Genomic DNA, 57671 nt, shown 5'->3' on the forward strand with positions numbered 1-57671 from the left:
TCGAGGCCGGGATCAAGCCCGCCGTGACCGCGCACCTGCTGGTCACCGTGACCGAGGAGATCGGCCACGGGGCGTCGCACGGCCTCGACCCCGACGTGGCCGAGATCGTCTCGGTGGACGCGGCGGTGGTCGCCCCCGGTCAGCAGTCCCGGGAGCACTCCGCCACCCTGGCGATGGGCGACGGCGTCGGGCCGTTCGACTACCACCTCACCCGCAACCTGGCGGCGATCGCCCGGGAACACGACGTGGATCTCGTCCGGGACGTCTTCGACTACTACCGTTCGGACGTGGCGGCGGCGGTGGAGGCCGGGGCACACGCCCGGGTGGCGTTGCTCGGCTTCGGCGTCGACGCCACCCACGGTCACGAGCGCACCCACCTGGAAGGGCTGCGCCACCTGGCCCAGTTGATCTGCCTGTACCTCCAGAGCGACCTGGTGTTCCCCGAATGGGACGCCGAGCCGGAGGGCGACCTGGCGGACTTCCCGTCACTGGCGGTGCAGCCGGCCAACGCCGACGGCCCGCGCGAGGGCCCGATCGGCATCGCCCAGACCTCCTGACCGGAGCGGCGACGATGGTGTGATCGAAATCCGTTGCCGGTGGGCCGCCGGCTGGATAGCGTGGCGGTACACGGGAAAGGAGGTGGTCCAGACTTGTATAGCAATCGGACTCGTGAGGTGGCTGTCCGCTAGCCGCTGTCCTCGACAGTGACAGCCCGTCCCCCGGGACGGGCACGGTAAGAGTCGTCGAGACCGTGTGGCAGCGGTGCGGCGAAACCACGACAGCCACCCGACCCCCGGGGTGCCGGCCCAGTCCAGTCGGCCCGCGCGTCAGCGCGGAAGCCCCGGGGGTCGCTTCATTTCACCGGAGGCGGCCGTGTCCATGCGCGAGCTGGTGGTGCTCGGCACGGCGAGCCAGGCGCCCACCCGGACCCGCAACCACAACGGGTACGTGCTGCGGTGGGACGACGAGGTGATCCTCTTCGACCCCGGCGAGGGCAGCCAGCGGCAACTGCTGCACACCGGCGTCACCGCCACCGACCTGACCCGGATCTGCGTCACCCACTTCCACGGCGACCACTGCCTCGGCCTGCCCGGCACCATCCAGCGCCTGTCCCTGGACCGGGTGCCGCACCCGGTGGCGGTGCACTTTCCGGCCGGCGGTGCCGACTACTTCGCCCGGCTGCGACACGCCAGTTCCTTCCACGAGACCGCCGAACTGGCCGTGGCGCCGATCGAGACGGACGGGCAACGGATCGCGCTGCGCTGCGGGACGCTGGAGGCGCGTCGGCTGCGGCACCCCGTCGAGACGTACGGCTATCGACTGGTGGAGCCGGACGGGTGCCGGATGCTGCCGGAGCGGCTGGCCGCGTACGGCATCGCCGGGCCGGCGGTCGGTGAGCTGCTCCGCACCGGTCACCTCGACCTCGACGGGCGTCGCGTCACCCGGGACGAGGTGAGCACGCCACGGCCGGGGCAACGGTTCGCCTTCGTGATGGACACCGGCCTCTGCGACGGGGTGTACGCGCTGGCCGAACACGCCGACCTGCTGGTCATCGAGTCGACGTTCCTGGAGTCGGAGGCCGCGCTCGCCGTCGAGGTCGGGCACCTCACCGCCGGCCAGGCGGCGCGGGTGGCGGCCGAGTCGGGGGTACGCCGACTCGTGCTCACCCACTTCTCCCAGCGGTACGCCGATCCGGCCCGCTTCGCCGACGAGGCCCGCCGGCACTTCGACGGGGACCTGGTGATCGCCGAGGATCTGGTCACGGTTCAGGTGCCACCCCGGCGGGTACTCTCGGCTGGGTGAGCGTCACGCTGCGTCCGGCGGAGTCGGCCGATCTCCTGCCGGTGGGCGCCCTGCACCAACGTTCCCGGGTCGCCGCCTACTCCTCGTTCCTGCCGGCGGAGGCGCTTGCCGACCCGACACCGGAGGCGATGGGTGAGTACTGGGTGCAGCGATGGACCTGGGAGCGGGTCGACCACCTGATGACGGTGGCCGAACGGAACGGCACCCTGGCCGGCTTCAGCTACTTCGGTCCCGACGACGCGGGCGACCCGGCGACCGGCCTGCTCAACGCCATCCACCTGGAGCCGAGCGAGCGGGGCCGCGGTGTCGGCCGGGCGTTGATGGTCGACGCCCTGACCAACATGCGGGCGCGAGGCTGGCGCCACGCGGTCCTCTGGGTGCTACGCGACAACACCCCCGCCCGCCACTTCTACGAGCGTGGCGGCTGGCGCCCCACCGGCCAACAGCGCGACGAGATGATCGGCCAAGCCCTCACCCCCCAACTCCGCTACACCCGCCCCCTCCAACCCCCCACCCCACCCCGTTGATCATGAGGTTGGCGGCATCGTGGAGATCGACAACTGCCGCTAACCTCATGATCGACACTGGGTGGGTGGGTGGGTTGGGGGTGGGAGGTTCAGCGGGCGCCTAGGTGGGCCAGGAGGTCCTGGCGGGTGAGGACGCCCTTGGGTTTGCCGTCGATCAGGACCAGCGCGGCGTCGGACTTCTCCAGCAGGTTGACCGCCTCGCTGACCGGCTGGCCCCCGCCGATCATCGGCAGCGGCGGGCCCATGTGCCGCTCGATGGTGTCGTGCAGGTGCGCCTGACCGGTGAAGAGCGCGTCGAGCAGGTCCTTCTCGGCGATCGAGCCGGCCACCTCGCCGGTCACCACCGGCGGCTCGGCCTTGAGCACCGGCAGTTGCGAGACGCCGTACTCGCGCATGTAGTCGATGGCGTCGCGAACCGTCTCGGTCGGGTGCACGTGGACCAGTTCGGGCAGGCCACCCGGCTTGCCGGCGAGTGCCTGCGAGACGGTGGGCTCCGAACCGGAGGCGTCGAGGAAGCCGTAACGCGCCATCCAGGCGTCGTTGAAGATCTTGGAGAGATAGCCCCGGCCGCCGTCCGGCAGCAGCACCACGACCACGTCGTCCGGGCCGGCGGTGCGCGCCACCTCCAACGCCGCGACCGCCGCCATGCCGCAGGAGCCACCGACGAGCAGGCCCTCCTCGCGGGCCAGCCGCCGGGTCATCTCGAAGGACTGCTTGTCCGAGACCTCGATGATCTGGTCGGCCACGCTCCGGTCGTACGTCTCCGGCCAGAAGTCCTCGCCGACCCCCTCGACCAGGTACGGCCGACCGGTGCCGCCGGAGTAGACCGAGCCCTCCGGGTCGGCACCGATGATCTTGACGGCGCCGTTGGAGGCCTCCTTCAGGTAGCGCCCGATGCCGGAGATGGTGCCGCCGGTGCCCACCCCGGCCACGAAGTGGGTGATCCGTCCCTCGGTCTGCTTCCACAGTTCCGGGCCGGTCGTCTCGTAGTGCGAGCGCGGGTTCGCCGGGTTGGCGTACTGGTTGGGCTTCCACGCGCCGGGGATCTCCCGGGCCAGCCGGTCGGAGACGTTGTAGTACGAGCGGGGGTCCTCCGGCGCGACGGCGGTCGGGCAGACCACCACCTCGGCGCCGTACGCCCGCAGCACGTCCTGCTTGTCCTGGCTGACCTTGTCCGGGCAGACGAACACGCAGCGATAGCCCCTGAGCTGGGCCACCAGGGCCAGCCCGACGCCGGTGTTGCCGCTGGTCGGCTCGACGATGGTGCCGCCCGGGCGGAGAATCCCCGCCGCCTCGGCGTCCTCCACCATGCGCAGCGCGATCCGGTCCTTCACCGACCCACCGGGGTTGAGGTACTCCACCTTCGCCAGCACCGTCGCCCGGATGCCCTCGGCGACGTTGCGTAGCCGTACCAGCGGCGTGTTGCCGATCATTTCGACGACGTTGTCGTAGTACTGCACCTCGTTGTGCCCTTTCGCTCCGGCACCGGCACGCCAGGCCGGGCGAGTGAACCAGGTGGAATTCCCGCCCAGGGTACGTCGGTCAGCGCACCACGTGGCCCGGGACCACGTTGCTGCGACGTGCCTCCCACTCCAGGAAGCGCTCGGTCTCGGCGAGCACCGCACCGGCCAGCCAGGTGACCATCACCGCGTCGTCGATCAGCCCGAACACGGTGAGGAACATTTCCGGTACCGCGTCGATCGGCGAGACGATGTACGCCGTGGCGGCGGTCATCATGGCCAGCCGCAGCCCGCCGTCGTACTGGCCCCGGGCGGTGGCCGCGATCATCCTGGGCAGCGCCCCGATCCGGGCGCCGAGCGACGGCCCACCCCGGGCGCCGGCCGTCATCGCCCGCGCCAGCGCCGCGAACGCGGCACCTCGCTTCAACGTCTTAGCCATCGTCGTGCTCCTCTCCACGTGCAGCGTGACGCCCCGCCGCAACACCGTCCCTCCAAGTACCCAGGACGGTCGATTTCCAGGCACCGTAGCGCCGCAACGATGACAGCAGGGCGTCAGACGGGCGCGCTAATGTCACGGTATGGGGGTCGCTGGTTCCGTCGTACCGGATCGTCCGCGCTGGCGGCGCACCCTGCGGGTGGCCCGGCTCGCGGCCATCGGCACGGGCGCCACGGTGGCCGCCGCGGCGGCGACCACAGGTGTGCTCCTCGGTCAGGCCCGGCAGGCCCGACGCACCATCCCGATGGCCGAGGCGCCGCCACCACGCTGCGACGGCATCTACGGCCCGAAATTTCCCGGCTCCCCGATCACCATGGTCGTGCTCGGTGACTCGTCGGCCGCCGGTTACGGGGTGCACCGACGCCGTGAGACGCCGGGCGCGTTGTTGGCCACCGGCCTGTCCCGGCGACTCCGGCGGCCCGTCCGGTTGCACCGGTTCGCGGTGGTGGGCGCCATCTCGGCCGGCTTGAAATTCCAGGTCGAGGCGGCCCTGGAGTGCCACCCCGACGTCGCGGTCATCCTGATCGGCGGCAACGACGTCACCAACCGCACGCCGCCTGCCCTGGCCGTGCGCTACCTCGTCGAAGGGGTCCGGGCGCTGCGCGCGGGCGGCGCCGAGGTGGTCGTCGGGACCTGCCCCGACCTGGGCGCGATCCGACCCATCCAGCCGCCGCTGCGCTGGTTGGCCCGCCGGTGGAGCCGGCAACTCGCCGCGGCGCAGACGGTCGCGGTGGTCTCGGCCGGTGGTTGGACGGTCTCGCTCGGCGACCTGCTCGGTCCCCGGTTCACCGCCGAGCCCGGGCGGATGTTCGCCTGGGACCGGTTCCACCCCTCCGCCGAGGGTTACGCGGCGGCTGCCGCCGCCCTGTTGCCGACGGTGCTCTCCGCGCTGGGGCACGGCGGCGAACGCAGGCCTACGCCAACGCGTCTCGAAGGCGTACGGTCGTTGCCGAAGGCCGCGCAGGAGGCGGCTCGGCATCCGGGGACGGAGGTCAGCGGTACGCAGGTCCGCGGCAGCGAGAGCGGCCCGGCCGGCCGTTGGGCGCAGCTGCGCCGGCGGGCATTCTTCGGTGTCGGTCCGACGCCGCAGGTTGCCCCCACCGTCGACTCACCCGCAGTGGAAGGATTCTCATGACCGAGCGGATCAGGGGCCGGTTCGGCTCCGGCGCCGGCCCGAGGCGGGCATCATGACCGGTCTTCCTCCCGGCGACCGGGTAGCCGCCCGCGTCGCCCGCACCGCCGCGTTCTCCCTGCTCGCTGGCGCGCTCGGCGGAGCCGCGGTGCTCGCCGGCGAGGCCGTGGTGGCACGCAACCGGCGCTACGCCCAGCCGGAACTCGGCCTGGCACTGCGGGCCACCGTCGGTCGGGCCGGCGCCCCACCGCTGCGTCTGGTGCTGCTCGGTGACTCCGCCGCCCTCGGCGTCGGCGTGGACCGGCTCGGCGACACCATCGGCGGGCAGTTGGCGGAGTTGCTCGCCGAGGGGCCGGGTGGGCGGCAGGTTCACCTGTCCAGCGTCGGTGTCTCCGGCTCCCGCTCGACCGACCTCGCCACCCAGGTGGCCCGGGCGCTGCTCGGTGAGCGGCCGGACGTGGCGGTCATCCTGGTCGGCGCCAACGACGTCACCGGCATGCGCCGGCCGGCCGAGGCTGCCGCCTACCTCGGCGCGGCGGTGCACCGGCTGCGGCACGCCGGTGTCGAGGTCGTGGTCGGCACCTGCCCGGATCTCGGCGCGGTACGCGCGATCGCGTCGCCCCTGCGGCAGGTCGTCGGCTGGCTGGGGCGCCGCGTCGCCCGGGCACAGACCGGTGCGGTGCTCGACGCCGGGGGGACGGTCGTCGATCTGGCCACCGAGACGGGTCCGGTGTTCCGGGCCGACGCCGGCACCTTCTGCCACGACGGCTACCACCCCTCCGCCGACGGCTACCGGGTCTGGGCGCACGCCCTGCTGCCCGCGGTGGTCGCCGCAGCGGCCGTCACCCCACGCCACTGAACCCGTCCGCTCGTCCGGGTGTCCGGGGTGACATTTCCCGGCGCCCGGAAAACTTCCGCCGCAAGTTACCGGCGAGTTAACGTGACCGTATGCCGATTGAGTCGTCCCGCGACGCCGTCATCGTCGCCACCGCCCGCTCCCCCATCGGCCGGGCCCACAAGGGGTCCCTACGGGATCTCCGCCCGGACGATCTGGCCGCCACCATCGTGCAGGCGGCCCTGGACAAGGTGCCGCAGCTCGACCCGCGACAGATAGACGACCTCTACCTCGGATGCGGCCTGCCCGGCGGGGAACAGGGCTTCAACATGGCTCGCGTGGTGGCCGTGCTGATGGGTCTCGACGGTCTGCCCGGCGCGACCCTGACCCGCTACTGCGCCTCCTCGTTGCAGACGACGCGGATGGCCATGCACGCGATCCGGGCCGGTGAGGGTGACGTCTTCGTCTCCGCCGGGGTCGAGATGGTCTCCCGGTACGCGCGCGGCAGCTCGGACGGCCTGCCGCCCGAGGCTCAGGCCCTGCTCGGCGGCTGGGAGAACCCCCGATTCGCGGCGGCACGTGAGCGGTCCAAGGCCCGCGCCGAGGCCGGCGCGCCGGTCTGGACCGACCCGCGCGAGAAGGACGCCCTGCCCGACGTGTACCTGGCCATGGGGCAGACCGCCGAGAATCTCGCCCAGGTCCACGACGTGACCCGCGCGGAGATGGACGCCTTCGGCGTACGCAGCCAGAACCTGGCCGAGAAGGCGATCGCCGACGGGTTCTGGGCCCGGGAGATCACCCCGGTCACCACGCCCGACGGCACGGTGGTCAGCACCGACGACGGCCCCCGCGCCGGGGTCACCCTGGAGGCGGTCGCCGAGCTGAAGCCGGTCTTCCGCCCGGACGGCCGGATCACCGCCGGCAACTGCTGCCCCCTCAACGACGGGGCCGCCGCCGTGGTCGTGATGAGCGCCCAGCGGGCCGAGGAACTGGGCGTGACTCCGCTGGCGCGGATCGTCTCCACGGGTGTCACCGCATTGTCGCCGGAGATCATGGGCCTCGGCCCGGTGGAGGCGAGCCGGCAGGCACTCGAACGCGCCGGGATGACCATCGACGACGTCGACCTGGTCGAGATCAACGAGGCGTTCGCCGCCCAGGTGATCCCGTCGTACCGCCAGCTCGGCATCCCCGAGGAGAAGCTGAACGTGATGGGCGGGGCGATCGCCGTCGGTCACCCGTTCGGCATGACCGGTGCCCGGATCACCGGCACGCTGCTCAACGCCCTGCAGTGGCACGACAAGACCGTCGGCCTGGAGACCATGTGCGTCGGCGGCGGGCAGGGCATGGCCATGGTCGTCGAGCGCCTGAGCTGACATCGCGCCCCGGCGCCGGTCGGCGGCCGGCCGACGCCGGCGGTCGGCGGACGCAGTCGGCGGTCGGCAGACGCAGTCGGCGGTCGGCGGCTCGCGACATGCGGCAACCTGGGCCATCAAGCCGGCGGGAGACCCCCGCTTGCCGCATGTCGCGACCGAATATGGGGCCGTTGGGCAGACCGACGGCCCCACGGCCCGCCCGGTCGGCCCGCACGGTCGGCCCGCACGGTCGGTCCGCGTGGTTCGGCGCGGATGTTCGGCCGCCCGGTCAAGCCGGGTCTAGAGCGCCGTTCGGGTTGCGGTCACCTCGGTCGCGGCCCGGGCCAGGGCCTCCTCGCTCGGGTCCGCCGTGAGCAGGTCGGCGGCGACCACCCGGAGCTGGTCGGGCAGGGCGAGGTCGTTGTCGAGTCGGGGCACGTCCCGGCGTGGCTGCCCTTCCGCGTCCGCGGCGAGGTTGGCGATCTCCTGCACCAGCCGGTGCACCAGATCCGCCCGGGACACGTTGCCGACCGACGCCGCGGCCGACCACCGTGGCTGCTGCCAGTGGCTGACCTGCCGCACCAAGAGCTCCACCCCCCGCGCGACCGCCACCCCCCGTTCGCCACCTTCTCCACCCGCCACCCCCCGCACTCTACGCACCCCACCCTCAGCCTCGTCGATCTTGCACTTCTGGTCGCCGAGATGCCCGGTCTGATCGCTTTCGCGGGGACGAAAAGTGCAAGATCGACGCAGTTGGGGGGCGGGGAGACGACGGCGCCCGCCCCGGGGTGGGGCGGGCGCCGGTCGGTCGTCGGGCGGCGAGGTCAGTCGTCGCCCTGGAAGTAGCTCAGCAGACGCAGCATCTCGATGTAGAGCCAGATCAGGCTGACCAGGATGCCGAACGCGGCAACCCACGAGTAGCGCTGCGGCAGGCCCATCCGGACGCCGTCCTCGACCTCCTTGAAGCTGAGCACGAAGCTCAGCGAGGCGACCACGATGCAGACGATGCTGAACCCGATGGCCAGCGGGCTGCCGTCCCGCAGGCCGGTGTTGACGCCGAAGAGCGCCAGCACCAGGTTGATCAGCATGACGGCGAACAGGCCGGCCATCACCGCGATCATGCCCTTGACGAACTTCGGCGTCGCCCGGATGACCCGTGCCTTGTAGAGCATGGCCATCACGAAGAAGACGCCGAAGGTCGCGGTCACCGCCTGGAGCACGATGCCGTCGTACAGCGATTCGAAGAACTTGCTCACCGCGCCGACGAGGACACCCTCGACGACGGCGTACGCGACGACGAGCGCCGGGTTCGCCATCCGGGAGAACGAGATGATCAGGCCGAGCACCAGGCCGACGATGGCCGCGCCGATCCAGGCGACGCCGAGCAGCGCGTCGGGCACCAGCGCCCACGCCGCCGCGGCGGCGACACCGACGATGGCCAGGAGGGTGACCGTCTTGACCACCACGTCGTCGATCGACATGGGGGTGACCGCCGGCGGGGCTGACGGAAAGCCGGGCGCGCCCGGGTAGCCGGCCTGCGGCGGAACCTGCTGGGGGTAGCCGGGCTGTCCGTACGGCCCGGACGGGGCGTACCCGGCGGCCCGCTCCCGCTCGGCCGCCTGGCCGAGCCGGGCGAGCACCGGGTTCGAAGTCTTCACTGTCTGGCCTCCCTAAGGGGGTCTCGTTGCACGTCAACGTGCAATACAAGAGTAAACGTCCCGCACAGCCCAGTGGTGATCGGAAGGCTGAGCGAACGCTGAGAGTGCCCGGTGCGGGTCGCCAGCGCCGGACCCTGCGGACGGCGGGGTGCCCGGGGCGGGGGTCGAACCCGCACGCCTTGCGGCAGCCGCTTTTAAGGCGGCCGTGTCTGCCGTTCCACCACCCGGGCGGGTGACACCGGGGCGCCAGCGCGAACGGTGCAGTGCCACGGTAGCGGGTTCGTCGCCACTGCGGCGTCCCCCGTCGAGCACCGCCACTAGGGTCGAGGCCGTGAGCAGCCGCGCACCCATCGCCCCCACCGACGACGTGGCCACGCAGGCGGATCACCCTCTTGCCCGGGTACGCCGGCCGCGGCTCACCCGGTGGGGCCGGACGTTCGCCCGGCATCGGATCGACCTGCTGATCGGGCTGTTCTTCGCCGCGCTGGCCGGCGCGCTCACCCACCGGCTCTGGGCCGACCCGACCGGTCTGGTGCTCGCGCTCAACCCCGAGGACCAGGTGCTCTACGAGTGGTTCCTGGCCGTCGACGCGCGGGCGCTGCTGGGCGACATCGGCCTGTCCACCGACCGGCTCAACGCGCCCGACGGGGTCAACCTGATGGCCAACACGTCGGTCATCGCCCTGGGTGTGCTGTTCGCCCCGGTCACCCTGCTGTTCGGCGCTCCGGTCACCTTCGCCCTGCTCGTGACGCTCAACCTCGCCGGCACCGCGACCGCCTGGTACCTCCTGTTCAGCCGTACGCTGCGGACCCGCCGGGCCGCCGCGACGCTGGGCGGTGCCGTGTGCGGCCTCACCCCGGGCATGGTGTCCCAGAGCAACAGCCACCTGCACATGACGGCGCAGTGGCTGCTACCGGTCATCGTCTGGCTGGTCGTACGCCTGCTGCGGGCCGCCGAGCCCGCCCCTGGAGCGACGGGCGGGCCCGACCGACGCCGGCTGACCACCTCCGCGCTCGGATTGGCCGCCGTCGTCTCCGTCCAGGTGTTCATCGGCGAGGAGGTGCTGTTCCTCGCCGCGCTCACCCTGCTGGTGATGGCGGCGACGATGGTCGTCACGGACCGTGACCTGGCCCGCCGGGCGCTGCCCGCCTTCACCGGTGCGATGGCCCTCGCCACCGGTGCGGCCCTGCTGGTGCTCGCCCGGCCGCTGTGGTTCCAGTTCGCCGGTCCACTCGGCGTCGCCGACGGCATGTTCAGCCCGCACTACTTCTCGGCCGACCTGCGCAGCTGGTGGGCGGTCTCGCCGCTGTCCCTGGTCGGGAACGAGCGCACCGCCCGGCTGAGCACCGGCCCGGCCGAGTACAACACCTTCCTGGGCTGGCCGCTGCTGGTGGTCACCGTCGGCTGCGTTGTCTGGCTGGGCCGCCGTCCGCTGGTGCTGGCCTGCGCCACCGGCATTCTCGTGATGGGTGCGCTGTCGCTCGGTCCCGAGGTCGTCTTCGACGGCGAAGGCACCGGTCTGCCCGGGCCGTACGCGCTGCTCGGCGGCCTGCCGGTGGTCGACGGCGCGCTGCCGATGCGGTTCGCCCTGGCCGTGCCGCCGCTGATCGCGACGCTGCTGGTGCTGGCCGTCGACCGGGCACTACGCGGCACAGGCCGGGTCCGCCGGCTGGCGCTGGTCACGGTCGCCGTGGCGGTGCTACCGCTGATCCCGGCACCGCTGCCCACCGCGCACCGACCGCCGGTTCCCGAGTTCATCACCGCCGGCCACTGGCGAACGTGTGTCGAGCCGGGCGGGGTGCTGGTGCCGGTGCCACTGGCCACGCCCAAGCAACCCTGGCCGATGCGGTGGGCGACCGCCGCCGACGCCGAGTTCAGCATGCCGCAGGGATTCTTCATCGGCCCGCACGGCCGGGGTGGCAGCGCCGCGATGGGCGTCGCCCCGCGCCCCACCTCCGCCCTGCTGGCCGAGGTGGCCCGCAGCGGCCTCCGGCCGGTCGTCGGGGACGAGCAGCGCCGCCGTGCGGCGACGGACGTCGAACACTGGGATGCCTCGTGCGTGGTGCTGGCCGCCGACACCGCGCACTCCGACAGCCTGCGCCTGACGTTGGAGGCACTCTACGGCCCGTCGACCCGACTCAGCGACGCCTGGTACTGGCGGGTCTGAGCGCGTGGGGCGCCGACGGCGCCCCACGCGGGACTCACACCTTCGCCGGTGGCTGGGACGCCTCGGCGAACTCCTCGCGCGGGTCGTGCAACTGGCCGAGGGCCACCACCTCACGCTTGAGCACGAACGCCAGCGTCCAGTCGACCACCACCCGGACCTTCCGGTTGAGCGAGGGGATCCGGCTCATGTGGTACGTCCGGTGCATGAACCACGCCGGCCAGCCGGTCATCTTGATGCCGTAGACCTGGGCGACACCCTTGTGCAGGCCGAGGCTCGCCACGCTGCCGGCGTGCTTGTGCTTGTAGGGGACCGGCTCGCGGCCCCGGAGCACGGCCACGATGTTGTCGGCCATCCGCTGGGCCTGGCGTACCGCGTGCTGGGCGCTCGGCGAGCAGTAGTTGCCCGGCGGCTTGGTCAGGTCCGGTACGGCGGCACAGTCACCGGCGCTCCAGGCGCCCTCGACCACCCGGTCACCGTCGACCACCTGGAGCGTCGGCAGGCAGGTGACCCGGCGTCGCTCCTCGCGCGGGAAGTCGGTCGCGTCCAGCATCGGTGACGGCTTCACCCCGGCGGTCCAGACGATGGTGTCCGCGCTGAAGCTGTCCCCGTCGGAGAGCTTGACCACCCCGTCGACGCAGGACTCCAGCCGGGTGTCGAGCCGGATGTCCATGTCCCGCTTCAGCAACTGCTGCACCGTGTAGGCGCCCATGTCCCGGTCGACCTCCGGCAGCACCCGCTGGGTGGCCTCGACCAGCACCCACCGCATGTCCGACGTGTTCAGCTCCGGGTAGTACTTCAGCGCGTGCCGGGCCATGTCCTCCATCTCGGCCAACGCCTCGATGCCGGCGTACCCGCCACCGACGAAGACAAAGGTCAGCGCCCGGCGGCGTACCTCGGGGTCGGTCGTGGCGGCGGCCACGTCCAGCTGTTCGAGCACGTGGTTGCGCAGGTAGATGGCCTCACCGATGGTCTTGAAGCCGATGCCGTGCTCGTGCAGGCCGGGGATCGGCAGGGTCCGGGAGACCGAGCCGGGCGCGACCACCACGTGGTCGTAGGTGATCTCGCGGGGCGGGCCGATGATCGGCTGTACGGTGGCGGTCCTGCTCGCGTGGTCGATCCGGGTCACCGCACCCGCCACCACCTTGCACCGGCGCAACTCCCGACGCAGCGGCACCACGGAATGCCGTGGGGAGATGTTCCCCGCCGAAGCCTCGGGCAGGAACGGCTGGTACGTCATGTGCGGCTGAGGGTCGACGACGACGACCTCCGCCTCACGGGAACTCAGCTTCTTCGACAGGCGCAGCGCCGCGTAGAGACCGACGTGCCCGGCGCCCACCACAAGGATCCGCTTCGGATTCACGCCTACCATCTTTCCCCTACCGACAGCGGTAATCCCGGCTGCGCCCCCGTTCTGTGACCGAGCACAAGGCGGCTGTGACGCCGGTAACGGCGGCCACCGTCGCCACCGCCGACGCAGCAACACCCCCCGTCACCGGCGCCCCGACGGCCCCTGGTTCACCTGCGTCGCAGCAGCCCGGCCAGCAACGCCGTCACCCCGACGGCAAGCAGCAGACCGGCCACCGTCACCGCCTGCCAGCCGCCGTCGGCGGCCCGGACACCGGCGAGTTCGAGCAGCAGCACGCCGAGCACGGACGTGGCGAGCAACACTCCCGCGGCCCGGGTGAGCCAACGCACTATCACGTCCGGATCCACCACGGCGTCGTACGGCAGCACCGCCACCAGCGCGCAGAGCGTGTGGGTCAGGTAGAGCGCCACGGCCACCGTCATCAGCCGCCACAACGCGATCGGCCGGTCGTACCCGTCGGTGGCGAGCAGCCACCCGCCGACCGTGACCAACGCGGCGAAGGTCGGCCAGAGCCGGCGCGGCGCCACCGCCGGCAGCGCCGCGACCGCCACCAACGGGCCCAGCGCCTGCCCGACCACGACCTCGGCGGGGTACGCGAGCAGCAACCCCACAAGGGTGCTGAGGAAGATCCCCACCCGGACCAGTACCGGAGTGAGGGAGATCCGCGCCGCGGCCGTCCGCACCGCCCGGACCCGACCGATGACCGACCCCATCACCGGACTGACCTCTCGCTCGCGACTGCGGGACTCCGCTGCGCTGCGTTCCTCGCGCTCACCGGACTGACCTCTCGCTCGCGACTGCGGGACTCCGCTGCGCTGCGTTCCTCGCGCTCACCGGACTGACCTCTCGCTCGCGACTGCGGGACTGCGCTGCGCTGCGTTCCTCGCGCTCACCGGCCACCCACCCGGGGGGCGGTGGCGAGCCTCGCCACGTCACGCAGCACCTGGTCGAGGCTGCCGGTGCCGGCCCACGGCACCACCGGCACCCCGTGCTCACGCAACTGCGCGATCATCGTGTCCCGGTCCAGCCGCCACAGCCGGTACGCCACCTCGACCCAGCCCCGGTCCTGCGGCGGTGACAGGTCCGCCGGAAGCGTGTCGACGGCCACCACGAACCGTCCCGAACGGGCCAGCCGGGCGAGCATCTGCGCCGACCGCTCCTCCAGCAGCGGGGTGAGCACCACCACCAACGCGTCCGCGGAGAGCAGTTGCGGGCCGAACACGTGGTCGTACGGCTCGTGCGGGGAGGACTGGGCCTTGACGTCCAACAGCCACTCCAGCACGGTCAGGTACTGCCGTCGTCCGGTTGCCGGGCGCAGCCGCCGGGCACTCGGGCCGTACTCCAGCAGCGCCACCCGGTCACCCCGGTGCAGGTAGTGCTCGGCAATGGCGGCCGCCGCCCGGACCGTGGTGTCCAGCACCGACGCCGTGCCGGTGACCCCACCGGAGCGACCCGCCTCGGCCAGCACGTCGAGCAGCACGACCACCTCGGCGTCCCGGTCGGACAGGGTGGCCGCCACGTGCAGTTGCCGGGCCCGCAGCGACACCCGCCAGTCGATGCGGCGCAGCCGGTCACCGGGGGCGAAGACCCGTACCCCGGCGAGTTCGCCCCCCTCGCCGGGACGACGCGAGTGATGCGCTCCGACCAGGCCGGCGGCCCGGGGCATCACCTCGACCGCCTCGAACGGCTCGGTCTTCGGGTACACCTTGGACCGGACCGGCTCCACGACCACCGCGCGCGAGACCAGCAGGCCCTGCGCGGCGGCGACCCGAGCGCCCGCCGGGCCCAGCGGATGCCGACCCCAGCGCAGCGCGGTACCGGCCAGTTCCAGGTCGACGGCGGTGTCCGGGGCCACCGACGTGACGAACGGGCGGTCCGCCACGGTCGGCCGACCGGCACCGGCGGGCCGGCCGGTGCCGACGACCGCGCTGCCGGCGAGACCCGCCCGTTCGACCCGCAGCCACGGTGAGACCCGGGTACGCAGCACCGCCACGTCGTAGCAGACCGCACCCGGGTTGCCGACGGTGACCGTCCCGGTCATGGCACCGCCTTCCACCAGGGGATCCTCGTCGGCGCTGAGCCACACCCGGGGCAGGTCGACGGGTCGGCGTCGCAACGCGTACGCGGTGCCGAGGGCGAACGGGACGGCCAGCACGATCAGATCCACCCGCCCCAGCACCACCGCGGCGACCAGGAGCAGGCCGGTGAGCAGCACCGCCCGGCCGAACGCCCAGGTGGGCATCCAGTTCGTCGGCGCCGGCTGCTCGCTCCGCTCACTCACGCCGGTCAGTCTCCCGGCCGGCCGGCGGCGTAGCTGGGCAGCGCGCCACTGGCCGGTGCCGGGGTGCCGTCGAGAACCTCACCGACCACGAAGGACGGATCGACGCGGCGCAGCCACATCTCCGGCCGCAGCGTGATCCGGTGTGCCAGCGCCGGGGCCGCGACGTCCTTGACGTCCTCGGGCACCACGTAGTCCCGCCCGGAGAGCACCGCCCGTACCCGGGACAGCAGCAGCAGTGCCAGCGAACCACGCGGCGACGCGCCGACCAGCACCGACGGATGCTCGCGGGTGGCCGCGGTCAGCGCCACGATGTACCGGCCCACCGAGTCCTCGACCACGACGTCCTCCAACGCCGCCTGCATGGCGCGCAGGGTGCCGGCGTCGACCACCGGCTTGATGTCGGCCTCCTCCCGGCGGCGCGCCATCCGCCGACGCAGCACCTCCCACTCCTCGTCCTGCGCCGGGTAACCGAACGACACCCGCAGCAGGAACCGGTCCAGCTGCGCCTCCGGCAACGGATAGGTGCCCTCGTACTCGATGGGATTGGCGGTGGCCAGCACGTGGAACGGCTCGTCGAGCCGGTACGTGACGCCCTCCACCGAGACCTGCTTCTCCTGCATCGCCTCCAGCAGGGCCGACTGGGTCTTCGGCGGAGTTCGGTTGATCTCGTCGGCGAGCAGCAGGTTGGTGAAGACCGGCCCGGCCCGGAAGGTGAAGTCACCGCTGCGCTGGTCGTAGAGGAAGGAGCCGGTGACGTCGGCGGGCAGCAGGTCGGGGGTGAACTGCAGACGCCGGAAATCCAGGCCCAGCGCCTGGGCGAAGGACCGCGCGGTGAGCGTCTTGCCCAACCCCGGCAGGTCCTCGAGCAGCACGTGGCCGCCGGCGAGGATGCCGGCCAGCACCAGCTCCAGGGCGTCCCGTTTGCCGACCACGACCTGGCCCACCGCGTCGAGCACGGCCCGGGCGAGGCGACCGACCTCGGTGGGGGGCATCGTCCGGCCGACGTCGTTCATCAGATCTTCTCCAGTTCGGCGACGATCGCCGCGAGGTCGCGCGGCGAAGGGGTGCGGCGGGGTGGGGTCTCCAGGAACGTCGACAGGCGGTCGCCCAGCAGGGCGCGGGCCCGGGTCGGGTCGGACTCGCGGGTGACGCCGTACTTCAGGCGCATCCGCTCGTCCGCCAGCTCGGCCAGCCGGGGCAGGATCATCGTGGTGAACCGTTCGGGACTCGTCTTGGACCACTCCAGAGGGGTCGCCCAACCGTTGACCGCTACCCGCAGCGCGTCCCGCGCGTCCCAGTTGTAGCTACCGGGTTCCTCGCCGCCCCGCGACGACGAACCCGCCTGGCCGGACTTCGCCGGTGGCGCGAGGGTGGCGACGATCCGGCGTACCACCAGCAGCGCGACCACGGCGCTGACCAGCACCAGCAACGAAACCCGCAGCCCGACCGCGCGCAGTCCGGCGACGACGACCACGGTCACCGCCACGGTGGCACCGAGCACGCCGGCGACGGTACGCAGCCGCCCGCCCCGGCGTCGCTCGGACTGGACCGGCCGCTCCTCGGAGAAGCTGAGCAGGTCGTCGATACTCGTGCTGCTCACACCGGCTCACCCCCGGCCAGTGCGGTCAGTTCGCCACGCAGCCGGCGCAGGGCCACCCGGGCCTGGTCCCGGGTCCGTTCGTCCACCGGGCGGGTGGCGTACCGGGCCTCGCGGTAGACGTTCGCGAAGCCGGCCAGCACGTCGGCGCTCACGATCGCCGGCACCCCGGTGGACGGATCACCGGCGAGCAGCCGGGTGACCAGGTCGGTGGGGGTGTCACCGGTCAGTCGGGGCACCCCGGCGACGGCGGCGGCCTCTTCGAGCCGTACCCAGCAGGCGATCACCGCGGTCCGTGGGTCGGTGGCCTGGTCGTCCAGGTCCACCAGGCCGGCGTCGACGGCGGCCACCACCTCCGCGGCGGTGCCCTCGGCACTGCGCCGGGTCGGCTGCCCGGGAAGTGCCCGGGTGACCCGCCGCGCCACCCCCCGGGCCACGGTCCACAGCAGATAGCTGAGAGCGGCGAGCAGCGCCAGCCCGAGCACCGCCACCGCCACCGTGCCGAGCCAGGACGGGATCCGGGTACGGGTCTGCTCGGCGGCCTCGCGGGGTTCGGCCGGGATCGACGGACGCGGCTCCCCGCTGGGGTACTCCAGCACGAAGGGCGCGTCCTTGACCGCGGGCGGTATCCGGCTCGCGCCGATCGACGAGTGCGCGGTGGCCAGGGTCACGGCGGCGAGCAGCGCAATCACCGCCGTCACCGGCCACCACCTGCGAAGCACGTCCATCGGTTACCTCCGGGCCGTCGGGGCGTACGGCGGAACGTCACCCGTACCGACCGCCATCGTCATCGCCCCGCCGCCTCAGTCCACCCCGGCCAGCAGTTTCGCCCGGGCGAACACGTCGTCCAGCATCTCTGGTGTCAACCGACCGGTGAAGGTGTTCTGCTGGCTGACGTGGTAGCAACCGAGCAGTTCCGGTCCGGTCGTGCCGGACCAGTGTGCCCCATGCCCGAACGGCGGTCGCGGGCTGGGCGGAGGGACGCCGTACCCGGCGCGTAACGCTGGCCACCACGCGGCCCAGGCGAAGGCGCCCAACGCCACCACCACCCGCAGCGTCGGCCGGATCAGCTCGACCTCCCGGTGCAGCCAGGGCGCGCAGGCGTCCCGCTCGCCCGGGGTGGGCTTGTTGTCCGGTGGGGCGCAGCGTACGGCGGCGAAGATCCGCGTGTCACGCAGCGTCAGACCGTCGTCGGCGGCCACACTCGTCGGCTGGTTGGCCAGGCCGGCCCGGTGCAGGGCGGCGAAGAGCACGTCACCGGACCGGTCGCCGGTGAAGACCCGGCCGGTGCGGTTGCCGCCGTGCGCGGCCGGGGCCAGCCCGAGGATGGCGATCCGGGCCGCCGGATCACCGAAGCCGGGCACCGGCCGTCCCCAGTACTCCTGATCGCGGAAGGCCGCCCGCCTGGTGCGGGCGACCTCCTCCCGCCAGTCGACCAACCGGGGGCAGGCGAAACAGTCGGCGACGCCCGCGTCCAGATCAGCCAGGTCCGTCGCGCGCGCGGCGCGGGCGACGACCTCGGCGGGAGTACGCGACTCAGCCAAGCTTGGCCCGGAAGAGTTCGAGGGTGCGCGCCCAGGCGCTGGTGGCGGCCCGCTGGTCGAACTTCTCCGGCCGGTCCTCGTTGAAGAAGGCGTGCGAGGTGCCCGGGTAGTCGTGCAGCTGGCAGGTACCGCCGGAGTTCTCGATGGCCCGGCGTACCGCCTGCACACCCGGGTCCGCGGAGGTGCCGTCCGCCTCCGAGCAGTGCACCAGCGCGTCCTTGCCCGCGTAGTCGGTCCACTCGGTACGCATGCCCTCCCAGGGCAACCGGGGATAGAAGGCGGCGGTGGCGACGATCCGCTCGGAGAAGTTCGCCGCCCACAGCGCCAGGCTGGCCCCGGCGCAGAAGCCGGCGCAGCCCACCTTGCCGGTGACCTCGACACGGCCGGCGAGGTAGTCGGCGGCGGCGGCGATCTCCTGTGCCGTCTCGTCCATCTGCGGCCCGTTGAGCAGCCGGCGGGGCTCACTCGGCTTCCCGGCTGGCTCGCCGTGCCGGAAATCGGGTGCGAGGGCGACGAAGCCCGCCTCGGCGAAGCGGTCCGCCACCGACCTGATGTGCGGCACGAGGCCCCACCAGTCCTGAATCACGATCACTGCCGGGCTCGCCGCGCCGGTGGCGGGTATCGCGAGATATCCCTCACCCGTGCCGCCATCACCACGGTAGGTCACCATCTCGCCCATCGGCCCGTCCTCCTAGCGGTCAGTCATCGTTGGCTGGTCGCCCAGTGGTCCTACGTGCGGGTAGCCTGCCACGCGGTGACCACCGCCGGGAAGATGCCGGAACAGTGGCATTCACCTCCTGTTCGCGCTGGCGCCGATACCTCCCGTTCGCGTCAGCGCCGATACCTCCCGTCGGCGTTTGCCATACTCCAGGCGATGCCGTCGAGGATGTCGTGCTCGGAGGCGATCACGGTGGTCATGCCGGCCCGTTCCATGGCGACCCGGAGCACCAACGCGCCGGCACCTATCACGTCCGCGCGGCCGGGGTGCATCACCGGGATGGCGAGCCGCTGCTCACGCGTCATGGCCAGCAGGTCGGCGGTGACCTTTGCCACCTGGTCGTACGACACCCGGGCGTGGTGGATGCGGGACGGGTCGTACCCGGTGAGGCCCTCGGCGATCGCGACCACGGTGGTGACCGAACCGGCGAGCCCGACGAGCGTGGCCGCCTGCCGCCCCGGCACGGCCGTCAGGGCGCGGTCCACCGCGACCGCGATGTCGGCCTGGGCGGCGGCGATCTCGTCCAGGCCGGGCGGGTCCGCGCGCAGGTGCCGTTCGGTCATCCGGACGCAGCCGATGTCCATGGAGATCGCGGCGTCGACACCGCCGTCCCGGGTGCCGACGACGAACTCGGTCGAGCCGCCACCGATGTCCAGCACCAGGTACGGCGACGCGGCGTCGGCGGGCAGGCCGCGGACGGCTCCGGTGAACGACAGTCGCGCCTCCTCGTCCCCGGTGACCACCTCCGGCGCGACGCCGAGCGTCTGCTCCACCATGGTCCGGAAGTCGGCCGCGTTCTCCGCGTCCCGGCTGGCCGACGTGGCGCACATCCGCACCCGCTCGGCACCGAGCTTGTCGATCTCGGCGGCGTAGTCGGCGAGCGCGACCCGGGTCCGCTCGATCGCCTCCGGAGCGAGCCGGCCGGTGGCGTCCACCCCCTGCCCGAGCCGGACGATCTCCATCCGCCGGCTCTTGTCGACAAGCGGTGCGGCCGGCCCGGCCGACGGGTCCGGCAGGTCGGCCACCAGCAACCGGATCGAGTTGGTGCCACAGTCGATGGCCGCCACACGCGTCGTCACGCCGAGAACCCTACCGCCGCATCCGTACCCCGGCCGTTGCGCCGTCAGAGGCGCAGCAGCATGCGGGTGTTGCCCAGGGTGTTCGGCTTGACCCGCTCCAGGTCGAGGAACTCGGCGACACCCTCGTCGTACGAGCGCAGCAGTTGCTCGTAGACGAGGTGCGGCACCGGGGCGCCGTCGATCTCGGTGAAGCCGAACGAACTGAAGAACCGGGTCTCGAAGGTCAGCACGAAGATGCGGGCCACGCCCAGTTCGCGTGCCGCGCTGATCAGCTCCGCGACGATCCGGTGCCCGATCCGCTGCCCCCGGCAGCAGGGATCGACCGCCACCGTGCGGATCTCCGCCAGGTCCTCCCACATCACGTGCAGCGCGCCGCAGCCCACCACCGTGCCGTCGGCGGCCCGGCTGGCGACCCGGAACTCCTGCACGTCCTCGTACAGGGTGACGGTGGCCTTGCTGAGCAGGCGCCGGTCGTCGGTGTAGGTGTCCACCAACCGCCGGATCGCCCGCACATCGGCGGTCCGGGCCCGCCGGATCACGACATCGTCGTCGCTCACCCGGGCTCCGGCACGTCGACACAGGGCCCGGTCGTCCACCACGGCTCGACCAGGTCGAGCGTCTCGTCGCCGAAGGGGTTGACACCCGGGCCGGCGGCGAGCGCGTGACCGAGCTGGACGTGCAGGCACTTGACCCGGCCGGGCATCCCACCAGCCGAGATGCCGGCGATCTCGGGCACCTCGGCGATGGCGTCCCGGCGGGTCAGGTAGTCCTCGTGGGCCGCGCGGTACCGGGCCGCCAGCTCCGGGTCGTCGGCCAGCCGCTGCGCCATCTCCTTCATCAGACCGGCCGACTCCAACCGGCTGCACGCCGCAGTCGCCCGGGGACAGGTCAGGTAGAACAGCGTCGGGAAGGGGGTGCCGTCGGCCAGCCGCGGTGTCGTCTCCACCACGTCGGGCAGGCCGCACGGGCAGCGGTGGGCCACCGCCCGGGTGCCCCGAGGTGGGCGTCCGAGCTGCGCGCCCACTGCGGCCAGGTCGGCCTCCGTGGCCGGTTCCCGCTTCGGCGGAGGTACGGAGGCCGCCGCCGGTTCCTGCGGTGGTACGACAGTCACGATGCCAGCTCTCGTCGGGTGCTCAGTCTTCGGTCTGGTGGGCGTCGGCGGCGCGCACGCTGGACCAGAGAGTGTCGTACCAGGGGTCGGGGGTGACCGGGGTGACCGGGCCCTCGACGGTGCCCGCCTCGCGGGCCGCGCCGGCCGGATCTTCGAGCAGGATCAGCATCTTCTCACCGGGCCGCCGCATGAAGAACCGCTCCCGGGCCTGGGTCTCGATGTACGCCTTGTCCTGCCACTTCTCCGCCTGGGTGGTCAGTTCGGCGATCAGCTCCCGCTGGGCCGCCTGCGCGGCCTCCATCCGCTCGATGTCGGCCTGCTGGTCGAGGTAGACCCGGACCGGGTAGGTGTAGGCGAGGGCGAGCGCGATCAGCACCGCGAACAGCACGGTGGCGCGGCCGGTGAGACCTCGGGATCGGGGTGCGGACAACCGCGTCACCGCACCACCGGCGGCGGCCCGCCGGGCGGCGGCGGGGCGCTTGGCGGAGCGTACGCTCTCGGCACCGCGGGTGGCCGACGGCGCCCGGCCGGCGGCGGACCGCGACTCGGCGCGGACACCGCCGTCGCGGGCCGTGCCGGACCGGCCGGCGCGTGCCGGCCGACGGACCGGACGCTGACCACCCGGCGTGCGGCGCTGCTGCATCACACCCCTCCCCCGAGGTACGGCATCGGTCAGGCGGAACGGTAACGCGGGAAGGCCCCGGCACCGGCGTACCGCGCCGCGTCGGCCAGTTCCTCCTCGATCCGCAGCAGCTGGTTGTACTTCGCGACCCGGTCCGACCGGGCCGGCGCACCGGTCTTGATCTGACCGCAGCCGGTCGCCACCGCCAGGTCGGCGATGGTGGTGTCCTCGGTCTCGCCGGAGCGGTGGCTCATCATGCACTTGAAGCCGGCCCGGTGGGCCAGGTCCACCGCGTCCAGCGTCTCGGTGAGCGAGCCGATCTGGTTGACCTTGACCAGCACCGCGTTTGCCGCCTGCTCGGCGATGCCCCGGGCGATGCGCTGCGGGTTGGTGACGAACAGGTCGTCGCCGACGATCTGGATCCGGTCGCCGATCGCGGCGGTCAGGGTCTGCCAGCCGGCCCAGTCGTCCTCGGCCAGCGGGTCCTCGATGGAGACGATCGGGTACGCGTCGGCCAGCTTGGTGTAGTACTCGCTCATCTCCGCGGCGCTCTTGGTCGCGCCCTCGAAGGTGTAGCTGCCGTCGGCGAAGAACTCGGTGGCGGCGACGTCGAGGGCGAAGACGATGTCGGTGCCGAGCCGGTAGCCGGCCTTCTCCACCGCCTCGGCGATCAGGTCCAGCGCGGCGGCGTTGGTCGGCAGGTTCGGCGCGAAGCCTCCCTCGTCACCGAGCCCGGTGGACAGGTCCTTCTTCTTCAGCACCGACTTGAGCGCGTGGTACACCTCGGCACCGGAGCGCAGCGCCTCCCGGAAGCTGGGCGCGCCGATCGGCGCGATCATGAACTCCTGGATGTCGACGTTGCTGTCGGCGTGGGCCCCGCCGTTGAGGATGTTCATCATCGGCACCGGCAGCAGGTGTGCGTTCGGCCCACCCAGGTAGCGGAAGAGGCTCAGGTCGGCGCTGCCGGCCGCGGCCTTGGCCACCGCCAGGGAGACCCCGAGGATCGCGTTGGCGCCCAGCTCGGCCTTGTTGTCGGTGCCGTCGATGTCGAGCATCTTCTGGTCGATCGCCCGCTGCTCGCTGGCTTCGTAGCCGATGAGCTGGTCGACGATCCGGTCCTCGATGTTGGCGACCGCCTTCTCCACTCCCTTGCCCAGGTAGCGGTCCTTGTCACCGTCGCGCAGCTCGATCGCCTCGAAGGCGCCGGTCGAGGCGCCGGAGGGCACCGCCGCCCGGGAGATCGTGCCGTCGTCGAGCCCGACCTCGACCTCGACCGTCGGGTTGCCCCGCGAGTCCAGGATCTCCCGAGCCTCGATTACCTCGATGGTTGCCACTGAGTCGCTCCTCGTTCGTGTGGTCTCGTCCGGTATGGGCCGCGACGGTGCGGCAGCGGCAGGTGTTGAACGCAGCGTATCGGTCCCCGCTCCCCGGCACGGCGACCGGGCGGGTCGACGACCCCGCTGCGGTAACCGACGGGTCGGACATTCCCGGATTCTCGTGCCTCAACCGGCAACGGGTTTGCACGAGCGGGACCCGATCGACAAGGCTGGTCGTCATGCCCGCCGCTTCGACCACTCTCCGTACGCTCGCGGTGTCGGTCATCGCGTTGCTCACCGTCACCGGCTGCCAGGCCCTGGACGACGCCGGGCGGGCCATGGGTCGATCCGACATCGTCAACGACCTCGCCGCGCGGATGGACCGGGCGCTGGAGCTGACCTACTCGGCCGAGTACCAGCTTCCGGGCGGGCGGAGCGCCTCGTTCGTCCAGTCGCAGGACCCGGCCCGGTCCAGCTACACCTGGCCCGGCGGAAAGCTGACCGTCACCGACGAGGCGACCACCCGGTGCGACACCGACGGCGATCGGGCCGTCTGCACCCTGGAGGAGCCACCCGCCCCCAACAGCAAGCCCTCGGTGGTGGTCTTCGCCGAGGCCGAGCTGCGGGGGCTGGTCACGCCTCCGATGGTGATGGGCCGGCTGACCGCCGCGGCGTTGGATCCCGACGCGGTCATCACCGAGCGCAGCAGCACTGTCGTCGGCCACCACGCGACCTGCGTCGACGTGCGTCAGAACGGGGAGAGCTTCACCGCCTGCGTGACCGGGGAGGGCGCGCTCGGCAGCTTCACCGGACAGGTCGACGGGCAACCGGTCGAGCTGGCGCTGAGCCGCTACCGCGACCAGGTCGACGGCAGCGCCTTCGACCTGCCGGCGGGTGCCGACGTGGTGGACCGGCGCACCGAGGGCCCCTGAGCCGACCCCCGCCCGGCCGGGCCGGACGGCCTACAGGTCGAGCAGGGTGCGCAGGTGGCGCGGTGGCGGGCTGCCGTGCGCGAGCATCTCGTCGTGCCAGTCCCGCAGCGGCACGTGGTGCGGGCGAGCGGCGGCGATCTCGGCCATCTCGCTGTAGCCGACGAAGTACGTCGACAGTTGCGCCGAGGTCAGCAGCGCGCGACGCCACTTGCCCGCCGCCTCGCCCTCCTCCTGGAAGCCGCGGCCGGTCAACAGCGCCATCGCCTCCGCCTCGGGCAGGTCCTCGGCGTGCGTCAGCTGATCGAGCAGCGCGTTGAGGGTCATCCGCAGCTGCATCTTCAGCTGCTGCAACCGCACCGGCAGGCCACCGAAGCCGCGGCCGGCCATCAGCTCCTCGGCGTAGACCGCCCACCCCTCGACGAAGGGGCCGGAGCGGATCAACGCCCGTACCCGGGTGGAGCCGACGTACCGCCGGGCGTGGGCGAGTTGGAGGAAGTGGCCCGGCATCGCCTCGTGCACCGTGAGGTTGCGGATCATGTGGTCGTTGTACTCGCGGTAGAACGACTCGACCCGACGCGCGGGCCAGTCCACCGGTGTCGGCGCGATGCAGTAGAACGTCGGCACCGCGGCGGTCTCCAGACCACCGGGCGCGTCGCAGTAGGCCACCGCCACACCCCGGGCGAACTGCGGCATCACCTGGATGACGCACGGGTCGTCCGGCACGGTCACCAGGTCGTGCGCCCGGACGACGTCACTCGCCTCGTCCAGGGTGATCGAGGCCAGGTCGACGATCGTGTGGTCGTCGGGGTGTTCGGCGGCGAGCAGGTCGAGGGCCCGGCGTACGGTCTCGTCGTCGGCCGGGCCGCCGACCAGTTCGACCGCCGCCGCGCGGATCTCGTCGGTGACCCGGTCGAGGTTCGCCCAGGCCCGCCGCTGAATCTCGGCGGCGCTCAGCTCGGTGTCGAGGGTGTGCCACAGGCGCGCCTCCCAGCGCCGCCGACCGAGGCGGGGATCGCGGCCCGGGCCGGCGTCGGCGGTCAGGCCGGCACGCAGCCAGGCGACGAACTCGTCGAGCGCGGCCAGTGCCGAGGTCGCCGCCGGCTCGATCCGGTCGAAGCCGGCGGGGGCCTGCGCGAGCAGCGCGGGTACCTCGTCGCGGATCAGCGCCGCCACACCGGTGAACTGGCCGACTGCCGTCTCGGCGTGGATCCGGGGCATGTCACGCAACGTCGCGCGCGCGGTGGCCAGCGCGTCCGGGATCGCGGCGAGCCGGCCGGCGAGGGCGGTCAGCCGCACCTCCACCGGCGCGTACGGGCGCGACAGCAGGGCGTGCAGCAGTGGACCGGGGTTGTGCACGAGCGGGTCCCACTCGTGTCCCCGGATCTCGGTCAGCTCGAACAGTTCCCGGTCGACGAGGGCGGAGAGCAGGGCGTGGTCGACCCGTTCCTCGGCGTCGAGGTCATCGGGGTCGATCTCGACGAGCGCGCTCGCCGCGTCGACGAGCATCGCCCGGTCCCCCGCGACCGCGTCGGCCGAGAAGTCCCACAACCGGTCGTCGACCCGATGGTCTCCCGCCGTCGCGGCGAGCCCCGGTCGACTCCCCAGCAACGCCTCGACAACCCGCTCCCCCACCACCTGAAACCGCTCCACCCCCCGACCCTAACCACCCCCACCCGAACCCGCCCGCCCAGCGCTCCACCCCACCTCCGCCCCGTTGATCATGAGGTTAGCGGCGCGAAATGTCGGATTCGGTGCCGCTAACCTCATGATCAACTCGGCTGGGTGGAGGTGGGGGTTCGGTGGTGCGGATGGTTTGGGCGTGGGAGAGGGCGGTGCGGCGGAGGGCGGCTTCGGGGTCCACGTCGGACGTGCGGGCCTGGGCGACCAGGGCGAGCAGACGGGCGCCGAGGGTGGTTTCGGGGTCGGGTTGTGTCTGCGGTGACGGCAGCGGCGCGGTGACGCCGGCCCGGGCGGCACGCTCGACGATCTTCGCCGCCAGGGCCAGCGCCGGTTGGCTCAACGCGATGCCGTCGAGAACCGAGTCACGGGCCTTCTCCGCCTGCTTGATCCGCTCCCAGTTGGCGGTGATCTCCTCCAGGGTGCCCGCCTCGGCACCGGCGAAGACGTGCGGGTTGCGTCGGATCATCTTGTCCACCAGCCCACCGGCCACGTCGTCGATGGTCCAGCGTTCGTCCTCGGGCAGTTCCTCGGCCAGCCGGGCGTGCAGCACCACCTGGAGCAGCACGTCGCCCAGCTCCTCGCGCAGCGCGTCGGTGTCCCCGGCGCTCATCGCGTCATAGGCCTCGTAGCTCTCCTCCAGCAGGAAGCGGGCCAGGCTGCGGTGGGTCTGCGCCCGCTTCCACGGATCCCCGCCGGGCGAGAGCAGCCGGTCGAGCACCGCCACCGCGTCCAGCAGGCGAGCGCCCGGGGGATCCCACGAGCCGTACATCAGCTCCAGCTCCGCCAACCCCGGCTCGCGGGCCAGCCGCAGCCCCAACTCGCGGGCCACCGACTCGTCGCCGGCCGGGCCGGCCAGCCAGACCACCGTGTCGTGTGCCGCCACCGCGTCCAGCAGCGCCGGCACCGGCGGCCCGTCGAGCACCCGCACCTCGGCGCCCGCCGACCGCAGCGCCGTGGTCAGCTCGCTCTCCTCGGCGACCAGCACCGGAGCCGCGCGTACGACATCCCAGGCGGCTGCCGTCAGCAGCCCGGCCGGCAACCGGGGCGAGGTCACCAGCAGGACGATCCGGGGCATGCTCAGCCGGCGGACGGTACGGGCGGCTCGGGGCGCGGCTGCGGGGTGGAGATGTCGGTGACCGCGTCGGATCCCGGCTCACCCAGCGGCACGCCCACCGCGATGGCCTGCCCGGTGAAGCTCAGCACCGGGAACACCAGCGGCCGGTACCGGGGGTTCACCGTCACGTCGTACGTCTCGACGGCCTCGCGCAGCGAGTTGCGGTTGGCCAGGGCCTGGCGCAGCTGGTCGCCGTCGAGCTGGGCGGCGGCCTCCTCGACGGTCACCTCGGACGGCACCGCGCCGGCCCGCTTGCCCGCCTCGACCAGCTCGGTCAGCTCCTGCTCGGTGGGGGCCACCGGAGCGCCGATCGGGATGCCGGACAGGCAGGTGTACAGCTCGGCCACCTGCCGCACGTAGCCCGTCTCCGGGCTCAGGCCGATGCCCTGCGCCACCTGCGCCGGGTCGATCTGGTTCTGCGGCCGGTAGCCCTCGTCGGCGGAGACCCGCTCGCAGACCTCGCTGAGCACCAGGGTGCTCACCACCTGGCTGCGCGCGGGCAACTGGGGCTCCTGGCCGGGCAGCGGAGGCTCCTGGCCGGGCGGCACCTCGTCCCCCTCGGTCGGGATCGGGTTCTTCGCCTGAGCGTCCTCGATGACCTCGGTGACCGCGTCCTCGGTGATCCGATGGTCACCGACGTACGCGGCGACACCGGGCTCGGAACGGCAACCGGCGAGGGCGACGAGGCCGACCGCCAGGCTGGCGACGGCGACAAGACGGCGAGCACGCATGCCCGTCACTCTCTCATGCCCCCTGTCCACCGGTGACACCGGCGGGTGCGCCGAGCACGTCGGAGAGGAGCTGGGCGCACCACTCCAGCAGGGCCTGGTCGCGCAGCGGCTCGCCGCCCACCCGGCGGGTCATCGGGCGGGGAACGCTCACCTGGTCGAGGGCGGCCTTGTAGACCGAGTCGGGGTGGTAGCGCTTGAGCCGCAACTGCTTGGAGTCGGGCAGCGGCAGCGGACCGAACCGGAGGTGTTTGCCCTGCATGCTGACGTCGGTGAGGCCGTAGGACCGGGCCAGCAGCCGGAACCGGGCCACCGCGATCAGGTTCTGCACGGGTGCGGGCGGCTCGCCGTACCGGTCGGTCATCTCGGCGGCCACCTCGCGCAACCGCTCCTCGTCGCGGGCCTCGGCGAGCTTGCGGTACATCTCCAGGCGCAGCCGCTCCACCCCCACGTAGTCGTGCGGCAGGTGCGCGTCCACCGGGAGATCGATCTTGATGTCGGTCTCCTCCTCCGGACGCTCACCCTTGAACGCCTGCACCGCCTCACCGACCATCCGCACGTACAGGTCGAACCCGACGCCCTCGATGTGCCCGGACTGCTCGCCGCCGAGCAGGTTGCCGGCGCCCCGGATCTCCAGGTCCTTCATGGCCACGTACATGCCGGCGCCCAGCTCGGTGTGCTGGGCGATGGTGGCCAGCCGCTCGTGGGCGTGCTCGGTGAGCGGCTTGTCCGGCGGATAGAGGAAGTACGCGTACGCCCGCTCGCGACCCCGGCCCACCCGACCCCGGATCTGGTGCAGCTGGGCCAGGCCGAGCAGGTCGGCCCGCTCCACGATCAGCGTGTTGGCGTTCGGGATGTCGATGCCGGACTCGACGATCGTGGTGCAGACCAGGACGTCGTACTCCTTCTCCCAGAAGCCGACCATGACCTTCTCCAGGGCGTCCTCGCCCATCTGCCCGTGCGCCACCGCCACCCGTGCCTCGGGCACCAGCTCGCGCAGCCGGCGGGCGGTCCGCTCGATCGACTCGACCCGGTTGTGCAGGTAGAAGACCTGACCGTCGCGGAGCAGCTCACGGTGGATCGCGGCGGCCACCTGCCGGTCATCCTGGGCACCGACGGCGGTGAGCACCGGGTGCCGCTCCTCCGGCGGGGTGGCGATGGTGGACATCTCCCGGATGCCGGTGATCGCCATCTCCAGGGTGCGCGGAATCGGGGTGGCGGACATGCTCAGCACGTCGACCGCGGCCCGCATCGACTTGAGGTGCTCCTTGTGCTCGACGCCGAAGCGCTGTTCCTCGTCGACGATGACCAGCCCGAGCGACTTGAACCGGGTGGCCGACGCCAGCAGCCGGTGGGTGCCGATGACGATGTCGGCGGTGCCGTCGGCGACCATCGCCAGGGTCTGCTCCGCCTCCTTGGGCGTCTGGAAGCGGGACAGCTGCCGGATGGTCACCGGGAACTGGCTCATCCGCTCGGCGAAGGTGTTGTAGTGCTGCTGCACCAGCAGGGTGGTCGGCACCAGCACGGCGACCTGCTTGCCGTCCTGCACCGCCTTGAACGCCGCCCGTACCGCGATCTCGGTCTTGCCGTAGCCGACGTCGCCGCAGATCAGCCGGTCCATCGGGATGCTCTGCTCCATGTCCCGCTTGACCTCTTCGATGGCGGCGAGCTGGTCGGGCGTCTCCTGCCAGGGGAAGGCGTCCTCCAACTCCCGCTGCCACGGGGTGTCCGGCCCGAAGTTGTGCCCCTTGGACGCCTTGCGGGCGGCGTAGAGCTGGATCAGCTGGGCGGCGATCTCGCGGACCGCCTTGCGGGCCCGGGCCTTGGACTTCTGCCAGTCCGAGCCGCCCATCTTGTGCAGGGTGGGCTGCTCGCCGCCGACGTAGCGGCTCAACTGGTCGAGCTGGTCGGTGGGGACGAAGAGCCGGTCACCGGGCTGGCCGCGCTTGCTCGGGGCGTACTCGATGACGAGGTACTCCCGGGATGCGCCGTTGACGGTCCGCTGCACCAGCTCGACGTACCGGCCGATGCCGTGCTGCTCGTGCACCACATGGTCACCGGCGCGCAGTTCCAGCGGGTCGATGGTGTTGCGCCGCCGGCTCGGCATCTTGCGCATGTCCCGGGTCGACACGCCCCGACCGCCGGTCACGTCGCTGCCGGTGAGCAGCACGAACCGGGCGGCCTCGTCGACGAAGCCACCGGTCAGGCTGCCGCAGGTGACCAGCAGCTCCCCGGGGGCGGGCGCGGCCGGCACCTCCTCGGTCATCCGGGCACCGAGACCGCCGTCCCGGAGCACCTCGACGGCCCGTTGGGCGGGGCCGTGGCCCTCGAAGACCAGCGCGATCGACCAGCCCTCGCCGGCCCACCGCTTGAGGTCGTCGACCACCCGGGCGGTCTCGCCGTGGTAGAGCGGTGCGGGCTGGGCCGCCAGGGCCACCGCGATGGCGTCGTCGGGAGTGACGTCGACCGCCGCCGGCTCGTCCTCCCAGGGCTGCCGGGTCGCGGCCGGGCCGACCGGCTCGGCCAGGCCGAACGGGGACAGCGTCCACCAGGGCTGGCGCAGGGTCGCGGCGTGCGCGCGTACGTCGGCGAGGGTGTGGAAGGCGGCGGCGCCGAGGTCCACCGGGGCCTGGCCTCCGACGGCGGCCGCGGCCCAGCTGGCCTGGAGGAACTCCTCCGAGGTACGCACCAGATCGTGCGCCCGGGTGCGGATCCGCTCCGGGTCGCAGAGCAGCACGTGCGTGCCGGCCGGCATGCAGTCCAGCAGCAACTCCATCGAGCCGTCGCCGATCAACGCCGGGGCCAGGGACTCCATCCCCTCCACCGGAACCCCACCGGCCAGCTTGTCCAGGATCTCGGCCAGCTCCGGGTGCTGCTGGGCAAGGGTGGCGGCCCGCTCCCGGATCTCGGGGGTGAGCAGCAGTTCCCGGCAGGGCGGGGCCCAGAGCTGGGGGATCTGCTCGATGGTGCGCTGGTCGGCGACGGCGAAGGTGCGGATCTCCTCCACCTCGTCGCCCCAGAACTCGACCCGGGACGGGTGCTCGTCGGTGGGCGGGAAGACGTCCAGGATGCCGCCGCGAACGGCGAACTCGCCCCGCTTGGTGACCAGGTCGACGCGGGCGTACGCCATGTCGGTGAGCCGGCGGGCGACCTGCTCCAGGTCGGCCTCGTCGCCGGCGGCCAACCGGACCGGTTCCAGGTCGCCGAGCCCCTTGAGCTGTGGTTGCAGCACCGAGCGGACGGGGGCCACCACCACCCGCAGCGGGCCGGTGCGCCCGTGCGCGTCCGCCGAGTCCGGGTGCGCGAGCCGGCGCAGCACGGCCAACCGCCGGCCGACGGTGTCGGAGCGCGGGGAGAGTCGCTCGTGCGGCAGCGTCTCCCAGCTCGGGAAGATCGCCACCTGCTCGGGCGGCAGCAGGCTGCCCAGCGCGGCGACGAGATCCTCGGCCTCGCGGCTGGTGGCGGTGACCGCCAACACCGCCCGCCCCGCGCCGCCGGCCGTCGCGCCGCTCCCCGGGCCGCCGCCGCTCCCCGAGCCGCCGCCGCTACCCGAGCCGCCGCCGCTTCCCGGGCCGCCGGCACGGTCGTCGGGGTCCGCCGCGACCGCGGCGACCGCGAACGGGCGCAGCGCCGGCGGGGCGGTCAGGTCGAGCCCGTCGACCTGGGCCGCACCGGAGCGCGCCAGGTCACGGACGCGGGCCAGGCCCGGGTCGGCCAGGGCGGCGGCGAACAGTCCGGTGAGCGCAGTCATGATCACTTCCGAGGTGGGGACACGACGATCACCCCGCGTCCAGCCCGGACGGGGGGTGCGGTGCCAGCCTAGCTCTGCCCACCGACCTTCACCCCGCTTCCCACCCTCCCGGCCGCCGCCTCGCACAAGCGCCCCGACCGTCCCGAGGCGTGTGCAGCTGCGGGGAAAGTGCGGGCTGCGGGGCGTGGGAGGCCACACTTTGCCCGAAGTTGTCGCCTCGCCCGGGGCGGCAGGGGCAGTGGCGGATCTTGACTGGTCGGGTGGGGGGTGATCGGGTACCCGAATGAGCGGGGAATATCGTGCGCGGTTCGACGCGGAGGTCGTGTTCGGCAACGGCGGGGGCCTGAGCACCGAGGGGTTCCGGCTGGACATCCCGGGCGACCGGATCGACGACGCCGACCTGGCGGCGCTGTTCGTCCGGCATCTCGGCCTGCTGATGGTCGCCGAGGTACGGATCACCAACAAGACGATCATCGAGGAGCCGCACAAGGGCGGTCGCGCCGTCCGGAACGCCCCGGACAGCGGCCACGGACGGCGGCTGATCGAGCTGAGTCACCTGGTCACCGACGGGATGACCACCCTGCCCGGCTGGCCGGCACCGAAGATCACCGAGTGGCTGAGCCGCGAGGCGTCCCGCGAGCACTACGCGCCGGGCACCGAGTTCCAGGTGGCCCGGATCGACATGATCGCCAACACCGGCACCTACCTGGACACCCCCGCCCACCGGTACGCCGACGGCGCCGACCTGTCCGGTTTCCCGCTGGACCGCCTCGCCGACCTGCCCGGACTCGTCGTCCGGCTGCCCGCCGACACCCGCGCGGTGGACCGGCTGCTGCTGGCACCGTACGACGTGGCCGGCAAGGCGGTGCTGCTGCACACCGGCTGGGACGCGCACTTCGGCACCGACGGGTACGGCGCCCCGGAGGCGCCCCACCTGACCGGTGACGGCGCGCAGGCGCTGGTGGACGCGGGCGCCGCCCTGGTCGGCATCGACTCGATCAACATTGACGCCATGGGTCCCGCGGCCGGCGGTGAGCGGCCCGCGCACAGCCTCCTGCTGGCCGCCGACATCCCGATCGTGGAGCACCTGACCGGGCTGGACGCCCTGCCGCCGGACGGCTTCCGGTTCACCGCCGCGCCACCGAGGGTGGCCGGCATGGGCACCTTCCCCGTCCGCGCCTTCGCCGTCGTGCACTGAGGGGCAGGGTCAACTCCGGATGCGGGATGTCGCGGCTTCCGTCGGGCGCGGATACCGCGACATGCCGTAACTGGAGTAGATCTTGCCCCCTCGGCCCCTCGGCCCCTCGGCGCGTCGGCGCGTCGGCCTGGCGGTCAGTAGCGGACCGAGATGCGTCGCTGGACCGCGTCCACCCGGACCTCGCCGCCGTACGGGATGATCAGTTGCGGATCGGTGTGCCCGAAGTCGACGTCGAAGACCAGTACCGCGTCCGGGGCGTATTCGGCGAACGCCCGGGTGACGGCGGCGCGCTGGTCCCTGGCGTACTCCGTCTTCTCCTGCGGGTTGAGCCGGCGGCCGAACTCCCATGCCTTGGCGCGGCCGACGAGCGCGGCGGGGAAGCCGCCGAGCAGGCCACGCTCACCGAGGTTACGCAGCATCCGGTAGACCTCGACGGCCGATGGCAACTCCTCCGAGGTCTCCAGCAGGAAGACCGACCCGGCCAGCGTGGCCGCCGGAGCGACCCGGTCGGCGGCGAGCAGCCAGTGCAGCACCTCCAGGTTGCCGCCCCAGGTGCGTCCCTCGACCACCTTCGCCGGCCCCTGCCAACGCCAGCCGGTGCCGGGGAACATCACCGGCTCGGCGGCGAGGGAGGCGGGATCGTTCCAGTCGTTCGGCTCGTCGCCCCACCGCGGCGCCGGAGTCAGGTCGTACCAGTCGTTGCCGAACAGCGCCGCGCGAAGCGAGTCGGCGGTCAGCGGGTGCAGCGCGCCGGGGCGGCCGAGGTGCACCAGCACCGACCCGCCGTGATAGCTGACCACGCCCAGCCGGTGCAGGTGGTTGAGCACGTTGGTGTTGTCGGAGTACCCGAAGTAGGGCTTCGGGTTGGCCCGCAGCACCTCGTCGTCCAGGTGCGGCGTCACGGTGATCAGATCGTCGCCGCCGACGGTGGCCAGCACGGCGGTGATCGTCGGATCGGCGAAGGCGGCGGTCAGGTCCCGGGCGCGGTCGCGCGGGTCGGCGCCCATGATCCGGGTGGTCGGGTACTCGACCGGCTCCAGGCCGAACTCCGCACGCAGCCGGCGCAGCCCCAGTTCGTACACGTGCGGGAAGAGAGCCGGCAGGCCGGCGGAGGGTGAGACGATCGCCACTCGATCGCCAGTTCTCGGCTTCGGTGGCTGGACCAGCGACGTCATGTCCCCGACGCTATCGGCCGTGAACAGCGGTTTTCGACCTCCGGAGGTCCTCGACCGGCGAACCTCGGCAGCGTCGAAGTCCGGCTGGGGTCCCCCTGAAACGCAGGGCGTTATCAAGGGGGCCTTCCTTCCGGGCGGGTTCGCGTGGATACGATCGGGGGAGTCGGACAGCGCTGTCCTTCGTACTTGACGTGAGGAGCGCATGGTGACCGACCAGCACGATCACGACGGCCCCGACGCCGCGCTGCGCGCCGACATCCGCAGGTTGGGCACGTTGCTCGGGCAGACCCTGGCCCGCCAGGAGGGACGCCCGCTGCTCGACCTCGTCGAGGAGATCCGGGCCCAGGTCCGCACCGACGCCCCGGCCGCCGCCCGGCGGCTCGGCGGGCTCGATGTGACCACCGGCACCAAGCTGGCCCGCGCCTTCTCCACCTACTTCCACCTGGCCAACATCACCGAGCAGGTGCACCGGGCCCGGGACCTGCGGCGTCGCCGCGCCATCCAGGGCGGCTGGCTGGACCAGGCGGCCAAGATGATCGCCGAACGCGGGGTGCCGGCCGAGGAGATCGCCTCGGTGGCCCGCCGGTTGGCGGTACGTCCGGTCTTCACCGCTCACCCGACCGAGGCGGCCCGCCGGTCGATCCTGTCGAAGCTGCGCGCGATCGCCGACGAGCTGGACGCCGAGACGGCCAACGCGATCCTCTACGGCGCCAGCGACGAGGGTCCGGCGAACCGTCGGCTGGCCGAGCTGCTCGACCTGATGTGGCAGACCGACGAGCTGCGGCTGGACCGGCCGGACCCGACCGACGAGGCGCGCAACGCCATCTACTACCTGCGTGACCTGTACGCCGAGGCGGCCCCGCAGGTGCTCGACGACCTGGCCGAGACGCTGCGTACGCTGGGCGTGGAGACCTCGCCGACGGCCCGACCGCTGACCTTCGGCACCTGGATCGGCGGTGACCGGGACGGCAACCCGTTCGTCACTCCGGCGGTGACCCGCGAGGTGCTGGCCATTCAGCACGAGCATGGCCTGACCGCCACCGAGGCGGCGATGGAAGAGCTGATCAACGAGGTGTCGGTCTCCCGCCGCCTGCGCGGGGTCTCGCTCGACCTGTCCGCCAGCCTCGCCGCCGACCTCGACGCGCTGCCCGAGGTGGCACCCCGCTTCCGTCGGGTCAACGCCGAGGAGCCGTACCGGCTCAAGGCCCGCTGTGTCCGCGCCAAGCTCGCCAACACCCGGGCCCGGCTGCGCCAGGGCACCCCGCACGTGCCGGGGCGCGACTACCGGGGTTCGGCCGAGCTGATCGCCGACCTCGATCTGCTGCGCGCCTCGCTGGCCCGCAACTCCGGCCAGCTCACCGCCGTCGGCCGGCTCGCCTCGACCATCCGTACCGTCTCCGCGTTCGGCCTGCACCTGGCGACCATGGACGTCCGCGAGCACGCCGAGAAGCACCACGAGGTGCTCACCCAGCTGTACGCGGCGGTGGGTGAGGTGGACGACTACCCGTCGCTGAGCCGGCTGGAGCGCACCAAGCTGCTCGCCGACGAGCTGGCCAGTCGCCGGCCGCTGTCCACGTCGGACACCCCGCTGAGCCAGTCGGCCCGCAAGACCTTCGACGTGTTCAGCACCATCCGGGAGGCGCAGGACCGGTTCGGCGCCGAGGTGATCGAGTCGTACATCATCTCGATGACCCTCGGTGTGGACGACGTGCTCGCCGCCGTGGTGCTCGCCCGCGAGGCCGGCCTGGTCGACGTGCACAGCGGCCGGGCCCGGATCGGCATCGTGCCGCTGCTGGAGACCCCGGCCGAGCTGAACTCCGGCGGCGAGCTGCTCGACGAGCTGCTGTCGCTGCCGGCGTACCGGGCGCTGGTGGCGGCCCGGGGCGACGTGCAGGAGGTGATGCTCGGTTACTCCGACTCCAACAAGGAGGCCGGCATCACCACCAGCCAGTGGTCCATCCACCGGGCCCAGCGCGCACTGCGCGACGTGGCCGCTCGACACGGCGTGCACCTGCGGCTCTTCCACGGCCGGGGCGGCACGGTCGGGCGCGGCGGCGGCCCCACCCATGACGCGATCCTGGCCCAGCCGTACGGCACCCTGGACGGCGCGATCAAGGTGACCGAGCAGGGTGAGGTCATCTCCGACAAGTACACCCTGCCCGCGCTGGCTCGGGAGAACCTGGAGCTGAGCGTGGCCGCCGTGCTCCAGGCGACGCTGCTGCACACCGCGCCCCGCCAACCCGCCGAGATGCTGGAACGCTGGGACGCGACGATGGACGTGGTGTCCGAGTCGGCGTTCCGGTCGTACCGCTCACTGGTGGAGGATCCGGACCTGCCCGCCTACTTCTGGGCCTCCACCCCGACCGAACTGCTCGGTGCGTTGAACATCGGCTCCCGGCCGGCGAAGCGGCCGAACACCGGCGCCGGGCTGTCCGGGCTGCGGGCCATCCCGTGGGTGTTCGGCTGGACCCAGACCCGGCAGATCGTGCCCGGCTGGTTCGGGGTCGGCTCCGGTCTGGCCGCCGCCCGGGAGGCCGGGCTGGCCGACGTGCTCGCCGAGATGCACCGCAACTGGCACTTCTTCCGCACGTTCCTGTCCAACGTGGAGATGATGCTGACCAAGACCGACCTCGGCATCGCCCGCCGGTACGTCGAGACCCTGGTTCCGAAGCAGCTGCACCCGATCTTCGACAAGATCGAGCAGGAGTACGAGCTGACCCGGCGCGAGGTGCTCGCCGTCACCGACTCACCGGACCTGCTGGAGAACTCCCCGGTGCTGCAACGCACCCTCGCCGTACGCGACACCTACCTGGAACCGCTGCACCACCTTCAGGTGGCGTTGCTGCGGCAGTACCGCGACTCCGGGGCGGCCGGCCGGGCGGTGGCCACCGCACCGGGTGGCCGACGCGCCCCGAGCGACGGCACCGCCCTGGAGCGGGCCCTGCTCACCACGGTCAACGGCATCGCCGCCGGCATGCGCAACACCGGCTGAGCTGTTGGATCTTGCCCCAAGATCCGCACAGTTTCAGGGATGTTGCTGCCTCAACTCTGGCCGAGGCAGCAGTATCAGGGAAGTTGCGTGGAACTCGCGGTAAGGTGGCGCGTCGGAAGTCGAGACTCGCGGCGGTGTTGCTGGGGTCGGGCGCCTCGACAGCGGCGCTGGCGTCGTACTCGGGGTCGCCGTGACAAGGCGTTGCACCACCTCGAGGTGCCCAGCGGGGCCGACGATCCCTGCTGCGACGAGCCCGGTGCTGCGGAAATCGCCGCGTACCCGTGCGGGCGCGCAGCGCCCGCCTTTGGCAAGCTCGTAAGGATGGACCTGGAGACCCTCGCGGTTGTCGTCGTCTGTCTCGGTGCCGGCGGCGCGGTCGGCTGGTTCGCCGCCCGGGCCCGCTCGGTGACCGAGATCACCCGGCTGGACGCCACGCTGCGCGCCACCCGGGAGGGCGAGGCGCGGCTGGAGCAGTCGATGCGGGCGCTGAGCTACGAGGCGACGGCCCAGTCGCAGGAGGCGGTCGCCCGGGCGGTGGCGCCGTTGCACGAAACGCTGCGCCGCTACGAGCAGCGGGTCGCCGATCTCGAACGGGAGCGGGTCGACGCGTACGCGGAGCTGCGCGAGCAGGTCCGCGCGATGAGCACGGTCTCCGGTGAGCTGCGGACGGAGACGAAGCAGTTGGTGGCTGCCCTGCGTGCGCCGCAGGTACGTGGACGGTGGGGCGAGCACCAGTTGCGCCGCATCGTCGAGGCCGCCGGGATGCTGGAACACTGCGACTTCGCCGAGCAGGTCACCGCCGCCACCGACCAGCAGACGGTACGCCCCGACCTGGTGGTTCGCCTGCACGGTGGCCGGAGCGTGGTGGTGGACGCGAAGGCGCCGTTCGACGCGTACCTCACCGCGATGGAGGCGCGCGACGAGCGGGGCCGGGACACCCATCTCGACGCGCACGCCAAGCACCTGCGGGCGCACGTCGACGCATTGGCCGCCAAGTCGTACTGGTCCGCATTCGAGTCCACTCCGGAGTTCGTGGTGCTCTTCGTGCCGGCTGATCCTTTTCTGGACGTCGCACTGCAACGCGATCCGACGCTGTTGGAACACGCCTTCGCCCGTAACGTGGTGCTGGCCACCCCGGCCACCCTGGTCGCGCTCCTGCGTACGGTCGCCTGGTCATGGCGGCAGGAACAGCTGACCCGCAATGCGATGGCCGTGCACACGCTGGCGCGGGAACTGTACGGACGGTTGTCGACGCTCGGTGACCACGTCGGCAAACTCGGTGCCTCACTCGGTGGTGCGGTCACCGCGTACAACCGGGCGGTGGGCTCGCTGGAGGCGCGGGTGCTGGTGAGCGCCCGCAAGCTGGCGGAACTGGGCGTGTCGGATCAGGAACTGCCCACCCCGGGGCAGGTGGAACTGGCGCCACGACAGCCGCAAGCGCCAGAGCTGCTCGTGGAATCCACTCCAGATGATCGAACTCGGTCTAACTGAAATCGGCCCTTATCATCTTCGATGTGACAATGAGCGTCTCGCATATCACGAGATGGTCACAACGTACCCGGCGGTAGTGACATCGACGGTCGGCACCACGAAGGATTTCGCTCACGCGTGCCCTGCTTCTGAGGGCGCCTGAGTTCTCTGGAGGAAAGAGAACGTGAGCAAACCCCGAAACCTGAGCCGGCGTACCTCCGCCGCGCTCTTCGCCTCGGTGATGGCGGCCAGCGCCGTGACCGTGGCGGGCGGCGCCGCCACCGCGAGCGCCGCTCCTGCCGGACCCGACGCCGCGCAGGCCACCCCCGCCGAGGCGTTGGACCAGCACGACGCCAAACTGCTCGCCGAGGCGGAGGCGAAGAAGGCCCCCACCGTCACGATGATCGTCGCCACCGACAAGGGCAAGGCGAAGGACGTCGCCGACGACCTCAAGGACCTCGGCGCGGCCGTCACCGAGCGCTTCGACACGATCGGATACGTGCTCGCCAAGGTGCCGACCGGCAAGGCGGTCAAGGCCGCCAAGCTGCCGGGCGTGGCCACCATCGACCTGGACGAGAAGATCCAGCTGCCCGACCCGAAGCCGGAGGTCGCCCCGGGCGGCGCGAAGGGCGGCCAGCAGGGCGGCACGGTCAGCGGACCGGGTGCCAGGACGAAGGCCGACAACCCGTACATGCCGACGAACGAGACCGGTGCGGTCAAGTTCGTCAAGCAGCACAAGAAGTGGGACGGCCGCGGCGTCACCATCGGCATCATGGACTCCGGCGTGGACCTGGAACACCCGGCGCTGCAGGAGACCACCACCGGCGAGCGCAAGATCGTCGACTGGGTCACCGCGACCGATCCGTTCGAGGACTCCACCTGGCGTCCGATGCTCAACCAGGTGACCGGGCCGACGTTCACCCTCGCCGGTCGCACCTGGACCGCGCCGGCCGGCACCTACCGGTTCAACCTGTTCAGTGAGAGCATCACGAACCAGAGCGACCCGGCCGGTGACGTCAACCGTGACGGAGACAAGACCGACCAGTTCGGCATCCTGTTCGACCCGGCCACCAACAACATCTGGGTCGACACCGACCAGGACGGCGACTTCACCGACCAGGCCGTGATGCGGCCGTACAAGGAGAAGTTCGACGTCGGCCACTTCGGCACCGACAACCCGGCGACTCCGATCAAGGAGCGGATGTCGTTCGTCGTCGAGTACCGCAAGAACGTCGACACCACTCCGGTCGGCGGCCCCGGCCTGGTGGACTACGTCAACATCGGCATCATCGAGAGCGCCCACGGCACGCACGTCGCCGGCATCACCGCCGCCAACGACATGCTCGGCAACGGCGCGTTCGACGGTGCCGCCCCCGGCGCCAAGATCGTTTCCTCCCGTGCCTGCTCCTGGGGCGGTGGCTGCACGGCCGCCGCGCTCACCACCGGCATGGCCGATCTGGTGATCAACCGCGGGGTCGACGTGATCAACATGTCGATCGGTGGCCTGCCGGCGCTGAACGACGCCAACAACGCCCGCGCCACCCTCTACAACAACCTGATCACCACCTACGGGGTGCAGATGTTCATCTCGGCCGGCAACTCCGGCCCGGGCGTGAACACCATCGGCGACCCGTCGGTGGCGGGCAACGTGGTCAGCGTCGCCGCCAGCATCAGCAAGGACACCTGGCTGGCGAACTACGGCTCGGTGGTCAAGAAGAAGAACGCCCTGTTCAACTTCTCCTCGCGCGGCCCGCGTGAGGACGGTGGCGCCAAGCCGAACATCGCCGCGCCGGGTTCGGCCATCTCCACCACGCCGGTGTGGCAGCCCGGCAGCCCGGTCGCCGAGGCCGGCTACGCGCTGCCGCCGGGCTACGGCATGTTCAACGGCACCTCGATGGCCTCCCCGCAGGCCGCCGGCGCCGCCGCGCTGCTGCTCTCGGCCGCCCGGGCGACCGACAAGGGCATCACCCCGGAGATGCTGCGGCGGGCGATCTTCACCTCCGCCAAGCCGATCGCCGACACCCCGACCTACGGGCAGGGCTACGGCATGTTCAACGTGCCGGGTGCCTGGAAACTGCTGAAGAAGGGTGTGCAGACCCGCTCGTACACCTCCGACGCCCCGGTCTGCACGGTGCTCTCCGGCCTGCTGGCCACGCCGAACCAGGGCACCGGCGTCTACAACCGCTGCGGCTCAGCGGACGGCGGACACCAGGTCAACCAGGCGAAGTCGTACCAGGTCAAGCTGACCCGGACCAGCGGCCCGGCCGGCAACGTGAAGCACAACATCGGCCTGCGCGGCAACGACGGCACCTTCTCGGCGCCGAAGAACGTCACGCTGCCGCTGAACACGCCCGTCACCATCACGATCATCGCCAAGCCGAAGACCGTCGGCGCGCACGGCACGATCGTGACCGTCGACGACCCGGCCACCAGCACGATCGACTTCGAGGTCTCCGCCGTGGTGGTGGTCTCGAACGACGTCAGCAAGCCCAACTTCGCCTACTCGGCGCAGGGCTCGGTGGACCGGAACAGCACCACGTCGTACTTCGTGACGGTTCCCCCGGGTGCCGGTGCCCTCCAGGTCAACCTCTCCGGCATCGCCACCGGGTCGCAGACGCGCTTCATCGCGTTCAACCCGTGGGGCGTTCCGGTGGAGAGCACCTCCAGTCTGGCCTGCTTCACCAACCACAACAGCACGGTCGTCTGCAACGCCTTCGAGCGCGACTACCAGAACCCGATGCCGGGTGTCTGGGAGATCGAGGTCGAGTCGCGGCGGACCTCGCCGTCGCTGAACAACCCGTACCAGATCCAGGCACGGGTGCAGGGCGTCGCGGTCGAGCCGGCCGTGGTCGAGCTGCCGTCGGTCACCGCCGGCGCCCCGACCCCGGTCACCTGGTCGCTGAAGAACACCTTCGGCCCGGTCACGGTGACCGGCCAGGGCGGCGCGCTGGCCAGCTCGCACGCGGAGCGGCCGACCATCGTCGAGTACGCGACGCAGGAGTACACCGTGGACGTGCCGGCGGGCGCCACCAGCTTCACCGCCCGCATCGGCAACACCTCGGATGCCGGCGCCGACCTCGACCTGTACGTCTACCGGGGGACCACCCTGGTGGACTACGACGCGGACGGCGACTCGGAGGAGTCCGTGACCCTGAACAACCCGGCGGCTGGCACCTACACCGTCGTCGTCGAGGCGTACTCGGTCGACGGGGCCGGTGGCAGCACCGAGTACGACTACCGGGACTCGTTCTCCTCCCCGGCGCTCGGCACCCTCTCGGCGTCGAGCACGCCGCTCACGCTGGCCCACGGTGCCACCGGCACCATCTCGGGCACGGTGACGGCCCAGTCCGCCCCGGCCGCGGGTCGGAGCCTCTACGGTGAGCTGACCGTCGTGACCACCGAAGGCGCGGTCGTCGGCCGCGGCGCGGTCGACATCGGCGCGGTGAACTGACACCACCAACCGCACCACCAGGAAGCCCGTCTCCGGTTCTCCGGAGACGGGCTTCCGTCCGTCCAGCGGCCGGGCCGGTCAGCCGACCGGCTCGGCCCGTCCCGGGTGGCGGCCCACCAGACCCACCACCAGCAGCAGGTAGGCGGCCACCTCGACGGCGGCGAGGACGGCTGGTCCGGACGCCGGCAGGCTCGCGTTGGCCTGGAAGACGGCGGTCAGCAGGACACCAGGTCCGGCGGCCGACGGCAGCGACAACGCGGTGAGCGCCACGTCCAGGTGGGTCACGGCGACCAGCACCAGCAGGACGGCACCGCCGGCGGCGATCCGGTGACGAGGCCCGGCCAGCAGGGCGGCCAGGACCAACGCGCCGACGGCGAGGACGAGCGGTGCCAGCACGGCGCCGACCGTGGCCACGGCGGACGGGCCGGTGTCGCCGGGACCGGGCGGCTGGGTCGCGCGTACCGCAAAGTGGATCTCGGCCAGCCGGACGGTCGCGTACCCGACCACGAGCGTCGCCGCCAGCCCCGCACCGGTGAGGGCGAAACGTCCCGGGCGGGCATCGCGCCACCGACCGGTCAGCAGCAGGATCAGGACGAGAAGCAGCGCCGCCCAGCTCAGCCGGAGGCCGGTGACGAACCCCAGGGTCGGGTCAACCGCGTCGGTTCGCAGGACCTGCCATTCCCGGTCGGCGGGTTCGGCGGGCATCGTGATCCACGCGTCGACGACGAGCACGGAGAGCGCCGCCGGCAACGCCCAGGGCAGGTCCGGTGGCCGGGCGGTCAGCGCGTACGCCGCCAACAGCAGCAACGCGGCCACCTCGGCCTGGCGCAGCAACGGAACACCGGTGAGGATGTTGAGGACGTGGACGGCGGCGAGGGCCCCGGCCGCCACAGGAAGGATCAGTCGGTACCGCACCGCGGCATCCTGCCATCAACTGATCCACATCGTCGGCCCCGTGCCGCCGTCGCGGGCGGCCCGGTGCCACGAACTCAGCCGCGCCGGGCGGAGGCCACGACGAACGGGGTGCCCTGCTGACAGGTGGACATCATGGTCGGGTCGGGGCGCCCGGTCACCGTCACCGACGCACCCGCGCTGAGCACGTCGCGCGGACCGCCGAGCAGCAGGTAACCGTCGAGCAGCAGGCAGCCGGGCTCGACGCCGGACTCGATCCGGCCGGTCAACGTGATCTCAGCGGTCGCGGGTGGCTTCGTCGGGGCGCTCGGCCGGACCGTCGGTCGGGTGGTGGGCGCCGTCGGGTCCACGGGGTCGGAGGGTGAGGGCGCGGGCGCGGACCCGGTCGGGTCCGGGGTGGGCAGTTCGGTCACCGGTGACGCTCCCGTCGGGGTCGGGGTGGTGGTGCCGTCACCCGTCTCCTGGCCGGCACAGGCGGCGAGCGCCGTGCAGACGATCAACGCGGTGGCGGCGATCCGAATGGTCCTCATACCAAGCTCTGACGCACCGGGCCGGTGAACAGTTCCACCGGGCCGGCGTGGCGTGTTCACGAACCTGTCCGGCGGCTCAGTCGCGGGCCGCGGCGGCGGCCTTCATGTCCCGCTTGAGTTCCTGCGGCAGTGAGAAGGTGAGCCGCTCGTTCGCGGTCACCACCTCCTCGACGTCGGTGAAGCCACGCTCGGCGAGGTGTGCCAGCACCTCCTGCACCAACTCCTCCGGCACGCTGGCACCCGAGGTCAGGCCCACCGTCCGCGCGTCGGCCAGCCAGGCGTCCTCGATCTCGTGGGCGAAGTCGACCAGGTGGCCGCCCCGGGCACCGCCGTCCAGGGCCACCTCGACCAGGCGTACCGAGTTCGACGAGTTGCGCGAGCCCACCACGATCACCACGTCGCACTCCGGCGCGATCTCCTTGATCACGTGCTGCCGGTTGCTGGTGGCGTAGCAGATGTCGTCGCTGGGCGGCGACTGGAGCATCGGCAGCCGCTTCTTCAGCCGGGCGACGGTCTCCATCGTCTCGTCCACCGACAGCGTGGTCTGCGACAGCCAGACCACCTTGTTCGGGTCCCGTACGGTGATCCGGTCGGCGTCCTCCGGGCCGTCCACCAGCTGGATGTGCTCCGGCGCCTCGCCGGAGGTGCCGATGACCTCCTCGTGCCCCTCGTGACCGATGAGCAGGATGTCGTAGTCCTCGGCGGCGAACCGCTTCGCCTCGTGGTGCACCTTCGTGACCAGCGGGCAGGTGGCGTCGATCGCCTTCAGCGACCGCTGCCTGGCCTGCTCGTAGACCTCGGGTGCCACGCCGTGCGCGGAGAAGATCACCGTGGCGCCCTCGGGCACCTCCTCGTTCTCCTCCACGAAGATCGCGCCCTGGGCTTCCAGCGTCCGCACCACGTGCTTGTTGTGCACGATCTGCTTGCGGACGTAGATGGGGGCTCCGTAGAGCTTGAGCGCCTCCTCGACGGTCTGCACCGCCCGGTCCACGCCCGCGCAGTAGCCACGGGGCTTGGCCAGGAGCACGCGCTTGCCGGTCCGGGAAGTCGCCTCAGCCTCAGTCACCCCCTCATCGTACGTGCCACGACCGGACCGGGCAGCGGCCGAGCCGGCCCCCACCGCCCGTTGATCATGAAGTTGTCGCCCTCGACACGCCGGCCGAGCACAACAACTTCATGATCGACGCCGGTCCGGAGCGGGTCGTAGGGTGGGCGGGTGAGTGTGGGTGCGGGGGCTGGTGGGAAGAGCAGCTCGGACGAGCCGTGGCCGGTTCGCGTGGTCAGTCAGAAGATCGGTGCCTGGGTGGCCCGGCTCGGCTGGGTGTGGGTCGACGGGCAGGTGGCGCAGATCAGCCGACGGCCCGGTGCCAGCACCGTGTTCCTGACGCTGCGCGATCCCTCCGCCGACCTGAGTCTCACGGTCACCACCAATCGCGACGTGCTCGACTCCGGCGCGCCGGAGCTGCGCGAGGGCGCCCGCGTGGTGCTGCACGCCAAGCCCGAGTTCTACGCCGCCCGGGGCACGCTCAGCCTGCGCGCCGACGAGATCCGTCAGGTCGGCCTCGGTGAACTGCTCGCCCGGCTGGAGAAACTGAAGAAGCTGCTGGCCGCCGAGGGATTGTTCGACCGGGCGCGCAAGCGCCGCCCGCCGTTCCTGCCGCAGCGGATCGGGCTCATCACCGGTCGGGCCAGTGCCGCCGAGCGGGACGTGCTGACGAACGCCCGCCGACGCTGGCCAGCGGTGGAGTTCCGCACGGTGAACGTGGCGGTGCAGGGCCCGACCGCCGTTCCGCAGATCGTGGACGCGCTCAAGGTGCTGGACGCGGACCCGAGCATCGACGTGATCATCCTGGCCCGCGGCGGGGGTGGCATCGAGGATCTGCTGCCCTTCTCCGACGAGGCACTGTGCCGTGCCGTTTTCGCCTGTCGCACGCCGGTGGTCAGCGCCATCGGCCACGAGACGGACGCGCCGCTTGTCGACTACGTCGCCGACGTCCGGGCGTCGACCCCCACCGACGCGGCCAAACGGGTGGTGCCTGATCTCGCCGAGGAGGTACGCCTGATCAAGCAGGCCCGGCACCGGCTGCACCGGGCCGTGCACAACCTCGTCGATCGGGAGGCCCACCGCATCGACGCGCTACGCTCCCGACCGGTGCTGGCCCGGCCACAGGTGATGATCGAGCAACGGGCCGCCGATCTGGTCGCACTGCGCCAGCGCGCCGGCCGCTGCCTGGACCACCGGCTCGCCGCCGCCGCCGACGACCTGCGGCACACCGTGGCCCGGCTGCGCGCTCTCTCCCCGGCCGCCACCCTCGACCGCGGGTACGCCATCGTGCAACGCGCCGACGGCCACGTCGTACGCGCGGCCACCGAGGTGGCCGCCGGCGACCCGCTGCGGGTACGCCTGGCCGACGGCGAACTGTCCGCCACGGTCGACACCTGACCAGCTAGGTTCGCTGCCCGGAACGCCGGCCCCGCCCCGGGCCGCCGGGTGCGTGAGCCACCATCCCGAGCCCCGGCGTGACCGCTACCGGCGGCCTGACCGCAATCGGGCGCGGACGACGGCGGTGCGGTCGCCGGTGGTGTCGGGCGGTTGTGCTGAGATGGGTGCGATGACTGACGAGAAGACAGCCGGGCCGGACGAGCGGCTCAGCTACGAACAGGCCCGCGCCGAACTCGCGTCGGTGGTGGAGCGGCTCGAGGCCGGCGGCACGTCGCTCGAGGAGTCGCTGGCGCTCTGGGAACGCGGCGAGGCGCTGACGGTGATCTGCCAGCGTTGGCTCGATGGCGCGCGCGCCCGCATCGACGCCGCCCGGCCCGACCCGGCTGCCTGACCGGCCCCGCGAACACACCGCCTCCGGCGCGGCCGACCGACAGCCCGGGTGATCCGGCAGGCCGACCGCGACAGCTGACCGGCGGGCCGACCGATTCCGGCAGGCGGCGCGGCGGGAGCCGACCGGCTCCCGCCGCGATCCTTGGTCCGACCCGGGCGAGGCGGCCGTCCGGCCACGTCGCCGCGCTTCGGGCTCAGTCGAACAGGTTGTACAGCTCCGGCGGCGCCTCGACGACCTGGTCGGCCGGCGGCTTGGTCGCCTCGGTCGCGTTGCCGTAGTCGGAGTAGGTGACCCGGATCTCCTGCCCGGCGGGCCGGCCACCCTCGGGCAGTCGGATGACCATCTCGGTGAGCCGTCCCTGGGCGTCGGTGGTCGCGGTGAACGGCACCGACTTCGCCTCCGCGCCGAGCGCGGTGACCACGCTCGGGTCGAGGGAACCGGCGTCGGCGGCCTTCGACAGGTCGAGGGTGCCGGCATACGCCCCGTCGCCGGTACGGCGGACATCGGTGACGGCCTGGGTCAGCGCCTCACTGCCGGCGGGGTCGACGTTGTCGAAGTCGAAGCCCAGGCTGCGGTTGCCCTGAATCCGGCTCTGGTCGAGGTGGTGGTACTTGCCCAGGTTGAGTCGGTCCGCCCCGGGCACACCGCTGGCCGCCTGGCCCTGCAGGTCCAGCTTCACCCAGCTGTCCGGCTTGGCGTGGATGACGTCAAGACTGATGGCCAGGTCGTCGGTCGACTCGCCGAGGCGTACCCGCATCTCGGCGGTCTGGCTCGGCTGGTGCACCTGTCCCTGCGCGGTCGAGCCGGCGCCGGACATGGTGAACCTGAAGTTGCCGTTGCTGATCTCCCGGGTCGAGTCCAGCAGCGCCTGCTTCGCCTCGGTGTCAGCCTCGGGAGCGGCGCCGGTGGCGGTGGCGGACGGTGTGGCGCTCGGCCCGGCCTCGCCGGTGGTGGTACAGGCGGCGACGCCGGGCGTGAGGAGGGCGACGGCCACCAGGCCGGCGCTCAGTCGTCGAACGGTCATCGGTGTCTCCCAGCAGGGTCATCCGGCGCCTTCTCGCGCCGGAGGCTCCCCTATCTGTTCCCTGCCGGCCGCTCCCGCAATCACCCGAAACCGACCACAACTCCCGGACCGCTGCCGATCCGCCCGGCCTTCCGGCGCGCGGCGTAGGCAAGCGCGACCCACCCCGACGGTCAACGATCCGCCGAAAGCGAACGGGGGTGGGCTGAGCCCACCCCCGTAGCGTCGTCGCTCGGCCTACTTGAACATCTCGTAGGTCTGCTCGCTCGCCTCGATGACCTGGTCCGCCGGCGGCTTCTGCACCGCGGTCGCGGCACCGTAGTCGGCGTAGTTGACCTTGATGTCCTGGGCCTTGGTCTCGCCCGCCGCAGGCAGGGACAGGACCAGCTCGGTGAGCCGGCCCTCGGCGTCCAGCTTCGCGGTGAACGGGATCGCCTTGGCCTTGTCGCCGAGCGCCTTGAGCATGTCCTCGTCGGCGGCCACCGAGTCCTTCACCGAGGTGAGGTCGAAGGTGCCGCTGTAGGTGCCCTCGCCGGTCTCCTGCACCTCGGCGAGGCCCTCGAACATGCCGGCGGCGTCGGCCGGGTCGGTGCCCTCCTTGAAGATGTCGAGGTTCTTCGCGTCCTTGGCCTTGGCGGCGTCGAGGTGCTGGTACTTGTCCTTGATCGCCTCCATCCCCGGGACGCCGGCGAACAGGTCACCGAGGTCGACCTTCACCCAGGTGTCCGGCTGGATCTGGATGAGGTCGAAGTCCATGGTGAAGTCTTCGTCACCCACGGTCATCGTCATCTGAGCGCTGTTGCTGGGCTTGTGGAACGTGCCCTTGCCGGTCATCGAGTCGGCCGCGATGGTGAACGTGAAGTTCCCCTCGGCCAGCCCCTTGGTGGAGGCGACCAGCGCCGCCTTCGGGTCGGCCGGAATGCCGGAATCGGCCGAGGCGCCCGCGGAGGGCGAGTCGTCGCTGGCGTTGTTGCAGGCGGCGAGGCCGGGAACGAGCAGCGTGGCGGCGATGAGGCCCACGCTCCACCGTCGAATGTTCACAGATCGTCTCTCTTCAAGCAGGAAAGCCCGACCGACCACAGCTGGCCAGGCATCGAACCCGGGGAGCGTAGCGGATCGGACCGACACGCAGGGGGCACCCGATCTGCCGGCCCACCCCGTACCGGCCGCCGCGTTCAGTCCACGGCGGTGGCGAGCGTGCGCAGCTCGTTGTCCCGGGCGTCGCCGACGACGATCACCGTGCGCTGCGGTTGCAGCAGCACCAACGCCTGCTCGTTGCCCCGGGCCGTGTACCGCTGCCAGGTGCCCGACCCGAGATCGGCCTGCCCCTGCGGGCGGCCCTCGTCGGTCAGCTCGGCCGGCAGCAGCCGGTCCGGCGGCACGTTGCTCTGCACCAGCTGCAGGCCCCGCCCCTCCGGGGTGACATATCCCACCCGCAGGGTGGCGCCGTCCTCGGCCGTGCGGTAGGCCGCACGCACCGTGCGCCAGCCGTCGCCCAGCTCGGTCGGCTCGCTCACCGGGAACGCGCCGGCCGATCTCGCCTGTTCGAAGGCGGGCGCCGGATCGACCGTGTTCGGCTGGTCCCCACCGAGAAAGCCCCGGTAGAAGGCGAGTAGCAGGGCGATCGGGATCAACAGCACGAGCAGCGAGATGGCCATGTCCCGCGGCGACCGCTCGGACTTCGCGGCGGCTGCGGGTGGTGGCACGGGCTCGTCGTCGGGCGTGCGGTCAGCAGGCTGTGCAGGTTCCACCCCGCCATTCTCGCAGCCGCCCGACCGGCGGTATCCGTCCCATCACCGCCCCGGCCCGGCTGCGCATCCGCCATCGTGTGAGGATCAGCGACGAAGCCGGCAGCGCCGGCCCGCCCCGCACCGCCGCGAGGAGGAGCCGTTTTCATGACCACCATCAGGACGCGAATTCCCCAGAACCTCGACCGCAACCTGGCCCTCGATCTGGTCAGGGTCACCGAGGCCGCGGCGATGGCCGCCGGCCGCTGGGTCGGCCGGGGCGACAAGGAGGGCGGCGACGGCGCCGCCGTCGACGCGATGCGCAAGCTGATCAACTCGATCCCGATGAAGGGCGTCGTGGTGATCGGCGAGGGCGAGAAGGACAACGCCCCGATGCTGTTCAACGGCGAGGAGGTCGGCGACGGCGACGGCCCCGAGGTGGACGTCGCGGTGGACCCGATCGACGGCACCACCCTGATGAGCAAGGGCATGCCGAACGCCCTCGCGGTGCTGGCCGTGGCCGAACGCGGGGCGATGTTCGATCCCAGCGCGGTCTTCTACATGGAGAAGCTCGCCGTCGGCCCGGCCTACGCGGACGTGGTGGACATCGAGGCCGGCACGGTCGAAAATCTTCGCCGCATCGCGAAGACCAAGGGTACGAGCGTCTCCGAGGTCACGGTCTGTGTGCTCGACCGCTCGCGGCACGACGGCCTGGTCGACGAGATCCGCCGCGCCGGGGCCGGCATCCGCTTCATCTCCGACGGCGACATCGCCGGCGCGATCGCCGCCGCACGGGGCGAGTCGGACGTCGACGTGCTGATGGGCATCGGCGGCACCCCGGAGGGGATCACCGCCGCCTGCGCCCTGAAGTGCATGGGCGGCATGATGCAGGCCAAGCTCTGGCCGCGCGACGACGCCGAGCGCGAGAAGGCGGTCGCGGCCGGCCACGACCTGGACCGGGTGCTCACCACCGACGACCTCGTCACCGGCGACAACTGCTTCTTCGTGGCCACCGGCATCACCTCCGGGGACCTGCTGCGCGGCGTGCGGTACCGGGCCGGCGGGGCGTACACCCAGTCGATCGTGATGCGCTCGAAGAGCGGCACGATCCGGGTGATCGACTCGTACCACCGCTTGGAGAAGCTGGCGCTCTACTCGGCGGTGGACTTCGACGGCCGGCCGCTGGACGAACAGGCTTGAGCGCCCCCACGGCGACCCGGCCGACGGTGTCGGCGGGTCGCCGGTTCGGCGCGGTGGCGCTGGCGGCCCTGGCCGGGGTCGCGGTGGCGACGCAGTCGCGGATCAACGGCGAGTTGGGCGTACGCCTCGGCGACGGGGTCGCCGCCGCGGTCGTCTCGTTCGGTTCGGGCCTGCTGCTGCTGTTGGTGCTGGTACCAGCCACCCGCGCCGGGCGACGCGGGCTGACGACGCTGCGTACCGCCCTCGACCGGGGAGCGCTTCGGCCCTGGCAGTGCCTGGGTGGTGCCTGCGGCGCGTTCCTGGTGTTCTCCCAGGGTGCCACCGTCGGCACCCTGGGAGTCGCGGTGTTCACCGTGGCCGTGGTGGCTGGCCAGTCCGCGAGCAGCCTGCTGGTCGACCGGGCGGGGATCGGCCCGAGTGGCCGGCAGCCGGTGACCGGTGCCCGGCTGGCCGGTGCGGCGCTGACCGTGGTCGCGGTGCTGCTGGCGGTCAGCGACCGGTTCCGCGAGCCGTCCACCCTCGGTCTGGCCCTGTTGCCGCTGCTGGCCGGGGTGGCGGTGGCCTGGCAGCAGGCGGTGAACGGGTGGGTCCGGGTGGTCACCGAGAGCACGCTGACCGCCACGCTGGTCAACTTCACCGCCGGTACGGCGGTGCTGCTTGTCGCGTTCCTCGTCAGCCTCGCGCTGCGGGGCCTGCCTCCCGGCGGGCTCCCCACCGATCTCTGGCTCTACCTCGGCGGGCCGATCGGCGTCGCGTTCATCGCGGTGGCAGCCGCGGTGGTCCGCCTCACCGGCGTGTTGCTGCTCGGCCTGGCCACCGTGGCCGGCCAGGTGGTCGGCGCCGTGCTGCTGGACGTGCTGATGCCCTCCGCCGCCTCGCACCCCGACCCGACCACGCTGCTCGGTGCCGTCCTGACCCTGGTGGCCGTGGCGGTCGCCGCGCTCGGCGGACGCTTCAGGGCATGGTCATCGGAGACTCGGAGCGGTACGGCCCGTCGAGGTCGGACCGACGACGGCGGAAGATGATCGCGGCCACGATGCCGCCGAGCAGCCCGAACAGGTGCCCCTGCCAGGAGATCCGTTCGTCGGTGGGCAGGACGCCGACCAGTTGGCCGCCGTAGAGGAGCCCGACCAGCAGGAACACGGCGAAGTTCCACCAGCTCCGCTCGAAGATGCCCCGGGTGAGCAGGATGCCGAGGTATCCGAAGATCACCCCGCTGGCACCGACCACGATCGTGTTGGACGAGCCGGTGAACCACACGCCGAGCCCGCTGACCAGGACGATCACCAGGGTGGACCAGAGAAAGCGTCGGGCACCCGCGGCCAGCACGAAGGTGCCGAGAAGAATCAGCGGGATGCTGTTGCTGTAGAGGTGGTCGAAGCCGTGATGCAGGAACGGCGAGAAGAAGATGCCGTCCAGTCCGTCGATCCGCTGCGGGATGATCCCGGCGGCGGAGTCGAATCCGGCGCCCAGCCAGACGTCGAGGCCCTCGATCAGGAAGAGCACCGGAACCACCGCGCACATGGCGACGAACGCCCGGCCGATGGACGCGTAGAAGGCCAGGGTGCCGAACCGGTGGGGATCGCCACTTCCGGGAAGCAGGGTCACCCGTCAACAGCTATCAGCAAACGGCGACGGCCGCCACTTTTCCCGGCACGAGGCACGAGTGCCACGGCGGCGGGGTGCGGTCACCCGCGCCCCGCCGCCGTGGTTCAGCTCAGTAGTAACCCTTGGCCTGGGAGTGGTTCCACGCCGCGCAGGGCGTGCTGTAACGGCCCTTGATGTAGCCGAGCCCCCACTTGATCTGGGTGACCGGGTTGGTCTCCCAGTCGGAGCCGACCGAGGACATCTTGTTCCCCGGGTACGCCTGCGGGATGCCGTACGCCCCGGAGGAGGGATTACGGGCCTTGTGGTTCCAGCCGCTCTCCTTGTTCCAGAGCCGGTCCAGGCAGGGGAACTGGTCGATCTTGAAGCCCGCATCGATCATGAGCGCGCAGCCGACCTTCCGGTTACCGCTGTACTCCTCGCAGGACTCGGGGATCGGGCCGTCGTACGGCTTCGCGGCCCGGGCCGCAGCCTCCCTGGCGGCCTTCTCCTCGGCCTTCTTGCGTGCCGCCTCCTCGGCCTTGCGGGCCTTCTCGGCGGCGGCCTTGGCCTGCTTCCGCACTTCGGTGGCCTGCTGCCGGGCGGTACGGACCTGGCGGGAGACCGTCTCCTGCTGCCGGTACTCGACGTCGACCTCGACGTCGCTGACGCTGCCAGCCACCTGGGCGCCGGGGCCGGAGCGCTGGGACTGGCGGTCCTCACTGAGGTAGAAACCACCGGCCACGCCCACCGAGAGCAGCGCGACGGCTGCGGTGCGGGCGGCGAACCGGCTCCACGGCCGACTCACGAAGTGATCCCTTCGTCGGGGTCAGGGTCGCGGTGCGCCGAGACCAGACTGAGGCCGTAGCGCACCACGGGCGCCCGCGGCCGGCGGATACCGGCCACCGTGGACGCACCGCGTCGCGTGGTCGGTGTCGTCCGCTCCGGATGGGAGTGACGAATGATCACCAACGATGCGTCGGGTGCGTGGGCGCCCGTGGGACACAATCGCGCACAGTGAGGCTGATGGGAAACCGCGGACCTCAATTGTGACGTGGGTCACGCCAAATTTCGGTGCAATACCCCTAAAAAGGTGGTCAGGTCGGGATGTCCTCCAGCAGGTCCGTCACCATCGCGGCGATCGGAGACCGCTCCGAACGGCTGAGCGTCACGTGCGCGAACAGCTGATGACCCTTCAATGCCTCGATCACCGCCGTGACGCCGTCGTGCCGTCCGACCCGGAGATTGTCCCGCTGGGCGACGTCGTGGGTCAGTACCACCCGCGAGCCCTGGCCGATCCGGGAGAGCACGGTCAGCAGCACGCCGCGTTCGAGTGACTGCGCCTCGTCGACGATGACGAAGGCGTCGTGCAGGCTGCGGCCCCGGATGTGGGTCAGCGGCAGCACCTCGAGCAGACCGCGTGAGGTGACCTCCTCCAACACGTTCTCGTGCACCACCGCGCCGAGGGTGTCGAAGACCGCCTGCGCCCAGGGCGACATCTTCTCCGACTCCGAGCCGGGCAGGTAGCCCAACTCCTGCCCACCGACGGCGTACAGCGGGCGGAAGACGATCACCTTCTTGTGCCGGCGACGTTCCATCACCGCCTCCAGCCCCGCGCACAGCGCCAGGGCGGACTTGCCGGTGCCGGCCCGTCCGCCGAGCGAGACGATGCCGATCGACTCGTCGAGCAGCAGATCGAGCGCGACCCGCTGCTCGGCCGAGCGCCCGTGCACACCGAACGCCTCCCGGTCGCCACGGACCAGCCGCACGGTCTTGTCCGGCAGCACCCGGCCGAGCGCCGAGCCCCGGGACGAGTGCAGCACCAGACCGGTGTGGCAGGGCAGACCGGCCGCCGCGTCCACGTCGATGACCTCTCCGGCGTAGAGCCTGGTGATGTCCTCCTCGGCCAGCTCCAGCTCGGCCATCCCCGTCCAGGTCGGGTCGCTGGCCTGGCCGTGCCGGTACTCGTCCGCGCGCAGCCCGACGGAGGCGGCCTTGACCCGCAACGGCATGTCCTTGCTGACCAGCGTCACCTCCCGCCCTTCGGCGGCGAGGTTCAGCGCCACGGAGAGGATCCGTGCGTCGTTGGACTCGTTGCGGAAGCCCGGCGGCAGCACCCCGTCGTCGGTGTGGTTCAGCTCCACCCGCAGCGTGCCGCCGACGTCGTTGGCGGGCACCGGCCGGTCGAGCCGACCGTGGCGTACCCGCAGCTCGTCCAGCATGCGTAGCGACTGTCTGGCGAACCAGCCCAGCTCCGCGTGATGCCGCTTGCCCTCCAGCTCGGAGATCACCACCAGCGGGAGCACCACCTCGTGCTCGGCGAAGCGGTGGAACGCCGCTGGATCGCTGAGCAGGACCGAGGTGTCCAGCACGAAGGACTGGCCCGCTGGTCGAGGCTCCCTGGGGTCGGCCGAACCGGCGGCCGCCGTGCGGCGGCTCCGGGTGCTGCGGCGGGTCGTGGTAGTCGCGGCCGGGCCCTGGTCGGCACCGGCGGTCGTACGGCGAGTCGTCACAGGCCTGCTCCGGCGGATGGGCACCCGGCCACCCGCGGTCCGCCTCCTCCGGATGCCCGGCTGACACGGGGTCGGATGCGGGCCCCGTGTGCGAGGTCGCAGGCCGGGCGGGCCGGCTGGCTCGGGACAACCCCGCGCCATGCCTAGACGCTAGCTCCCCGCACCCGTCCCGGCTAGTGGTCGCTCATGAACGGCCGCGGGCGGGCGCGGCTGAGTTCCGCGACCCGCGCGGAGCCCACGCGATGAACCGGCCGGGATGCATGCCCCCTGCGCGCATCCCGGCCGGTGGGACCACCGCCACCGGTCTGACGTGGCCCCGGCGGCGCCACCCGGAAGGGCGTACGCGCCGCGCCTGTGGACGGGCCGGAGCCCGTCGACCGGTTCAGCCGGTCCGTCGGACGAGGGTGCCGGTCGGGTGCCGCCCGGTGACCGAGGCGGCCGGCTCCCCGAAGGACGACCCGGTGTACGTGGTGCCCGGGCGGACTGTCGGGCCCTTCTCGATCTCCCCCGGCGACCCCTCGGCACGCAGCGCCGGTGTCGGCGCACCCGTTCCGCGTGGCTGAAGCGGATTCACCGTGGCCGAGACCCGCGCCGGGGGCGACGAGGGTGTGGCGACGGAGAGGGCGGAGGCGATGGCCGCCTGAGCCTCCCGACGACGCCGGTTCCATGCCCCGCGGTCCCCGTCGAAGTAGCCCTGCCGGTAGCCGAAGCGGTAACCGATCCGGTAACTGAGCTGCCCGTGCAGCCGCCCGGCGGCGTAGCTCGTCGCGGCGAGCACGAGCACCAGGAAGATCGCCAGGAACGGGCTCATCCGGCGGCCCCGGTGCGCCGCGCGGCCCTCATCGTTCCTCCGGTTCGACAGTGGTGGGGTCGGCGACCAGGAGTCGGTCGAGGTCGTCGGTGCCGATTTCCTCCACCAGTTCCACACTGATCCGACAGCCGTCCATGACCACCTCGGCCATCGAGGAGCGGCGGATCTCACCGCCGGCGTCGTACACCCGGACACTCAGTTCGGGGCAGCCGAGATGGGTCCGCCAGGCGTTCCACTCGGCCCGGTCACCGACACTGAGCGACAGGTAGCGGCAGCCCCGGGCGAGGTAGAGGCGCCACGGCGCACTGAGCCCCGCGGCGACCCCTTCGGCCACCAGACCGAACGCCTGGGCACGGGTTGCGAGTTCGGTCACCGCGTCCCCCTCGCACCGGGCGCGTGACGCAGGTGAGCACTGATCGTCTCATGCACGTGACACACCGTAGGTTGTCCCATGAACGTGACAGTATCAGCTTTTCGTTCGTTTGCCTCCGCACCTACGTACATCTATCCTGCCCAGGTGACACCCCTCAGAAAGAGTGCCGGACCCCCATCCGGCCCCACCTCAACGACGTCACGCAAGCGTGACAGACGCGTGGCAGGCGCCGTCACCCAGGCTCAACGGTCGTACGGTCACGAGGTGACCGAGACGGCCAACGCCAGGAAGATCGCCTTCGCCACCTTCGTCCGGCGCGCGCTCGACGAGGCCCGCGCGACCCGGGCGTGGAGCGGCACCGAGGTCTCCCGGCGCACCGGCGTCTCGCGCCAGACCATCAACCGGTGGGTACGCGGCGACTGGGCCAGCGACCCGGAGGCCGAGCGGGTGGTGGCGTTCTGCGAGGGTCTCGGGCTCGACCCCGTCGTGGCCTTCGCGGCGTTGGGCTGGGACCGGACGACCTCCCGCCGAACCGCACCGTCACCACCACCGATGGATCCCGACGTCGAGGCACTGCTGCGCCGACTGGTCGATCCCGGTGTCTCGGATGCGGAGAAGTTCCACATCCGAGAAACCATTCGTTACCTCGCATATCGCCCGACGTTGCCGCTCGATGTCCGAAACCGAGGAGACGCAGCCAGCTAGTTCTCAGATGGCGAAAGAACGGCAGGTCAGCCTCATTCGTTTCGCTACGGGGCGGGATCGGGCGCGCTAGCGTCCGTATTCGTACTGCTTGGGCTCGTCGTCGGCGGGGGGACGGGACAAGGCCGAACCCAGCCCTGCGGGACAGAAAGGGGTCTCTCCATGACCCTGAAATGGTTGGCTGTCGTGGTCGCGACGGTCTCGGTGACGCTGTGCATCACCGGCAACGCGGTGACCCTGACCCTGAACGGCGGGCAGCTTCCGCTGCTCGTCAACCTCTTCGCGCTCGCCACCGCCGGCACCGCGATCGTCCTGGCCGTGGTCGCCGAGCTGCACGACCGGCTCAACGACCGGCTCACCGCGCTCACCGAGTTCCTGGTCGAGCGGCTGCGGGAGATCGAGGCGCACACCGGCGACCGGAACTCCGGTTTCGTGGAGGGCTACCTGCTCAGCCACGGCCAGGAGGCGGCGGTGGTGCCGTTCGGACGCCGGGGACGTGGAGCCGCCGAACGCTGAATCACACCTGCCGCCCACACCGGATTCACGTCAGGAATGACCGGTCGAACCCGGGGTACGCTTTCGCGCGTGCCGCCGTTGAATCTGGGCAACCAGCAGCCGAAGACCCCGCTGAACGCCGACCAGGCCTGGCGGGCAACCGCCGACCGGGCGGCCGAGACCGTCCTCTTCTTCGACTTCGACGGCACCCTCGCGCCGGTCGACGACGATCCGACGCAGGTGCAGCCCGCACCGAAGGTGCTGGCCGCCATCGAGACCCTCGCGCCGGTCGTGCGGCGCATCGCGATCGTCTCGGCCCGACCGGTGGAGTTCCTGCGCGAACACTTCGGCGGGCTCACCGGGGTCGACCTGTACGGCCTCTACGGCCTGGAACACAGCCACTCCGGCGGCGACACGGTCACCGAACCGGCCGCACTGCCGTGGGTGCCCACGATGGCTGAACTCGCCGAACTCGGCCGCGCCGAACTGCCGCCGGGCACCCTTGTGGAGTACAAGCGGCTGTCCGTGGCCCTGCACTGGCGAACCGCGCCGCAACTCGCCGCCACCGTCGAGCAGTGGGGCCGGGATCAGGCGGAGCGCCTCGGCCTGCGGGTGCAGATCGGACGGATGGTCCTGGAGATCAAGCCACCGGTCGACCGGGACAAGGGCATGGTGATCGCCGAGCTGGTGCAGGGCGTACGCGCGGCCTGGTATTTCGGCGACGACGTCTCCGACATCAAGGCCTTCGCCGCGCTGCGCGCCCGCGCCGCCGCCGACCCCGACTTCCTCGGCGTCTGCGTCGCCGTCGCCAACCCGGAGACCGGCGACGAGGTGGCCGAAGCCGCAGACCTCACCATCGACTCCCCGGCCGCCCTGGGTGACTTTCTCACCGAGGCGACCCACCGGCTCGCCTGAGCCGGACGGTGCCGCTGCGGCGTCTCAGACTCCGTAGCGGCGCTGGCGGGTGGCGTACGAACGCAGCGCGCGGAGAAAGTCGACGCGACGGAAGTCGGGCCAGTTCAGCTCGCAGAAGTAGAACTCCGAGTGCGCCGACTGCCAGAGCATGAAGCCGGAGAGGCGCTGCTCACCGCTGGTCCGGATGATCAGATCCGGATCCGGCAGACCCCGGGTGTACAGGTGCTCGGAGATGTCGTCGACGTCGAGCGAGCCGGCCAGATCCTCCAGCGTGCCGCCGTTCGCCGCGTGTTCCAGCAGCAACGAGCGCACCGCGTCGGCGATCTCCCGCCGCCCGCCGTACCCGACGGCGATGTTGACCTGAGCGCTGCCGACGCGTTCCCGGGTCCGCTCCTCGGCAGCCTTGAGCGCCGTCGCGAGGCGCGTCGGCAGCACGTCGAGCGCACCGACCATCCGCAGCCGCCAGGGGTTGCCCTCCTCGGCCAGCTCGGTGGTGAGG

52 protein-coding genes, 1 tRNA gene and 1 pseudogene (2 of these 54 only partly in view) are annotated in these 57671 nt (G+C 71.9%); 19 read left to right on the forward strand and 35 right to left on the reverse strand.

What is annotated here, in order from left to right; genetic code table 11:
• From V5O40_RS00735 to V5O40_RS00745, 3 genes are all read left to right on the forward strand, one after another.
• A protein-coding gene (locus tag V5O40_RS00735) for an osmoprotectant NAGGN system M42 family peptidase (RefSeq protein ID WP_332903600.1) crosses the window boundary here: on the forward strand, positions 1–557 show its 3' end. It extends 637 nt beyond the left edge of the window; 557 of the gene's 1194 nt are visible here — the last part of the coding sequence; its start codon lies beyond the left edge, outside the window; its stop codon occupies positions 555–557.
• Positions 558–873: 316 nt separating this feature from the next.
• Entirely contained in the window at positions 874–1803 is a 930-nt protein-coding gene (locus tag V5O40_RS00740; RefSeq protein WP_332903601.1) for a ribonuclease Z, read from the forward strand.
• The gene (locus tag V5O40_RS00745) at positions 1800–2330 is read left to right on the forward strand and encodes a GNAT family N-acetyltransferase (RefSeq protein WP_332903602.1); all 531 of its coding nucleotides are present in this window, start codon (positions 1800–1802) and stop codon (positions 2328–2330) included. The genes V5O40_RS00740 and V5O40_RS00745 overlap by 4 nt, the downstream gene beginning before the upstream one ends.
• 89 nt (positions 2331–2419) lie before the next feature.
• Here the strand turns inward: V5O40_RS00745 and V5O40_RS00750 are convergent, their stop codons facing one another.
• Together V5O40_RS00750 and V5O40_RS00755 are read right to left on the reverse strand one after the other, a co-directional pair.
• Positions 2420–3790 (reverse strand): cystathionine beta-synthase, encoded by a 1371-nt coding sequence (locus tag V5O40_RS00750; protein WP_269739789.1) that lies wholly within the window; start codon positions 3788–3790, stop codon positions 2420–2422.
• An 82-nt stretch (positions 3791–3872) separates the two neighbouring features.
• Positions 3873–4229, reverse strand: a complete 357-nt coding sequence (locus V5O40_RS00755; protein ID WP_164446080.1) for a YkvA family protein — start codon at positions 4227–4229, stop codon at positions 3873–3875.
• Positions 4230–4368: 139 nt separating this feature from the next.
• On the opposite strand from V5O40_RS00755, the gene V5O40_RS00760 reads away from it, so the two are divergent.
• From V5O40_RS00760 to V5O40_RS00770, 3 genes are all read left to right on the forward strand, one after another.
• Positions 4369–5421 (forward strand): SGNH/GDSL hydrolase family protein, encoded by a 1053-nt coding sequence (locus V5O40_RS00760; RefSeq protein WP_332903603.1) that lies wholly within the window; start codon positions 4369–4371, stop codon positions 5419–5421.
• A 52-nt stretch (positions 5422–5473) separates the two neighbouring features.
• Positions 5474–6277, forward strand: coding sequence for an SGNH/GDSL hydrolase family protein (locus V5O40_RS00765; protein ID WP_332903604.1), 804 nt, complete (start codon positions 5474–5476; stop codon positions 6275–6277).
• An 89-nt stretch (positions 6278–6366) separates the two neighbouring features.
• Positions 6367–7626, forward strand: coding sequence for an acetyl-CoA C-acetyltransferase (locus tag V5O40_RS00770; RefSeq protein ID WP_332903605.1), 1260 nt, complete (start codon positions 6367–6369; stop codon positions 7624–7626).
• Positions 7627–7905: 279 nt separating this feature from the next.
• On the opposite strand, the gene V5O40_RS00775 is transcribed toward V5O40_RS00770, so the two are convergent.
• The 3 genes from V5O40_RS00775 to V5O40_RS00785 all read right to left on the reverse strand — a co-directional run bounded on the left by V5O40_RS00775 (position 7906) and on the right by V5O40_RS00785 (position 9493).
• The gene (locus tag V5O40_RS00775) at positions 7906–8199 is read right to left on the reverse strand and encodes a hypothetical protein (RefSeq protein WP_332903658.1); all 294 of its coding nucleotides are present in this window, start codon (positions 8197–8199) and stop codon (positions 7906–7908) included.
• 230 nt (positions 8200–8429) lie between these two features.
• Entirely contained in the window at positions 8430–9263 is an 834-nt protein-coding gene (locus V5O40_RS00780) for a Bax inhibitor-1/YccA family protein (RefSeq protein WP_093406384.1), read from the reverse strand.
• A gap of 149 nt (positions 9264–9412) precedes the next feature.
• Positions 9413–9493 (reverse strand) — tRNA-Leu (locus V5O40_RS00785).
• 101 nt (positions 9494–9594) lie between these two features.
• Here V5O40_RS00785 and V5O40_RS00790 point away from each other — a divergent pair.
• On the forward strand, positions 9595–11430 hold the full coding sequence (locus V5O40_RS00790) for a hypothetical protein (protein ID WP_332903606.1): 1836 nt from the start codon (positions 9595–9597) through the stop codon (positions 11428–11430).
• Between the two features lie 34 nt (positions 11431–11464).
• Here the strand turns inward: V5O40_RS00790 and V5O40_RS00795 are convergent, their stop codons facing one another.
• The 13 genes from V5O40_RS00795 to eno form a co-directional block, all read right to left on the reverse strand.
• Positions 11465–12790, reverse strand: a complete 1326-nt coding sequence (locus tag V5O40_RS00795) for an NAD(P)/FAD-dependent oxidoreductase (RefSeq protein ID WP_332903607.1) — start codon at positions 12788–12790, stop codon at positions 11465–11467.
• A gap of 155 nt (positions 12791–12945) precedes the next feature.
• Positions 12946–13509 carry a hypothetical protein gene (locus V5O40_RS00800; protein ID WP_332903608.1) on the reverse strand — a complete coding sequence of 188 codons (564 nt, stop codon included), beginning with the start codon at positions 13507–13509 and terminating at the stop codon, positions 12946–12948.
• 176 nt (positions 13510–13685) lie between these two features.
• Positions 13686–15038: a DUF58 domain-containing protein gene (locus tag V5O40_RS00805; RefSeq protein WP_332903659.1), complete on the reverse strand. Its 1353-nt coding sequence runs from the start codon at positions 15036–15038 to the stop codon at positions 13686–13688.
• Between the two features lie 44 nt (positions 15039–15082).
• Positions 15083–16090 (reverse strand): AAA family ATPase, encoded by a 1008-nt coding sequence (locus tag V5O40_RS00810; protein WP_164446087.1) that lies wholly within the window; start codon positions 16088–16090, stop codon positions 15083–15085.
• Entirely contained in the window at positions 16090–16677 is a 588-nt protein-coding gene (locus V5O40_RS00815; RefSeq protein WP_332903609.1) for a hypothetical protein, read from the reverse strand. Before V5O40_RS00815 ends, V5O40_RS00810 begins: the two co-directional genes overlap by 1 nt.
• On the reverse strand, positions 16674–17402 hold the full coding sequence (locus V5O40_RS00820) for a DUF4129 domain-containing protein (RefSeq protein WP_332903610.1): 729 nt from the start codon (positions 17400–17402) through the stop codon (positions 16674–16676). Before V5O40_RS00820 ends, V5O40_RS00815 begins: the two co-directional genes overlap by 4 nt.
• 75 nt (positions 17403–17477) lie before the next feature.
• Positions 17478–18218, reverse strand: a complete 741-nt coding sequence (locus V5O40_RS00825; RefSeq protein WP_332903611.1) for a uracil-DNA glycosylase — start codon at positions 18216–18218, stop codon at positions 17478–17480.
• Complete coding sequence (locus V5O40_RS00830) at positions 18211–18897, reverse strand: dienelactone hydrolase family protein (protein WP_332903612.1); 687 nt, start codon at positions 18895–18897, stop codon at positions 18211–18213. Before V5O40_RS00830 ends, V5O40_RS00825 begins: the two co-directional genes overlap by 8 nt.
• A 152-nt stretch (positions 18898–19049) precedes the next feature.
• Positions 19050–20003, reverse strand: a complete 954-nt coding sequence (locus V5O40_RS00835) for a Ppx/GppA phosphatase family protein (RefSeq protein WP_332903660.1) — start codon at positions 20001–20003, stop codon at positions 19050–19052.
• A gap of 56 nt (positions 20004–20059) precedes the next feature.
• Complete coding sequence (locus V5O40_RS00840; RefSeq protein ID WP_332903613.1) at positions 20060–20572, reverse strand: amino-acid N-acetyltransferase; 513 nt, start codon at positions 20570–20572, stop codon at positions 20060–20062.
• A complete protein-coding gene (locus tag V5O40_RS00845) occupies positions 20569–21126 on the reverse strand; it encodes a DUF501 domain-containing protein (RefSeq protein ID WP_332903614.1) in 558 nt (185 codons plus the stop codon). Before V5O40_RS00845 ends, V5O40_RS00840 begins: the two co-directional genes overlap by 4 nt.
• A gap of 22 nt (positions 21127–21148) precedes the next feature.
• Positions 21149–21769, reverse strand: coding sequence for an FtsB family cell division protein (locus tag V5O40_RS00850; protein WP_332903615.1), 621 nt, complete (start codon positions 21767–21769; stop codon positions 21149–21151).
• A gap of 29 nt (positions 21770–21798) precedes the next feature.
• A complete protein-coding gene (gene eno / locus V5O40_RS00855) occupies positions 21799–23082 on the reverse strand; it encodes a phosphopyruvate hydratase (RefSeq protein ID WP_332903616.1) in 1284 nt (427 codons plus the stop codon).
• Positions 23083–23303: 221 nt separating this feature from the next.
• Between eno and V5O40_RS00860 the strand changes: the two genes are divergently transcribed.
• Positions 23304–23996, forward strand: a complete 693-nt coding sequence (locus V5O40_RS00860; RefSeq protein WP_332903617.1) for a hypothetical protein — start codon at positions 23304–23306, stop codon at positions 23994–23996.
• Positions 23997–24026: 30 nt separating this feature from the next.
• Here V5O40_RS00860 and V5O40_RS00865 read toward each other — a convergent pair whose 3' ends face one another.
• The 4 genes and pseudogenes from V5O40_RS00865 to mfd all read right to left on the reverse strand — a co-directional run.
• Positions 24027–25646 (reverse strand): DUF885 domain-containing protein, encoded by a 1620-nt coding sequence (locus V5O40_RS00865; protein ID WP_332903618.1) that lies wholly within the window; start codon positions 25644–25646, stop codon positions 24027–24029.
• Positions 25647–25722: 76 nt separating this feature from the next.
• Positions 25723–26751 (reverse strand): nucleoside triphosphate pyrophosphohydrolase, encoded by a 1029-nt coding sequence (locus V5O40_RS00870; RefSeq protein WP_332903619.1) that lies wholly within the window; start codon positions 26749–26751, stop codon positions 25723–25725.
• Between the two features lie 2 nt (positions 26752–26753).
• Positions 26754–27521: a hypothetical protein gene (locus tag V5O40_RS00875; RefSeq protein WP_332903620.1), complete on the reverse strand. Its 768-nt coding sequence runs from the start codon at positions 27519–27521 to the stop codon at positions 26754–26756.
• 13 nt (positions 27522–27534) lie between these two features.
• Positions 27535–31017 (reverse strand): annotated as a pseudogene (mfd, locus tag V5O40_RS00880) (transcription-repair coupling factor); the annotation flags it as partial.
• A 535-nt stretch (positions 31018–31552) separates the two neighbouring features.
• Between mfd and V5O40_RS00885 the strand changes: the two are divergent.
• Positions 31553–32467, forward strand: coding sequence for a cyclase family protein (locus V5O40_RS00885; protein WP_332903622.1), 915 nt, complete (start codon positions 31553–31555; stop codon positions 32465–32467).
• Between the two features lie 134 nt (positions 32468–32601).
• Here V5O40_RS00885 and V5O40_RS00890 read toward each other — a convergent pair whose 3' ends face one another.
• On the reverse strand, positions 32602–33642 hold the full coding sequence (locus V5O40_RS00890; protein ID WP_332903623.1) for a S66 family peptidase: 1041 nt from the start codon (positions 33640–33642) through the stop codon (positions 32602–32604).
• Positions 33643–33847: 205 nt separating this feature from the next.
• Between V5O40_RS00890 and ppc the strand changes: the two genes are divergently transcribed.
• The 3 genes from ppc (at position 33848) to V5O40_RS00905 (ending at position 41555) form a co-directional block, all read left to right on the forward strand.
• Entirely contained in the window at positions 33848–36634 is a 2787-nt protein-coding gene (gene ppc / locus V5O40_RS00895) for a phosphoenolpyruvate carboxylase (protein WP_332903624.1), read from the forward strand.
• Positions 36635–36955: 321 nt separating this feature from the next.
• A complete protein-coding gene (locus V5O40_RS00900) occupies positions 36956–38125 on the forward strand; it encodes a DNA recombination protein RmuC (protein ID WP_332903625.1) in 1170 nt (389 codons plus the stop codon).
• Positions 38126–38288: 163 nt separating this feature from the next.
• A complete protein-coding gene (locus V5O40_RS00905; RefSeq protein WP_332903626.1) occupies positions 38289–41555 on the forward strand; it encodes a S8 family serine peptidase in 3267 nt (1088 codons plus the stop codon).
• 78 nt (positions 41556–41633) lie between these two features.
• Here the strand turns inward: V5O40_RS00905 and V5O40_RS00910 are convergent, their stop codons facing one another.
• From V5O40_RS00910 to V5O40_RS00920, 3 genes are all read right to left on the reverse strand, one after another.
• On the reverse strand, positions 41634–42470 hold the full coding sequence (locus V5O40_RS00910) for a hypothetical protein (RefSeq protein WP_332903627.1): 837 nt from the start codon (positions 42468–42470) through the stop codon (positions 41634–41636).
• A gap of 74 nt (positions 42471–42544) precedes the next feature.
• A complete protein-coding gene (locus tag V5O40_RS00915) occupies positions 42545–42997 on the reverse strand; it encodes a hypothetical protein (protein ID WP_332903628.1) in 453 nt (150 codons plus the stop codon).
• 76 nt (positions 42998–43073) lie between these two features.
• Positions 43074–44063 (reverse strand): 4-hydroxy-3-methylbut-2-enyl diphosphate reductase, encoded by a 990-nt coding sequence (locus V5O40_RS00920; protein ID WP_332903629.1) that lies wholly within the window; start codon positions 44061–44063, stop codon positions 43074–43076.
• 156 nt (positions 44064–44219) lie between these two features.
• Here V5O40_RS00920 and xseA point away from each other — a divergent pair, with 156 nt between their 5' ends.
• Positions 44220–45440: an exodeoxyribonuclease VII large subunit gene (gene xseA, locus V5O40_RS00925; protein WP_332903661.1), complete on the forward strand. Its 1221-nt coding sequence runs from the start codon at positions 44220–44222 to the stop codon at positions 45438–45440.
• A 169-nt stretch (positions 45441–45609) separates the two neighbouring features.
• Positions 45610–45831, forward strand: coding sequence for an exodeoxyribonuclease VII small subunit (locus V5O40_RS00930; protein ID WP_332903630.1), 222 nt, complete (start codon positions 45610–45612; stop codon positions 45829–45831).
• 193 nt (positions 45832–46024) lie between these two features.
• Here V5O40_RS00930 and V5O40_RS00935 read toward each other — a convergent pair whose 3' ends face one another.
• The 3 genes from V5O40_RS00935 to V5O40_RS00945 form a co-directional block, all read right to left on the reverse strand.
• Positions 46025–46855 (reverse strand): hypothetical protein, encoded by an 831-nt coding sequence (locus V5O40_RS00935; protein WP_332903631.1) that lies wholly within the window; start codon positions 46853–46855, stop codon positions 46025–46027.
• A 234-nt stretch (positions 46856–47089) separates the two neighbouring features.
• Entirely contained in the window at positions 47090–47893 is an 804-nt protein-coding gene (locus tag V5O40_RS00940) for a DcrB/PsbP domain-containing protein (RefSeq protein ID WP_332903632.1), read from the reverse strand.
• 134 nt (positions 47894–48027) lie between these two features.
• Complete coding sequence (locus V5O40_RS00945) at positions 48028–48603, reverse strand: DUF4245 domain-containing protein (RefSeq protein WP_408631808.1); 576 nt, start codon at positions 48601–48603, stop codon at positions 48028–48030.
• 144 nt (positions 48604–48747) lie between these two features.
• Here V5O40_RS00945 and glpX point away from each other — a divergent pair, with 144 nt between their 5' ends.
• Both glpX and V5O40_RS00955 read left to right on the forward strand, forming a co-directional pair.
• Positions 48748–49779 carry a class II fructose-bisphosphatase gene (gene glpX / locus V5O40_RS00950; protein ID WP_164446111.1) on the forward strand — a complete coding sequence of 344 codons (1032 nt, stop codon included), beginning with the start codon at positions 48748–48750 and terminating at the stop codon, positions 49777–49779.
• Positions 49776–50804, forward strand: a complete 1029-nt coding sequence (locus V5O40_RS00955; RefSeq protein WP_408631809.1) for a DMT family transporter — start codon at positions 49776–49778, stop codon at positions 50802–50804. Before glpX ends, V5O40_RS00955 begins: the two co-directional genes overlap by 4 nt.
• Here the strand turns inward: V5O40_RS00955 and V5O40_RS00960 are convergent.
• From V5O40_RS00960 to V5O40_RS00980, 5 genes are all read right to left on the reverse strand, one after another.
• Positions 50734–51387 carry a rhomboid family intramembrane serine protease gene (locus V5O40_RS00960; protein ID WP_269739822.1) on the reverse strand — a complete coding sequence of 218 codons (654 nt, stop codon included), beginning with the start codon at positions 51385–51387 and terminating at the stop codon, positions 50734–50736. The genes V5O40_RS00955 and V5O40_RS00960 overlap by 71 nt on opposite strands.
• Before the next feature lie 109 nt (positions 51388–51496).
• A complete protein-coding gene (locus tag V5O40_RS00965; RefSeq protein ID WP_332903633.1) occupies positions 51497–52171 on the reverse strand; it encodes an aggregation-promoting factor C-terminal-like domain-containing protein in 675 nt (224 codons plus the stop codon).
• Between the two features lie 289 nt (positions 52172–52460).
• Positions 52461–53876, reverse strand: a complete 1416-nt coding sequence (locus V5O40_RS00970; RefSeq protein ID WP_332903634.1) for a PhoH family protein — start codon at positions 53874–53876, stop codon at positions 52461–52463.
• 382 nt (positions 53877–54258) lie between these two features.
• The gene (locus V5O40_RS00975) at positions 54259–54687 is read right to left on the reverse strand and encodes a hypothetical protein (RefSeq protein ID WP_332903635.1); all 429 of its coding nucleotides are present in this window, start codon (positions 54685–54687) and stop codon (positions 54259–54261) included.
• A 28-nt stretch (positions 54688–54715) separates the two neighbouring features.
• Positions 54716–55060, reverse strand: coding sequence for a hypothetical protein (locus V5O40_RS00980; RefSeq protein ID WP_269739826.1), 345 nt, complete (start codon positions 55058–55060; stop codon positions 54716–54718).
• Positions 55061–55324: 264 nt separating this feature from the next.
• Between V5O40_RS00980 and V5O40_RS00985 the strand changes: the two genes are divergently transcribed.
• The 3 genes from V5O40_RS00985 (at position 55325) to otsB (ending at position 57172) form a co-directional block, all read left to right on the forward strand.
• Positions 55325–55765 carry a helix-turn-helix domain-containing protein gene (locus tag V5O40_RS00985; RefSeq protein WP_332903636.1) on the forward strand — a complete coding sequence of 147 codons (441 nt, stop codon included), beginning with the start codon at positions 55325–55327 and terminating at the stop codon, positions 55763–55765.
• A 159-nt stretch (positions 55766–55924) separates the two neighbouring features.
• Positions 55925–56278, forward strand: a complete 354-nt coding sequence (locus V5O40_RS00990; RefSeq protein WP_164446118.1) for a hypothetical protein — start codon at positions 55925–55927, stop codon at positions 56276–56278.
• Between the two features lie 69 nt (positions 56279–56347).
• Positions 56348–57172 carry a trehalose-phosphatase gene (otsB, locus tag V5O40_RS00995; RefSeq protein ID WP_332903637.1) on the forward strand — a complete coding sequence of 275 codons (825 nt, stop codon included), beginning with the start codon at positions 56348–56350 and terminating at the stop codon, positions 57170–57172.
• Positions 57173–57196: 24 nt separating this feature from the next.
• Here the strand turns inward: otsB and V5O40_RS01000 are convergent, their stop codons facing one another.
• On the reverse strand, positions 57197–57671 hold the 3' portion of the coding sequence (locus V5O40_RS01000; protein ID WP_332903638.1) for an isoprenyl transferase. 296 nt of this gene lie beyond the right edge of the window; the window shows 475 of its 771 coding nt (coding positions 297–771); the start codon falls outside the window, past its right edge; its stop codon occupies positions 57197–57199.

The organism is Micromonospora palythoicola, from assembly GCF_036689795.1.
Classification (GTDB): domain Bacteria; phylum Actinomycetota; class Actinomycetes; order Mycobacteriales; family Micromonosporaceae; genus Micromonospora; species Micromonospora palythoicola.

Coding starts and splice junctions, on each gene's coding strand:
- V5O40_RS00755 (WP_164446080.1), bottom strand. CDS start 4,229: ATGGCTAAGACGTTGAAGCGAGGTGCCGCGTTCGCGGCGCTGGCGCGG.
- V5O40_RS00760 (WP_332903603.1), top strand. CDS start 4,369: ATGGGGGTCGCTGGTTCCGTCGTACCGGATCGTCCGCGCTGGCGGCGC.
- V5O40_RS00765 (WP_332903604.1), top strand. CDS start 5,474: ATGACCGGTCTTCCTCCCGGCGACCGGGTAGCCGCCCGCGTCGCCCGC.
- V5O40_RS00770 (WP_332903605.1), top strand. CDS start 6,367: ATGCCGATTGAGTCGTCCCGCGACGCCGTCATCGTCGCCACCGCCCGC.
- V5O40_RS00800 (WP_332903608.1), bottom strand. CDS start 13,509: ATGGGGTCGGTCATCGGTCGGGTCCGGGCGGTGCGGACGGCCGCGGCG.
- V5O40_RS00805 (WP_332903659.1), bottom strand. CDS start 15,038: ATGCCCACCTGGGCGTTCGGCCGGGCGGTGCTGCTCACCGGCCTGCTC.
- V5O40_RS00810 (WP_164446087.1), bottom strand. CDS start 16,090: ATGAACGACGTCGGCCGGACGATGCCCCCCACCGAGGTCGGTCGCCTC.
- V5O40_RS00820 (WP_332903610.1), bottom strand. CDS start 17,402: ATGGACGTGCTTCGCAGGTGGTGGCCGGTGACGGCGGTGATTGCGCTG.
- V5O40_RS00830 (WP_332903612.1), bottom strand. CDS start 18,897: ATGGGCGAGATGGTGACCTACCGTGGTGATGGCGGCACGGGTGAGGGA.
- V5O40_RS00850 (WP_332903615.1), bottom strand. CDS start 21,769: ATGCAGCAGCGCCGCACGCCGGGTGGTCAGCGTCCGGTCCGTCGGCCG.
- V5O40_RS00860 (WP_332903617.1), top strand. CDS start 23,304: ATGCCCGCCGCTTCGACCACTCTCCGTACGCTCGCGGTGTCGGTCATC.
- V5O40_RS00870 (WP_332903619.1), bottom strand. CDS start 26,751: ATGCCCCGGATCGTCCTGCTGGTGACCTCGCCCCGGTTGCCGGCCGGG.
- V5O40_RS00875 (WP_332903620.1), bottom strand. CDS start 27,521: ATGCGTGCTCGCCGTCTTGTCGCCGTCGCCAGCCTGGCGGTCGGCCTC.
- V5O40_RS00885 (WP_332903622.1), top strand. CDS start 31,553: ATGAGCGGGGAATATCGTGCGCGGTTCGACGCGGAGGTCGTGTTCGGC.
- V5O40_RS00890 (WP_332903623.1), bottom strand. CDS start 33,642: ATGACGTCGCTGGTCCAGCCACCGAAGCCGAGAACTGGCGATCGAGTG.
- V5O40_RS00900 (WP_332903625.1), top strand. CDS start 36,956: ATGGACCTGGAGACCCTCGCGGTTGTCGTCGTCTGTCTCGGTGCCGGC.
- V5O40_RS00915 (WP_332903628.1), bottom strand. CDS start 42,997: ATGAGGACCATTCGGATCGCCGCCACCGCGTTGATCGTCTGCACGGCG.
- V5O40_RS00930 (WP_332903630.1), top strand. CDS start 45,610: ATGACTGACGAGAAGACAGCCGGGCCGGACGAGCGGCTCAGCTACGAA.
- V5O40_RS00935 (WP_332903631.1), bottom strand. CDS start 46,855: ATGACCGTTCGACGACTGAGCGCCGGCCTGGTGGCCGTCGCCCTCCTC.
- glpX (WP_164446111.1), top strand. CDS start 48,748: ATGACCACCATCAGGACGCGAATTCCCCAGAACCTCGACCGCAACCTG.
- V5O40_RS00975 (WP_332903635.1), bottom strand. CDS start 54,687: ATGAGCCCGTTCCTGGCGATCTTCCTGGTGCTCGTGCTCGCCGCGACG.
- V5O40_RS00990 (WP_164446118.1), top strand. CDS start 55,925: ATGACCCTGAAATGGTTGGCTGTCGTGGTCGCGACGGTCTCGGTGACG.